Below are 46,879 nucleotides of genomic sequence, written 5' to 3'. Positions count from 1 at the left end.
GCCCCGCCCCCCCCCCGCCCGGGGGGGGGGCCCGGGCCCGCCGCCCCGCGCGGGGGGGGGGGCAAATATTCGCTTTTTGTTGGGCCCCCCCCGCGGCCCGCGTCCGGTTCAGGAGTAGACCGGCCCGGTGAACTTCTCGCCCGGGCCCGAGCCCGGGGCGTCCGGGACGAGCGAGGCCTCGCGGAAGGCCAGCTGCAGCGAGCGCAGGCCGTCCCGCAGCGGTGCCGCGTGGAAGTTGCTGATCTCCGGGGCGCCGGCGGTGACCAGACCGGCCAGCGCGGTGATGAGCTTGCGGGCCTCGTCGAGGTCCTTGTCCTTGTCGCCGCCCTCGGCGAGACCGCACTTGACGGCCGCGGCGCTCATCAGGTGCACCGCGACGGTGGTGATCACCTCGACGGCCGGGACCTCGGCGATGTCCCGGGTGAGGTCGTCGAAGCCGATCGCCTCGTCGTCCGCGGCGGGGTTCTGGGTGGGCTCGCTGCTCAAGGGGGGCTCGTTCCGTCGTGCCGGTGTCCGTACAGGGTGTCCGTACAGAGGGAGCGTACAAGCCGGGCCGGGCGGGGGCGGAATGGCGTTCGATCCCCCGGGGCTGTATGCTTCGAGACTGACCGGCCAGGCGTCCTCAGGGAAGCCCGGCCAGCAAGAGGAGGCTCCACCCAGGAGGCCCGAGAGGGCAACCACGACAGTCTCCCACCCGAGCGGCCTCGCGGTCGACGGGTCCGGTCCGCGACGGGCGCCCAGCGCCGACAGTCGCCGCAGCACCCCTCACCGGGTGTCGCCCCCGGTTGTGTGGAGCCCCGCTTGTACCGAGCGGGGCTTTTTTCGTGTCGCGGTGTGGGCGCAGGGATCCACAGCGCAGCACGAATGAAGCCCCGCCCAGTGGTCGAGTCCACTACGTGCGACCGCCGTCCGACGGCCGCATCGCAGAAGGTGCAACCGAGGAGGCCCCATCAGCACCGAGCCCCGCATCAACGACCGGATTCGCGTCCCCGAGGTGCGACTCGTCGGTCCCAGCGGCGAGCAGGTCGGCATCGTGCCGCTTGCCAAGGCGCTGGAGCTCGCGCAGGAGTACGACCTCGACCTGGTCGAGGTCGCGGCGACCGCCCGGCCGCCGGTGTGCAAGCTCATGGACTACGGCAAGTTCAAGTACGAGTCGGCCATGAAGGCCCGTGAGGCGCGCAAGAACCAGGCGCACACGGTCATCAAGGAGATGAAGCTCCGGCCGAAGATCGATCCGCACGACTACGACACCAAGAAGGGTCACGTCGTTCGGTTCCTCAAGCAGGGCGACAAGGTCAAGATCACGATCATGTTCCGTGGTCGTGAGCAGTCCCGCCCCGAGCTGGGCTTCCGTCTGCTCCAGCGGCTCGCCGACGACGTCCAGGACCTGGGCTTCGTCGAGTCGTCGCCGAAGCAGGACGGCCGAAACATGATCATGGTCCTCGGCCCGCACAAGAAGAAGACCGAGGCGATGGCCGAGGCCCGCGCCCTCGCCGACGCCCGCAAGGCCGAGCGTCAGGGCCGGACCCCCGGTTCCGACGCCGCCGCGGACTCCGAGGAGCTCCTCGAGGCCCAGGACGAGGTCCTGGAGTCCGAGGACGTCGCCGAGGACCTCGCCGAGGCCCAGGACGCCGCCGCCGAGACGGAGGCCCCCGAGGCCGCCGCTCCGGTCGAGCAGCCGGCCGAGGCCTCCCAGGGCGCCTGACCTTCCCCGGTCAGAGCGGCCCGGGAGACCGGCCACCAGGGTGACGGGGCGTCCCGCCCGGTCACCACAGATCCATCCTTCACGCCCGCGCGGCGCACACCGCGCGGGCGTGGACGGACCGACGAGGAGATACGGCGACATGCCGAAGCAGAAGACGCACAGTGGCGCCAGCAAGCGCTTCAAGATCAGTGGCTCTGGCAAGGTGCTGCGCGAGCGCGCCGGCCGCCGCCACCTCCTGGAGCACAAGCCCTCGACGCTGACCCGCAAGCTGGCCGGGACGGTCGAGCTGGCCCCCGCCGACGCCAAGAAGATCAAGAAGCTTCTCGGCAAGTGATCGCCCTCCCGCCCGGCGCCAGCCGTGTGCGGGGCAGCTGATCCTTCCCGACCCATTCGAATGACGGACCACGTGAAGTAGTCCGTGGTCCTACCCAAGGAGTAATCAAGTGGCACGCGTCAAGCGGGCAGTGAACGCCCACAAGAAGCGCCGGGTCATCCTGGAGCGCGCCAGCGGCTACCGCGGCCAGCGCTCGCGCCTGTACCGCAAGGCCAAGGAGCAGGTCACCCACTCGCTGGTCTACAACTTCAACGACCGCAAGAAGCGCAAGGGCGACTTCCGTCAGCTGTGGATCCAGCGCATCAACGCTGCGGCCCGTGCCAACGGCATCACCTACAACCGCTTCGTGCAGGGCCTGAAGGCCGCCAGCGTCGAGATCGACCGCAAGATGCTGGCCGACCTGGCCGTCAACGACCCGGGTGCGTTCGCCGCGCTCGTCGAGGTCGCCCAGAAGGCGCTGCCGGCCGACGTCAACGCCCCGAAGGCCGCCGCCGACGCCGCCTGATCCTCGGATCAGTTGTGTTGAGCTGACCGGACCCGCAGGCTCGATCCTGCGGGTCCGGTTTTGCGTTACCGCACAGACGCCAGTACAGAGACGAGACCATGCCGAGCACCGACACGCCCCTGCTCACCTCCCTGCGCTCGCCGCGCGTCATCGCCGCCCGGAGGCTCGCCAAGCGCAGCCAGCGCGGCAAGGAGCGCCGCTTCCTCGTCGAGGGCCCGCAGGCCGTGCGCGAGGCCGTCGCGTACGGGCGGCTGCCGGGTTCGGGCGAGCACGCCGTGGTCGAGGTGTACGCCACGGTCGAGGCCGCCGAACGGCACGCGGGGATCGTCGAGGCCGCGCTGGCCGAGGGGCTGCCGGTGCTCACCGCCACCGACGAGGTGATCGCCGGGATCTGCGACACCGTGACCCCGCAGGGCATCGTCGCCCTCTGCCGCTTCATCGACACCCCGTTCGCCGACGTGCTGGCCGCCCGGCCGAAGCTGGTCGCCGTGCTCGCCCACGTCCGCGACCCCGGGAACGCCGGCACCGTGCTGCGCACCGCCGACGCGGCCGGGGCCGACGCCGTGGTGCTCACCGACGCCTCCGTGGACCTCTACAACCCGAAGGCCGTCCGGGCCTCGGTCGGCAGCCTGTTCCACCTCCCGGTGGCCGTCGGCGTACCGGTCGAGGAGGCGATCGGGCGGCTGCGCGAGGCCGGCGTGCGGGTGCTCGCGGCCGACGGCGCGGGGGAGCGCGACCTCGACCGGGAGCTCGACGAGGGCACCCTGGGCGCGCCCGGCGCATGGGTGTTCGGCAACGAGGCGTGGGGGCTCCCGGAGGAGACCCGCGCGCTCACCGACGAGGTCGTGCGCGTCCCGATCCACGGGCACGCCGAGAGCCTCAACCTGGCCACCGCCGCCGCGGTCTGCCTGTACGCCTCGGCCCGCGCCCAGCGCTCGCCCGGCGGGTGCCGCGCGGCCGTCCGGTAGCGCCCGCGGTCCGCTCGCGGCGGCGCCCGCCGTCCGGCCCCGCCCGGCCGCCGGCGGTCCTCCCGCCCGCCCGGGCACCGCGCCCCGTCCGGCCGCCCCGGGGCGGTCCCCCGGCGAGCGCCCGGGAACGGGCGCCGCGCGCCGTCGTGCCGACCGCGCCGGGAACTCGTCGTGGGCCCTATTACCCGAGGCTGGGAGGCGCTAGGGTCTGCCTCGGTGGGGGGAAAGACACGGTGGGTAATCGGGGAGGACACCCATGGTCGGCAGCGGGCCAGAGCTCGACCCGGACGACCTGCCGGACGGCCTGGTGGTCGCCGACGCGTTGGGCCGGGTGGTCTGCTTCAACCGCGCCGCCGCCCGGCTGACCGGCATCCACCCGGGGGCCGCCCTCGGCAGCGGACTGGAGGACGTCCTCCCGCTGGAGGACCTCGACGGCCGCCGCTGGTGGCAGCTGACCGACCCGTACGGCGGCCTCGCCGTCCGCACCAGCCAGCCGGAGCGCAATCTGCTGCTGCCCGGCGGCCGCGAGGTGCTGGTCTCCGCCCGCTACGTGCGGGCCCGCCCCAAGGGGCCGGTGGAGAAGCTGGTGATCGCCCTGCGCGGCACCGAGGCCCGCCGCCGCACCGAGCGCAGCCACGCCGAACTGATCGCCACCGTCGCGCACGAGCTGCGCTCGCCGCTCACCAGTGTCAAGGGCTTCACGGCGACCCTGCTCGCCAAGTGGGAGCGGTTCACCGACGGGCAGAAGCGGCTGATGCTGGAGACCGTGGACGCGGACGCCGACCGGGTCACCCGGCTGATCGCCGAGCTGCTGGACATCTCCCGGATCGACGCCGGCCGGCTCGAACTGCGCAAGCAGGTGGTGGACCTGGCCGCGGCCGTCCGCCGGCACGTCGAGCGCAAGGTCGCCACCGGCATTCCCGAGGACCGCTTCGACATCCGGATCGGCGAGCCGCTGACGGTGCTGTGGGCGGACCCGGACAAGGTCGACCAGGTGCTCGCCAACCTGCTGGAAAATGCGGTGCGCCACGGCGAGGGGACTGTCACCATCGAGGTGGCACCGGCCAAGGAGGTCGTCGAGGCCCCCGTCTGGGAGCGCCCCGGCACCCCGCCCCGCATCGTGGAAGGCACAGCGGTCACCGTGAGCGACGAAGGAAGCGGTATCCCCGAAGAGGCGGTCCCACGCGTCTTCACCCGCTTCTGGCGCGGCTCCAGGCGCGGCGGCACCGGTCTCGGCCTCTACATCGTCAAGGGCATCGTCGAGGCCCACGGCGGCTCGATCCGGGTGGACCGCGCGCCCGGCGGCGGCGCCCGGTTCCGATTCGTCCTGCCCGCCGGGATCCCCGACTTCATGCTCTGAACGAGCAGCGGCGCCCTGCCCAGCGGGGCGCGGTCGGTCCACGGGCGGGCTTGACGGCGGTCGCGCTACGCGCTGCGACTACACTCGACCTTTGGCGTTGTGGAACGCCCTGCGCGGCTGTGCCGCGGACAACCCACCTCCCCCGTTCGGAGACCGGCTGCCCGTGCCCCGGCCACGCCGGGCGTGACGCGGTGGCCCCCTCCTGCCCGTCGGCGGGCCCGGAGGGCGCACGAGCCCCCTTACCTGAGCACGGACGAGCAGGAGCACGGGAAGATAGAGATGTCGGCACCCAACAAGTCGTACGACCCGGTAGAGGTCGAGGCCCTCAAGCCCGAGGTGGTGGAGGCGGCCCGGGACGAGGCGCTCGCCGCGTTCGCCGCCGCCACCAGCCTCGACGAGCTGAAGCAGGCCAAGGTCGCCCACACCGGCGACCGTTCCGCGCTCTCCCTCGCCAACCGCGAGATCGGCGCCCTGCCCCCGCACGCCAAGGCCGCCGCCGGCAAGCTGATCGGCCAGGCGCGGGGCGCCGTCAACCAGGCCCTCGCCAAGCGGCAGGGCGAACTGGAGGCCGAGCGCGACGCGCGGGTGCTGGTCGAGGAGGCGGTGGACGTCACCCTGCCCTACGACCGCACCCCGCGCGGCGCCCGCCACCCGCTGACCACGCTGGCCGAGCGCATCGAGGACACCTTCGTCGCGATGGGCTACCAGGTCGCCGAGGGCCCCGAGGTCGAGGCCGAGTGGCTGAACTTCGACGCCCTCAACCTGGGCCCGGACCACCCGGCCCGCTCCATGCAGGACACCTTCTTCGTGCAGGCGCCGGACGGCTCCGCCGACTCCGGCGTGGTGCTGCGCACCCAGACCTCCCCGGTCCAGGCCCGCACCCTGCTCGACCGCGAGCCCCCCGTCTACGTGGTCTGCCCCGGCCGGGTCTACCGCACCGACGAGCTGGACGCCACCCACACCCCGGTGTTCCGGCAGGTCGAGGGCCTCGCCGTGGACGAGGGCATCACCTTCGCCGACCTCAAGGGCACCATCGAGCAGCTGGTCTCGACCCTGATCGGCGACGGCCTGGAACTGCGCTGGCGTCCCTCGTACTTCCCGTTCACCGAGCCGAGCGCCGAGATCGACCTGCAGTGCTTCGTGTGCCGTGGCGAGTCGGTCGGCAACCCGGACCGGCCCTGCCGCACCTGCGGCTCCGAGGGCTGGATCGAGCTCGGCGGCTGCGGCGTCGTCAACCCGCGGGTGCTGGTCGCCTGCGGTGTCGACCCCGACCGCTACAGCGGGTTCGCGTTCGGCCTGGGCCTGGAGCGGATCCTGATGAACCGTCACAACGTCGCCGACATGCGCGACATGGTCGAGGGTGACGTGCGCTTCACCCTCCCGTTCGGGATGGAGATCTGATGCGCGTCCCGCTTTCCTGGCTGCGCGAGTACGTCGACCTGCCGGCCGGCGAGACCGGCCGCGACGTGGCCGAGCGCCTGGTCCGGGCCGGCCTGGAGGTCGAGACCGTCGAGCAGCTCGGCGGCGACCTCAAGGGCCCGCTGGTGGTCGGCGAGGTGCTCTCCATCGAGGAGCTGACCGGCTTCAAGAAGCCGATCCGGCACTGCTGGGTCAACGTCGGCGAGGCCAACGGCACCGGCGACCCGCAGGAGATCGTCTGCGGCGCGACCAACTTCGCCGTCGGCGACAAGGTCGTGGTCGTCCTCCCGGGCGCCGTGCTGCCCGGCCCGTTCCCGATCGCCGCCCGCCAGACCTACGGCCACACCTCGGCCGGCATGATCTGCTCCGCCCGCGAGCTGGGCATGGGCGACGACCACGACGGCATCATCGTGCTGCCGCCCGAGTACGAGCCCGGCACCGACGCGATCGAGCTGCTCCAGCTGGTCGACGAGGTGCTCGACATCGCCGTCACCCCGGACCGCGGCTACTGCCTGTCCGTGCGCGGCGTGGCCCGCGAGGCCGCCGCCGCCTACGGGCTGCCGCTGGCCGACCCGGCGCTGCTCGACGTGCCGCCGGCCAACTCCTTCGGCTACCTGGTGAAGGTCAACGACCCGGCCGGCTGCGACCGCTTCGTGGCCCGCACCGTGGTCGGCATCGACCCGGCCGCCAAGTCCCCGATCTGGCTCCAGCGCCGGCTGCAGAAGGCGGGCATCCGCCCGATCTCGCTCGCCGTCGACATCACCAACTACGTGATGCTGGAGGTCGGCCAGCCGCTGCACGCCTACGACAAGCAGCGGGTGGACGGCCCGATCACGGTCCGCCGGGCCGAGCCGGGCGAGAGCCTGACCACGCTGGACGGCGTCAAGCGCACGCTGTCCGCCGAGGACCTGCTGATCTGCGACAACAGCGGCCCGATCGGCCTGGCCGGCGTCATGGGCGGCGCCTCCACCGAGATCCTCGACCCGGCCGCCGGCCCGGGCACCACCGAGGTGATCATCGAGGCGGCGCACTTCGACCCGGTCGCCATCGCCCGCGGCGCCAAGCGGCACAAGCTGCCCTCCGAGGCGTCCAAGCGCTTCGAGCGCGGCGTCGACCCGGAGGCCGCCCGCGCCGCCGCGCAGCGCGCCGTCGACCTGCTGGTGCTGATCGCCGGCGGCACCGCCGAGGCCGGTGTCACCGACATCGCCGCCCCGCACCCGGTGCGCACCATCACCATCGCCGCCGACCTGCCCGACCGGGTCGCCGGCACCGGGTACGGCCGCGAGACCGTCACCCGGCGGCTGCAGGAGATCGGCTGCTCGGTCTCCGGCGCCGACGTCCTGGAGGTCACCCCGCCGACCTGGCGCCCCGACCTCACCGACCCGTACGACCTCGCGGAGGAGGTCATCCGGCTGGAGGGGTACGACAACGTCCCCGCCCGGATGCCCACCGTGCCGCCGGGCAAGGGCCTGACCGAGGCGCAGCGCACGCACCGCCGGGTGGGCGTGGCCCTGGCCGGCGCCGGCTACGTCGAGGTCAACAACTACCCGTTCGTCGGCGAGGCGTCCTTCGACGCGCTCGGCCTGGAGCCGGACGACCGCCGCCGCCGGACGGTGACGCTGGTCAACCCGCTCAACGACGAGGAGCCGGGGCTGCGCACCACGCTGCTGCCGGGCCTGCTCGGGGCGCTGCGCCGCAACATCGGCCGCGGCAACACCGATCTGGCGATCTTCGAGACGGGGACGGTGTTCCTGCCGAAGGACGAACTGTCGGTCGCCCCGCGCCCGGCCGTCGACCGCCGTCCCAGCGCCGAGGAGCTGGCCGCGCTGGACGCCGCGCTGCCGCACCAGCCGCGCCGGGTCGCGGTGGCGCTGGCCGGTGAGCGGCTGCCGTCCGGCTGGTGGGGCAAGGGCTCCGCGGCCGGCTGGGCCGACGCGATCGAGGCCGCCCGCGCGGTGGCCCGGGCCGCCGGCGTCGAGCTGGAGGTGCGCCGCGGGCAGCTGCTGCCCTGGCACCCGGGCCGCTGCGCCGAGCTGGTCGTGGCGGGCACCGACCGGGTGGTCGGCCACGCCGGCGAGCTGCACCCGCGCGCCGTCAAGGCGCTGGGTCTGCCGGAGCGCACCGCCGCGATGGAGCTCGACCTGGACCTGCTGTCCGCCGACGGCGCCGTGCGGGTCGACGGCCCGCCGGTCTCCGGCTTCCCGGTGGCCACCCAGGACGTCGCGCTGATCGTCGACGCGGCCGTGCCGGCCGCCGAGGTCGAGGCCGCGCTGCGGTCCGGGGCCGGCGAGCTGCTGGAGGCGATCCGGCTGTTCGACGTCTTCACCGGCGAGCAGGTCGGCGAGGGCCGCAAGTCGCTGGCGTACGCGCTGCGGTTCCGCGCCGCGGACCGGACGCTGACCGCCGACGAGGCGAGCGCCGCCCGCGAGGCGGCCGTCGCCGAGGCCGTCGCCCGCACCGGCGCGGTGCTGCGCGGGGCCTGACGGCCCGTCCACCCAGCGGTACGAGGGCCCCGACCGGACCACCGGTCGGGGCCTTTCGCATGACCGGGCCCGCAAAGATGGCGCCAGGCCCTTGCGCGGTGGCGGGCGTGAACGCTTCAATCTAGTTAGGAAACTTTCCTAACTCTCCTCGTGCGTCCGGAGACCCCCATGCCCCGGACCGGGAAAACGGAGCCCCCCTCATGCGACTGAAGCACCCCACCGCCAGGCTCGCTCTCGCCGCCCTGCTGGTCGCCGTCCCGGCCAGTGTCGCCGCCGCCGGCACCGTCCACGCCGCCCCGGCCCCCGCCGCCGCCACCCGGCTCGCGGCCGTCGGCCTGGACGACCCGCACAAGAAGGACATCGCGATGCAGCTGGTGTCCAGCGCCGAGAACTCCTCCCTCGACTGGAAGTCCCAGTACAAGTACATCGAGGACATCAAGGACGGCCGCGGCTACACCGCCGGCATCATCGGCTTCTGTTCGGGCACCGGTGACATGCTCGACCTGGTCGAGCACTACACCGACCTCAAGCCGGGCAACATCCTCGCCAAGTACCTGCCGGCGCTGCGCAAGGTCAACGGCACCGAGTCGCACTCCGGCCTCGGCTCCGCCTTCGAGAAGGACTGGGCCACGGCCGCCAAGGACAGCGTCTTCCAGCAGGCCCAGAACGACGAGCGCGACCGCGTCTACTTCAACCCCGCGGTCAACCAGGCCAAGGCCGACGGCCTGCGCGCGCTCGGCCAGTTCGCCTACTACGACGCGATCGTCATGCACGGCCCCGGCGACAGCACGGACAGCTTCGGCGGCATCCGCAAGGCCGCCATGAAGAAGGCGAAGACCCCCGCCCAGGGCGGCGACGAGGCCACCTACCTGAAGGCCTTCCTGGCGGCCCGCAAGACCGTGATGCTGAAGGAGGAGGCCCACTCGGACACCAGCCGGGTGGACACCGAGCAGACGGTCTTCCTCAACGCCAAGAACTTCGACCTCAACCCCCCGCTGAAGTGGAAGGTCTACGGCGACAGCTACACCATCAACAGCTGACGGGCCGCCGGGGGGTGGTGGCGGGAGGCACGGCGGCGGCCGGGCCTCCCGCCACCGGCGTGCCGGTGGGGCCGAACGGGTCGGCGGGGGCGAGCGTCCCGGTGGGGGCCGAACGGGTCGGCGGGGAGCGGTAATTCGGATGACGCCCGAACACGTGCGCTGGTAGCGTCCCCGACGTGGCAAAGCTGAACCAGATCATCGCCGTCGAAAAGGGCGTCAAGTCGAAGTCCTTCCAGGAGCTGACGCAGTCCCACCAGGATCTGCAGAAGGCGCCGTTGCTGGCCGGCATCTCCCGGACGTACCAGCCCAAGGACGAGGAGGGCGAGCAGCTCCCCCCGGAGTCCACCCGGGTCCAGGTCAAGGCCGAGGACGTCCTGCGGGCCACGGCCACCACCCTGACCAGGCTGTTCGACGTCGTCGCGACCAAGGACTGGGCCAACACCACCGCCCGCGCGGACGTGGTGGTGGACGGCCGCACGCTGGTCGCCGACGCGCCGGTCACCTACCTGCTCTTCCTCGAGAAGCAGCTCACCGACCTGCGGACCTTCGTCCGCAAGCTGCCCGTGCTGGACGCCGCCGAGGCCTGGAGCCACGACCCGTCCACGGACTCCTGGAAGACCGAGGCGGTGCGCACCAACCGGACCAGGAAGGTGCCGCGCAACCACGTCAAGGCCGAGGCGACCGACAAGCACCCGGCCCAGGTCGAGGTGTACTACGAGGACATCGCGATCGGCTACTGGACGACCGTGAAGTTCTCCGGGGCGCTCCCGGCCCGGCGGGTCAACGAACTCGTCGAACGGGTCGAGAAGCTCCAGCAGGCCGTGCAGTTCGCCCGCGAGGAGGCCAACGGGGCCGAGGTCGACGACCGCAGGGTGGGCGACGCGGTGTTCGGCTACCTGTTCGGGTAGCCCCATGATCGCCCCCGGGTGAGACCGGGGGTGGCGCGAAGAGCGCAAGCTGATACTGACGTTGAAGCTGATACCGGGGAAATGGTGGGGGTTCGATTCCCTCCTCCGGCACCACCTGCCGGAGTGGCCCAAATGGCAGAGGCGCCCCGTAAGACTCAGACTCTCGCTCAAGAATCAGCATTCGCCGCCGAGCGCCGGATCGACCGGGTGTGTGCTACAGCGTGGGTTGCGGGTTCGACTCCCGTCTGCGCCTCTCCGTGGCGCGGTAGCTTCAATGGCAGAGCAACGTTGTAAAACTGACCCACACCCTTAAACGTGCCGGTGCAGAGCAACTGGGTGGCACACCAGGGGCCCGGGAGCTGGATACCGCTCCCGGGCCCCGTCACGTCCGCGGCCGGTCGGTCGTCGGACCGGCTGTCGGACCGGCTGTCGGACCGGCTGTCGGGAAGGGGCAGGCCGTCAGGCGTACCCGCTCCCGGGCGGACCGGCCGTCAGGCGGTCGCGGTGTAGTCGTAGAAGCCCCGGCCCGACTTGCGGCCCAGCAGGCCCGCGTCGACCATCCGGGACAGCAGCGGCGGAGCGGCGTACAGCGGCTCCTTGTACTCGTCGTACATCGACTCGGCGATGGAGACGATGGTGTCCAGGCCGATCAGGTCGCACAGCCGCAGCGGGCCCATCGGGTGGGCGCAGCCGGCCTCCATGCCCTTGTCGATGTCGGAGGCGGTGGCCACACCGGTCTCGAACATCCGCACCGCCGACAGCAGGTACGGCACCAGCAGCGCGTTGACCACGAAGCCGGCCCGGTCCCGGGCGCGGATCGGGGCCTTGTGCAGCACCTCGACGGCGAAGGTCTCGGCCCGGTCGGTGGTCGCCGACGAGGTGGTCAGGGTCGGGATCACCTCGACCAGCTTCTGCACCGGCGCCGGGTTGAAGAAGTGCAGGCCGATCACCTGCTCCGGACGGGAGGTGGCGGCGGCCAGCTTCACGATCGGGATCGAGGAGGTGTTGGAGGCGAGGATCGCGTCCCGGCGCTCGACGACGCGGTCCAGCGTCTCGAAGATCTTCACCTTGATGTCCTCGCGCTCGGCGACCGCCTCGACCACCAGGTCGCGGTCCGCGAAGTCCGCCAGGTCGACGGTGAAGGACAGCCGGCCCAGCGCCTCGTCCTTCTGCTCCTCCGTCAGCTTGCCGCGCTTGACCGCGGTCTCCAGTGAGTTGGTCAGCCGGGTGCGCCCGAACTCCAGCGCCTCCCCGCTGGCCTCGGCGACCAGGACGTCCAGCCCCGCCCGGGCGAACACCTCCGCGATGCCCGACCCCATCAGGCCGCAGCCGATCACTCCGACGCGCGCGATGTCACTCACTCAGTTGCCCTTCGGTGGTGCTGGGGGTCGCCCAGCGACAGTGGCCCAGCAGCTGCTGTTCGGCGGTTCGGGGGCACCGGTATGTGCGGACCGGTGCACCGTCCCGACGACGTTACTACTCCCTACCGGCGAGTAGGTCATCCCCTCCCCGGGCGGAACGGCCGGTCCCCGCCCCCAGGTCGTCCCGACCGCGTCCCCGGCGTCCCTTCCCGTCCGGTGCCCGCTCCCGTCCCCGTCCGCTGCCCGTCCCGCCCACTTCCGCCGCCCGTCCCGTCCCGTTCCGCTCCCGGTGGCGCTCCCGGTGCCGCGCCTGCGCCGAACGGGTGGGCCCGCCCGCGTCGCGCGCCCGCCCGGGTACCGCCCCCGCGCGCCGGGGGACAGAATGCGGGCCGGACAGCGGGTGGCCGGGGACACGCGAAGGAGCAGGGGCATGCCGACGGGATCGCTCACGGGACAGGTCGCCCTGGTCACCGGCGCCGGCCGCGGCATCGGCCGGGAGATCGCGGTCGGCCTCGCCGCCGAGGGCATGGCCGTCGGCCTGGTCGGCCGCACCCACGAGACCCTCACCGACACCCTCAAGGAATGCGTCCGGCACGGCTCGCGCGGCGTCGCCGTCACCGCCGACGTCACCCGCCCGGGCTCGGTCCGCGAGGCCGTCCGCGTCGTCGAACGCGACCTCGGCCCGATCGACCTGCTGGTCAACAACGCCGGCCGGACCGACCCGGTCGAGGTCCCGCTCTGGGAGAGTGACGTCAACCAGTGGTGGCAGGTCGTCGAGGTCAACCTGCGCGGCCCCTACAACCTGCTGCGCTGCGTCCTGCCCGGCATGGTCGACCGCCGCCGCGGCCGCGTCGTCAACCTCAACTCCGGCTTCGCGCTGCGCCCCGAGGGCCGGTACACCGCGTACGCCACCTCCAAGGCCGCGCTGCTCCGGCTCTCCGACAACCTGGCCGACTCGCTCGCCGAGCACGAGGTCGTCGTCCTGGACATCAGCCCCGGCGCCGTCGCCACCGACATGACCGCCGGGATGCCGATGTTCCGGGACATGAAGGCCTGGGGCTCCGTCCCGTACGTGGTCGCCGTCGTCGTGGACGCCGCGCGCGGGCGCTTCGACGCGCTGCACGGACGGTTCATCCACGCCGGGCGGGACAATCTGGAGGAGCTGGTTCGCCGCGCGGAGGAGATCCGCGCGGCGGACGCCCGGACGCTGCGGCTGCGTGCCTACGGGCCGGACGACCCGATGGGCTGACCGGGTGCCGGGACGGGTGCGACGGGGCACGGGCGCGACCGGGTGCGGGTGCGACGGGGCACGGGCGTACTGGTGTCACTGCGCGCGGGCGGGACGGAGTACGCGAGGGGCGCTCAGAGGCCGGCGAGCGCCGCCAGCTCGTCCAGTTCCCCCGGCGTGAGCGAACCCGGCGCCCGCCCGGTCCGGGCGAACTCCCCGGCCAGCCGCTGGAGCCCCTCGTTCAGCGGCGCCGCCGCCCCGTGCAGCCGCGCCAGCAGGACGATCTCGCCGTTCAGGTGGTCCGCCTCGATCGACCCCGTCCCGCGCGCCAGGCTCTGCCAGGACGAGGACCCGGTCCGCTCCTCGCCCTCCACCGGCTCCAGCCGCAGTTCCTTCCCGCAGGTGCGCGCCAGCTCGTCCGGATCGCCGTGGGGAATGCCGGCGGCGGCCAGCACGGCCGCCCCCTCGGCGGTCACCCGCCGGTAGAGCGCCTCCAGCCGGCCGTCCGCCGACCCCCCGCCGTACGGGCCCCGCCCGGCCACCGCGTCCAGCGCGTTGCCGAGGTTGCCGAGCAGCTTGGTGTACTTCCAGCGCGCCACGTCCGCGTCCACCGGCGCGCTGAACCCCGACCCGCCGAGGTCGGCGGCGATCGCGGCGGCCCGCCCGCCCCCGCTGCCGGACGGGTACCCGCCGAGCCGCAGGATCCCGCTCACCGGGGTGCCGTTGGCGCTCACCCGGCCCGGCGCCACATGGGTCGAGGGCATCCACACGAACACCGCCAGCACCTCGCGGAACAGCCGCAGCGCGACCCGCTCGTTCTCCACGCCGTTCTGCGCGCACACCAGCGGCAGCCGCTCGGCGGCCGTCCCGCCGCCCGCCACCGGGCGCGGCGCCCACTCGGCCAGCACGGCGGCGGTGTCCTGCGACTTCACGGCGAGCACCAGCACGTCCTCCGGCCGCAGCGTCAGCTCCGTCGGCCCGCCGACCGCCGGGATCCGCAGCGTCCGGGTGCCCCGCGGCGTCCCGAACCGCAGTCCGTCCGCGCGCAGCGCCTCCAGGTGCGCGCCGCGCGCCACCAGGACCACCTCGTGTCCACCCTCGTGCAACCGGGCACCGATCGTGCCGCCCACCGCACCCGCCCCGATGATGATGTACCGCATGCCGGAAGCATCCCACGCGCCCGCAAGCCCTCGCGGGGCCGGACGGGCCGCCCGGACGCCCCGCCCGGGCGGGGCCCGCCGGGAGGGATCAGGCGCAGAGGCGGCTGGCGGTCACGGGGGTCAGACCGGCCTTCGCGAGGCCGTCGAGGATGCCGGGCAGGGCGTCCACCGTGCAGCGGTGCCCCAGGTGCAGGGCCACCACCGAGCCGCCGCGCACCGAGCCGAGCACCCGCCGCTGGAGTTCGGCGGCGGTCGGGTCGGCGTAGTCGCGCGGGTCCACGTCGAAGGCGAGCACGTGCTCGTAGCCGACCGCCCGGGCCTGCTCCCGCACCATCGGCGTCGCGTACTGGGCGGCGGACGGGCGGAACCAGCGGCCGATCGAGCCGGTCAGCCGCTGCAGCCGCTCCGCGCACTGGGCGATCTCCTCGCGCGCCCGGTCCGGCGGCAGCGCCGAGATGTTCTGGTGGTTCTGGGTGTGGTTGCCCAGCTCGTGGCCGCCGTCCAGGATCCGCCGGGCCATCTGCGGCTGCTGGTCCAGCCAGCTGCCGACCACCATCACGGTGAGGCCGACGCCGCGCTTCTCGGCGGTCTCCAGCAGCGCCGTGGCCAGCGCCGGATCGCCGCTGCCGTGGAAGGTCAGCGCGACGTTGCGGCCGCCGCGGGGCCCGTACGCCACCTCGACCGGTGTACCGGGCGCCAGTGGCGGCAGCACCGGCGGGACGGGCGGCGCGGTGGCGGCCGCCGCCCGGGCGGCGTCCGGAGCGGGCCCGTCGGCCGGCGGGGCGGACGCGGCGGGCGTGGGCGTGGGCGAGGCGGGACCCTCGCCGGCCGGCCAGGCCGGGTCCACGGTGCCGGAGGGGTCCACCTGGCCCGGGCGCACGGCGAACGACCCCGGATCGGCCCGGCGGCGGCCGGTGTCGCCGCAGGCGGTGAGCAGCCCGCCGGCCGAGGCGAGAGCGGCCAGCTTGACGGTGGTGCGCAGAACGGTGCGCCGGTCGACAGTCATCGGCAGCCAGCATAGAGACGCTGCCCCCCGGCGGCGAACGCCCGGCGCGCCCGGCGCGGACCGGCGCCCACCGCCCCGCGCGGCATCGTTCGGATGCTGCGGAAACCTGAACTACCGCTGTATCGGCGGCATGTCGTCGGTTACGATCACGGCGCACCGTGCGGTGGGGGCCGCTCGGCGGCCGCCGCCCGCCGCACGGAGCGACGGGGGCCCGGGACGTCCGGCAGCGGACGCTCCGGCGCACAGCACGCGGCGGACACGCGGCGGACACCAGGGGGCGGAAGATGACCGAGGACACGAGCACGGCGGCCGACGTCGTGGACGCATGGGAATGGGCGCGCGCCGAGGACTGGCGGCCGCCGACGGAACTCGACACCGGAGTCCCGCACACCGCCCGGATGTACGACTACTACCTGGGCGGCAAGGACAACTTCGAGGCCGACCGCAAGGCCGCCGAGGCCGCCATCGCGGCCTACCCGGCGCTGCCGCTGCTGGCCCGCACCAACCGCGAGTTCCTCGGCCGGGCCGTGGAGTTCGCGGCCGGCCGGGGCATCCGGCAGTTCGTCGACATCGGCACCGGCATCCCGGCCGTCGGTTCCACCAGCGAGGTCGCGCAGCGGGTCGCGCCCGACGCCCGGGTCGTCTACATCGACAACGACCCGATCGTGGCCACCCACGCCCGCGCCCTGCTCGCCGGTCACCCGGCCGGCCACACCTCCGTCATCGAGGCGGACCTGCGCGAGCCCGGGGCGATCCTCGACCACCCCGCCCTGCGCGGCGCCGTCGACCTCGGCGAGCCGGTCGCCCTGATGCTGGTCGCCGTCCTGCACTTCGTCCGCGACGAGGACGGCGCCGAGCGGATCGTCCGTACCCTGCGCGACGCGCTCGCCCCCGGCAGCGTGCTGATCCTCTCCCACGGCAGCCCCGACTTCGCCTCCCGCGAGAGCGCCGCCGAGGGCACCCGGATCTACCGCAGCGCCAGCGCCCCGCTGGTGCTGCGCCCCCGTGCGGCCGTCGAACCCTTCTTCGGCGACTTCGAGTTCGTCGGCCCCGGTCTGGTCCAGCTCCCGCTCTGGCGCCCCGTCGCCGGCCACGTGCCCACCGCCGACCTCCCGGCCGGCTGGCAGGACGTCTCCGCCTACGCGGGCGTCGCGGTCAAGAACTGAGCGGCGGTCAGGCGGCGGAAGCGCGCGGACCCGTGCACGTCGACACCCCGCCGGTCCCGCCGACCGTCGCCGGACTGCTCGCGGCGGTCGCGGCCCCGCCCCGGCTGGTCGCCCACCTCGGACTGGTCCACGAGGTCGCCGGGACGCTCCTCGACGGCTGCGCCGCCCTGGGCCTGCGGGTGGACCGGGAGGCGGTGCTGTTCGGCGCCGCCACCCACGACATCGGCAAGGCCGTCCACCGCGAGGAGCTCTCGGTACCCGGCTCGCTGCACGAGCGGGCCGGGTACGAGCTGCTGCGCGCCCGCGGGGCGCCGGAGCGGCTGGCCCGCTTCGCCCGCACCCACGGCAGCTGGGGCGAGCCCGGCACCACCGTCGAGGACCTGTTGGTGAGCCTCGCCGACAAGGTGTGGAAGGACAGCCGGGTCCGCGACCTGGAGGACCGGGTGACCGACCTGCTGGCGGTCGCGAGCGGCCGTGCGCCGTGGGAGGTCTTCCTGGTGCTCGACGACCTGCTCACCGGGATCGGCGCCGACGCCCCGCGCCGCCTCGCCGTCCAGGCCGCCCACCCGGTGCAGGACAATCGCTAGCGGCCGCGCAGGCCGTCCATCTCGCGGCGGTCGCGCTTGGTGGGGCGGCCGGCGCCGCGGTCGCGCAGGCCGGGGGCGGCGACGAACTCCCGGGCCGGGCGCGGCGGGCTGTTGTCCACCAGGCAGTCGGCCGCGACCTCGGCGCCGACCCGTTTGCGGACGAGCTTGCGCACCACGACGACCCGCTCCCACCCCTCCTGGCGCACCCGGACCTCGTCGCCCGGCTTCACCGCCTGCGCCGGCTTGGCCCGTTCGCCGTTCACCCGCACGTGCCCGGCCTTGCAGGCCGCCGCGGCGGCCGACCGGGTCTTCGCCAGCCGCACCGACCAGATCCAGCTGTCCACCCGGACGTTTCCCTCGTTCTCGACCATCCGTCGAGCTTAGGCCCCGGCGCGCGGGGGCCGGTGCTCGGCGGGGACAGGCGCTCAGCGGGGACGGGTGCTCGGCGGGGGCCGGCGCTCAGCGGCGGTCGGGGGCCTCCTGGACGGCCCAGCCGTTGCCGTCCGGGTCGTTGAAGAAGACGAAGGAGTTCCACACCCCGCCGCGGCCGTCCACCCGGTTCCCGGCCTCGAAGTGCTGCACCGGGCTCACCTCGACACCGCGGGCCAGCAGCTCCTGGTAGGCGCGCTCGATGTCCGGAACCGCGAGCTGGAGCCCCTTCACCGAGCCCGCCGGTGCGTCGGTCAGGCCGGTGCCCAGCACGATCGAGCAACTGGAGCCGGGCGGCGTCAGCTGCACCACCCGCAGGCCGTCCCGGATCCGGGTGTCGTGGTCGACGGTGAAACCGGCCTGCTCCTCGTAGAAGGTCTTGGCCCGGTCGACGTCCGCGACCGGGACCACCACCACTTCCAGCTTCCAGTCCATGGCCTCGTGCCTTCCCTCGGGATCCCTCGGGCCCTTCCAGTATCGGCCGCGGCCCCGGCCCGCGCCCGGCACGGGCGGTCGGGCGGTCGGCTAGCCTGGGCCACGATGAACCGCCTCGCCGAACCGGCCGCCCCGACCCATTTCCCGACTCCCTGGGGCGAGCTCGTCCTAACCCGCTTCCCGGAGGATCCGCGCGAGCGGCTGCGCGCCTGGGACGCCGCCGACGAGTACCTGCTGCGGCACCTGGCCGGCGAGGCCGAATCGGCCGACGGCCGGGCCACCGCACTGGCCGGCCGCGCCGTCACCGTGCTCGGCGACCGCTGGGGGGCGCTCACCACCGCCCTCACCACCGCGCTCGCCACGGTGCCGGCCGCCGAGGTTGCCGCCGACGGCCCGCCCGCCGCCGTCACCCAGGTCAGCGACTCGCACCTCGCCCAGCGCGCCACCCTCGCCAACCTCGCCCGGGCCGGCGCCGACCCCGCCGCGACCCGGCTGCTGACCACGCGCGACACCCCGCCGGAGCGGATCGACGTCCTGCTGGTGCGGGTCCCCAAGAGCCTCGCCCTGCTCGAGGACCAGCTGCACCGGCTCGCCCCGGCGCTCCACCCGGACACGGTCGTGCTCGGCACCGGCATGGTCACCGAGATCCACACCTCCACCCTGCGGCTCTTCGAGCGGATCGTCGGCCCGACCCGCACCTCGCTCGCGGTCCGCAAGGCCCGGCTGATCCTCTGCACCCCGGACCGGGCGCTCGACCCCGGCCCCAACCCCTGGCCGCACCGCTACGCCCTGCCCGGCGACATCGGCGCCGTCTCGGGCCGCACCGTCACCAACCACGCCGGCACCTTCTGCGCAGACCGCCTGGACATCGGCACCCGCTTCCTGCTCGCCCACCTGCCGACCGCCGCCCCGGGCGCCCGGGTGGTCGACCTCGGCTGCGGCAACGGCGTGGTGGGCACCGCCGCCGCGCTGGCCGCCCCCGGGGCCGAACTGCTCTTCGTCGACGAGTCGCACCAGGCGGTGGCCTCCGCCGAGGAGACCTTCCGCGCCAACCTCGGCCCGGACGCCCGGGCGGAGTTCCGCACCGCCGACGCGCTCGCCGACGCGGACGTGCCGGCCGGCTCGGTGGACCTCGTCCTCAACAACCCGCCGTTCCACTCCCACCAGGCCACCACCGACGCCACCGCCTGGCGGATGTTCACCGGCGCCAAGCGGGCGCTGCGCCCCGGCGGCGAGCTCTGGGTGGTCGGCAACCGCCACCTCGACTACCACGTCAAGCTCCGCCGGCTGTTCGGCAACTGCCGGACGGTCGCGGGCAATCCGAAGTTCGTGGTGCTGAAGGCCGTCAAGCGCTGACGGCCGCCGCCGTCAGCGGGGCCCAGGCCACCGGCACGTCCCGCATGACCAGCGCGCAGTCCAGCTCGGCGCTCCCCGGGGGGAAGCGCTCCGGGTCGTCGAAGAAGGACGAGACGGCGGACTCCACCCGGCAGGCCTCCAGCCGCCAGGCGTCGGTGTGCAGTTCCGTGCCGTCCAGCCGCACGCCGCCGTCCCGGGTCGGGGAGAAACCCCGGGAGCTGCACCGGAAGAAGGCGGAGGCCTCGGCCAGACCGTCGAACAGCCGGCTCGCGGGCAGTTCCGCGGCGAGCTCGACGGCGACCTCGGCCCGGAGGCCGCCGTCCCGGGTCGCGAAGGCGACCCGCAGCCGGTCGGCGCTCTCGTCCACCGTGAAGTCGGCGCGGCCGTGCTCGCCGGGGAAGATCCGGCCGCCGGCCCGGGCATTGAGCCGGGAGCCGGTGTCGCGGCGCGGGATGTGGACGCCGGTCTCGACGCCGTCCGGCCCGTCCCACTCGACGGCGATCCGGTGGGCGGCGTTCTCGCTGCGCAGCCCGAACGGCGCGGGAGCCCAGGCCGGGCGGACCCGGCCGAGCCGCAGCGGGCAGAGGCCGGCGACGGCGTGGCCGCGCACCAGCTGCGGACGCAGCGGGGCGGGGAGCAGCCGGGCGGCCGCCTCGGGGGACCAGGCCGGGCCGGGCCGGACCGGGCCTGTTCCCGGGTCCTGTTCCGGCCTCCGGTGCTCCTTGCATGAATGTTCGGTACTGCGTATATTCATGCCTCGACGAAGGAGGAACGCCATGGCATTGCGAGTCGCCGTCGCCGGCGCGAGCGGGTACGCGGGCGGTGAGGTGCTGCGCCTGCTGCTCGGCCACCCGGAGGTCGAGATCGGGGCGCTGACCGGCGGCTCCAACGCGGGCACCGCGCTGGGACTGCTCCAGCCGCACCTGCCGGCCCTGGCCGGCCGGATCCTCGAGCCCACCACCCCCGAGGTGCTGGCCGACCACGACGTGGTCTTCCTGGCCCTGCCGCACGGGCAGTCCGCCGCCGTGGCCGAGGCGCTCGGCGAGAACGTCCTGGTCGTCGACTGCGGCGCCGACTTCCGGCTCCGGGCCGCCTCCGACTGGGAGCAGTTCTACGGCTCCGCGCACGCCGGCACCTGGCCCTACGGCCTGCCCGAGCTGCCCGGTCACCGCGACGCGCTCAAGGGCAGCAACCGGATCGCCGTCCCCGGCTGCTACCCGACGGCAGTCTCGCTGGCGCTCTTCCCCGCCTACGCGGCCGGCCTCGCCGAGCCCGAGGCGGTGGTGGTCGCCGCCTCCGGCACCTCCGGCGCCGGCAAGGCCGCCAAGACCCACCTGCTCGGCAGCGAGGTGATGGGCAGCGTCAGCGCCTACGGCGTCGGCGGCGTCCACCGGCACACCCCGGAGATGGCCCAGAACCTCACCCCGCTCGCGGGCGAGCCGGTCAGCGTCTCCTTCACCCCCACCCTGGTCCCGATGCCGCGCGGCATCCTCGCCACCTGCTCCGCGAAGGCCCGGCCGGGGGTGGGCGCCGAAGAACTGCGCGCCGCCTACGCCGAGGCGTACGCGGACGAGCCGTTCGTCCACCTGCTCCCCGCCGGGCAGTGGCCGCAGACCAGCAGCGTCTACGGCGCCAACACCGCGCTGGTGCAGGTCGCCCTGGACGCGGCGGCCGGGCGGATCGTGGCGATCAGCGCGATCGACAACCTGGTCAAGGGCACCGCCGGCGGCGCGGTGCAGAGCATGAACATCGCCCTCGGTCTGCCCGAGGAGCTCGGCCTTCCCGTGAACGGAGTCGCACCGTGACCGACCACCAGAACATCGGCGTGACCGCCGCCCGGGGCTTCCGGGCCGCCGGTGTCACCGCCGGGATCAAGGCCTCCGGCACCCCGGACCTCGCCCTGGTCGTCAACGACGGCCCCTCGCTCGCCGCGGCCGGCGTCTTCACCTCCAACCGGGTCAAGGCCGCCCCCGTGCTCTGGTCCGAGCAGGTCCTCAAGGGCGGCACCGTCTCCGCCGTCGTCCTCAACTCCGGCGGCGCCAACGCCTGCACCGGTCCGCTGGGCTTCCAGGACACCCACGCCACCGCCGAGAAGGTCGCCGAGGAGCTGGGGCTGAGCGCCGGCGAGGTCGCCGTCGCCTCCACCGGCCTGATCGGCGTCCGGCTGCCGATGGACATCCTGCTGCCCGGTGTCGCCACCGCCGCCGCGGCGCTCGACACGGCCGGCGGCGAGGCCGCCGCGATCGCCATCAAGACCACCGACACCGTCCACAAGACCGCGCAGGTCACCAGCCCGGCGGGCTGGACGGTCGGCGGCATGGCCAAGGGCGCCGGCATGCTCGCCCCGGGCCTCGCCACCATGCTGGTCGTGCTCACCACCGACGCCGACGCCGACGCGGGGACCCTGGACACCGCGCTGCGCGCCGCCACCCGCACCACCTTCGACCGGATCGACTCCGACGGCTGCATGTCGACCAACGACACCGTGCTGCTGCTCGCCTCCGGCGCCAGCGGCACCGCCCCGGAGCCGGCCGAGTTCGACGAGGCGGTGCGCGCGGTCTGCGCCGACCTCGCCCGGCAGCTGATCGGCGACGCCGAGGGCGCGAGCAAGGACATCCGGATCGACGTCACCGGCGCCGCCACCGAGGACGAGGCCGTCGGCGTCGCCCGGGTGATCGGCCGCAACAACCTGCTCAAGTGCGCCATCCACGGCGAGGACCCCAACTGGGGCCGGGTGCTGGCCGCGATCGGCACCACCGACGCCGCCTTCGACCCGGACCGGCTGGACGTCGCGATCAACGGCGTCTGGGTGTGCCGCGACGGCAGCGTGGGGGAGGACCGGGACCTGGTCGACATGACCGGGCGCGAGGTCGTGATCACCGCGAACCTCAACGCCGGCGGGGCCGCCGCCACCCTGTGGACCAACGACCTCACCGCCGACTACGTGCACGAGAACAGCGCCTACTCCACCTGACGGCGGGCCGGCCCGCCGGCCGACCGTCCGACCGCCGCCACCCGAGCCGGGGGACCAGAACCGTGAAGATCGCACCCAAGGGCGAACAGGCCCGGAACAACACCGCGTTGCCCAAGGCCATGACGCTCGTCGAGGCGCTGCCGTGGCTGGAGCGCTTCCACGGCAAGACCGTCGTGATCAAGTTCGGCGGCAACGCCATGGTCGACGACGAGCTCAAGGCCGCCTTCGCCGCGGACGTCGTCTTCCTGCGCTTCGCCGGGCTCCACCCCGTCGTGGTGCACGGCGGCGGTCCGCAGATCAGCGCCCAGCTCGACCGGCTCGGCCTGGAGTCCTCGTTCACCAACGGCCTGCGGGTCACCACCCCGGAGACCATGGACGTGGTCCGGATGGTGCTCTCCGGCCAGGTGCAGCGCGAGCTGGTCGGCCTGCTCAACGAGCACGGCCCGTTCGCGGTCGGCATGACCGGCGAGGACGCCCACACCATGACCGCGGTCAAGCGCTACGCGGTCGTCGACGGCGAGCCGGTCGACATCGGCCTGGTCGGCGACATCGTCAACGTCGAGGCGGGCGCGGTGAAGGCGCTGATCGCCGACGGCCGGATCCCGGTGGTGTCCTCGATCGCCCGCGGCACCGACGGGCACGTCTACAACATCAACGCCGACACCGCCGCGGCCGCGCTCGCGGTCGCCCTGGGCGCCGAGATGCTCGTCGTGCTCACCGACGTCGAGGGCCTCTACAAGGACTGGCCGAACTCGGACGACGTGATCAGCCAGCTGGACGCCGGCGAGCTCGAGGAGCTGCTGCCGGGCCTCGCCTCCGGCATGGTGCCCAAGATGGAGGGCTGCCTGAACGCCGTCCGCTCGGGCGTCGGCACCGCCCGCGTGCTGGACGGCCGGGTGCCGCACAGCCTGCTGCTGGAGATCTTCACCGACGAGGGCATCGGCACCATGGTCGTGCCCGACGACGAACCGACCGTGACCGGGGGACTCGCATGACTTCCAACGCCCAGCTGACCGAGCGGTGGCAGCACGCCCTCACCGACAACTACGGCACCCCGCGGATCCCGCTGGTCCGCGGCGAGGGCAGCACCCTCTGGGACGCCGACGGCAAGGCCTACACCGACCTGCTCGGCGGCATCGCGGTCAACGCCCTCGGCACCGCCCACCCGGCCGTGGTCGAGGCCGTGAGCCGGCAGATCGCCACCCTCGGCCACATCTCCAACCTGTTCCTGGCCGAGCCCACCGTCGCCCTCGCCGAACGGCTGCTGGAGCTCGACGGGCGCCCCGGGCGGGTGTTCTTCTGCAACTCCGGCGCCGAGGCCAACGAGGCCGCCTTCAAGATCTCCCGCCGGACCGGCCGCACCCACCTGGTCGCCCTGGAGGGCGCCTTCCACGGCCGCACCATGGGCGCCCTCGCGCTCACCGGCCAGCCCGCCAAGCAGGAGCCGTTCCGCCCGCTGCCCGGTGACGTCACCCACGTCCCGTTCGGCGACGTGGAGGCGCTGCGCGCCGCCGTCACCACCGACACCGCCGCCGTCTTCCTGGAGCCGGTCCAGGGCGAGAACGGCGCCGTCCCGCTGCCCGACGGCTATCTGCGGGCCGCCCGCGAGATCACCCGCGCCACCGGCACCCTGCTCGTCCTCGACGAGATCCAGACCGGCGTCGGCCGCACCGGCCACTGGTTCGCCCACCAGGCCTTCGACGGGGTCGAGCCGGACGTCGTCACGCTCGCCAAGGCGCTCGGCGGCGGACTGCCGATCGGGGCCGTGCTCGCCTTCGGCGAGGCCGCCGACCTGCTCACCCCGGGCCAGCACGGCACCACCTTCGGCGGCAACCCGGTGGTCGCGGCGGCCGCGCTCGCGGTGCTGGACACCATCGAGGCCGACGGACTGCTGGAGCACGCCCGCAAGATCGGCGAGCGGCTGCGGCACGGCGTGGAGGCGATCGACGACCCGCTGGTCTCGCACGTGCGCGGCGCCGGACTGCTGCTCGGCATCGTGCTCACCGCCCCCGTCTCCGCGAAGGTGCAGGCGGGGCTCCAGGAGGCCGGCTTCCTGGTGAACGCCGCGGTGCCGGACGCGGTGCGGCTGGCTCCGCCGCTGGTGCTCACCGAGCAGGAGGCGGACGCCTTCCTCGCCGCGCTGCCGGACGTCCTGCGGGCGGCGCGGGCGGACGCCCCGGACAGTGCGGACCGAGCGTAGTCCGGGAGAATCATCACATGACCGTTCCCCACTCCGGCCAGCCCGCCGCCGGCCCGACGCCGCAGGTCCCGCAGACCCGCACCGCGCGCCACCGGCGGATCGTGGACCTGCTCACCCGCCAGCCCGTGCGCTCCCAGAGCCAGCTCGCCAAGCTGCTCGCCGACGACGGACTGGTGGTCACCCAGGCCACCCTCTCCCGGGACCTGGACGAGCTGGGCGCGGTGAAGATCCGCAATCGGGACGGCGCGCTCATCTACGCCGTCCCGGCCGAGGGCGGCGACCGCACCCCGCGCGCGCCGATGGGGGAGTCCGCCACCGAGGGCCGGATGGCCCGGCTGGCCGGCGAGCTGATGGTCTCCGCGACCGCCTCCGGCAACCTGGTGGTGCTGCGCACCCCGCCCGGCGCGGCGCAGTTCCTGGCCTCGGCGATCGACCAGGCCGAGGTGTTCGAGATCATCGGCACCATCGCCGGCGACGACACGGTGCTGCTGATCAGCCGCGACCCGGCCGGCGGCCAGGCCCTCGCCGACCACCTCATGCAGCTCGCCCAGGCCAAGGTGCAGTAGCCCCGCCGCGCAGTCACCGCACCACCCGCGGGCCCGGTTCCGACCGGGCCCGCAGGCGTATCCGGAACCGGCCCCGCCCCGGGTTTTGAGTTTCATACGGAGTAGTGCATACTTATGCCTATCGCCGTAAGCCTGTTCGCACAGTTGTGAAGGAGAAAGCCGTGACCGAGCGCGTCGTACTCGCCTACTCGGGCGGTCTGGACACGTCCGTCTGCATCGGCTGGATCGCCGAGGAGACCGGCGCCGAGGTCATCGCCGTCGCCGTCGACGTCGGCCAGGGCGGCGAGGACCTGGACGTCATCCGCCAGCGGGCCCTGGACTGCGGCGCCGTCGAGGCCGAGGTCGCCGACGCCCGCGACGAGTTCGCCGACGAGTACTGCCTCCCGGCCGTCAAGGCCAACGCCCTCTACCAGGGCCAGTACCCGCTGGTGTCCGCCCTCTCCCGGCCGGTCATCGTCAAGCACCTGGTGGCCGCCGCCCAGAAGCACGGCGCCACCACCGTCGCCCACGGCTGCACCGGCAAGGGCAACGACCAGGTCCGCTTCGAGGTCGGCATCAACTCGCTGGCCCCGGGCCTCAAGTGCATCGCCCCGGTCCGCGACTACGCGATGACCCGGGACAAGGCGATCGCCTTCGCCGAGGCCAAGGGCCTGCCGATCGCCACCACCAAGAAGTCCCCGTACTCGATCGACCAGAACGTCTTCGGCCGGGCCGTCGAGACCGGCTTCCTCGAGGACATCTGGAACGCCCCGATCGAGGACGTCTACGAGTACACCCAGAACCCCGCCACCGCCCGCGAGGCCGACGAGGTGGTCATCACCTTCGACGCCGGCGTCCCGGTCGCGATCGACGGCCGCAAGGTCACCGTCCTCCAGGCGATCGAGGAGCTCAACAAGCGCGCCGGCGCCCAGGGCGTCGGCCGGCTCGACATGGTCGAGGACCGCCTCGTCGGCATCAAGTCCCGGGAGATCTACGAGGCCCCCGGCGCGATCGCCCTGATCACCGCCCACCAGGCGCTGGAGAACGTCACCGTCGAGCGCGAACTCGCCCGCTACAAGCGGCAGGTCGAGCAGCGCTGGGCCGAACTGGTCTACGACGGCCTGTGGTTCTCCCCGCTCAAGCGCGCCCTCGACGGGTTCGTGAACGAGGCCAACCAGCACGTCTCCGGCGACATCCGGATCGTCCTGCACGGCGGCCGGGCCGTCGTCAACGGCCGCAAGTCCGACCAGTCGCTGTACGACTTCAACCTCGCCACCTACGACACCGGCGACACCTTCGACCAGTCGATGTCCAAGGGCTTCATCGAGATCTTCGGCCTCTCCTCGAAGATCGCCGCCCGGCGCGACCTGGGCTGAGCCGCCCCCGGACCCGGCCGCGCCCCGCTCCCGCGGGGCCGGCCGGGACCACCCCCGACCCCCCTTCCCGCACGTTCGCAAGGAGCCAGTGATGTCCGCCGACCAGACCGCCACCGGTGGCGACGTCCGCCTCTGGGGCGCCCGCTTCGCCGACGGCCCCTCCGAGGCCCTGGCCCGGCTCTCCGCCTCGGTGCACTTCGACTGGCGCCTCGCCCCCTACGACATCGCCGGCTCCAAGGCCCACGCGCGCGTCCTGCACAAGGCCGGCCTGCTCACCGCCGACGAACTCGCCGCCATGCACGACGGACTCGACCGGCTGCTCGCCGACGTCGAGGCCGGCACCTTCACCGGCACCGTCGCCGACGAGGACGTCCACACCGCCCTGGAACGCGGCCTGCTGGAGCGCCTCGGCCCCGACCTCGGCGGCAAGCTGCGGGCCGGACGCTCCCGCAACGACCAGATCGCCACCCTCTTCCGGATGTACCTGCGGGACCACGCGAAGACCATCGGCGGACTGCTGCTCGACCTCCAGCACGCCCTGGTCGGTCTCGCCGAGGCCCACCCGGACACCGCGATGCCGGGCCGCACCCACCTCCAGCACGCCCAGCCCGTGCTCTTCGCCCACCACGTCCTCGCGCACGTGCAGGCCCTCGGCCGGGACGCCGAGCGGCTGCGCCAGTGGGACGCCCGCACCGCCGTCTCCCCGTACGGCTCCGGGGCGCTGGCCGGCTCCTCGCTCGGCCTCGACCCGGAGGCCGTCGCCGCCGACCTCGGCTTCGAGGGCGGCTCGGTCGGCAACTCCGTCGACGGCACCGCCTCGCGCGACTTCGTCGCCGAATTCGCCTTCGTCACCGCGATGATCGGGATCAACCTGTCCCGGATCGCGGAGGAGGTGATCATCTGGAACACCAAGGAGTTCGGCTTCATCACGCTGCACGACGCCTTCTCCACCGGCTCGTCGATCATGCCGCAGAAGAAGAACCCCGACATCGCCGAACTCGCCCGCGGCAAGTCCGGCCGGCTCATCGGCAACCTCACCGGTCTGCTCGCCACCCTCAAGGCCCTCCCGCTCGCCTACAACCGCGACCTCCAGGAGGACAAGGAGCCGGTCTTCGACTCCTGCGACACCCTCGAGGTCCTGCTGCCCGCCTTCACCGGCATGATGGCCACCCTCACCGTCCACCGCGAGCGGCTCGAGGAACTCGCCCCGGCCGGCTTCTCCCTCGCCACCGACATCGCCGAATGGCTGGTCAAGCAGGGCGTGCCGTTCCGGGTCGCGCACGAGGTCGCCGGAGCCTGCGTCAAGGAGTGCGAGGCGCACGGCATCGAACTCGCCGACCTCACCGACGAGCAGTTCGCCGCCATCTCCGGGCACCTCACCCCCGAGGTCCGGTCGGTCCTCAACGTCCACGGCGCCATCGCCTCCCGCAACGGCCGCGGCGGCACCGCGCCCAGCGCCGTCGCCGTCCAGCTCGGCGAGATCAAGGCCGACCTCGCCGCCCAGCAGGAGTGGGTGACGGGCTGACGGCCCCACCGGCCACCACCGGGAGGGGCGCGACGGGTCACCCGCCGCGCCCCTCCCGTCCGTATGCGACCGGTCACCCGTAACCGGGACGGCCCCCGTCCGGTCAAGAACGGTATGTGCACCGCCCTCCCCTCCGTCCCCTCCGCCGAGGACGAGGTCCTCGCCGAGCTGCGCCGCCGCCGCGTCCGGGAGGCCGTCGCCGCCCTGCCCGGCCGCTGCCCGCAACTGGTCGCCGCCCTCGCCGAGGACCCGCCGCCGACCTACCGCGAGCTCTCCCACCGCCTCGGCATGCCGCGCGGCTCCATCGGACCGACCCGCGCCCGCTGCCTGGCCTGCCTGCGCGTGCTGCTGCACGCCGAGCGCTACGCCTGAGCGCCACGCCCGAACGCCATGCCCGAGCGGCCGCGGCGGTGCGCCCCGGCTGACCGAGCGCCGGGCCCGGGCCACCGCGGCGGTGCGCCCCGGCCACGTCCCGCCGGGCGTGACCCTCGCCACGTCCGGCGGCCACGAGGTTGAGATCAGCTGACACCCGGGTAAGGCGCTGGCGAACGCGGCTCTTGACGGTGGCGCGCCCGCTCGGATACTGACCGTGAGCGCGCCGCCGCCGACGCGGCCCCACCAGGGCCGTGCGGGCCGGTGCGTTCGTGCGCCACCCCCGGTCTGGGCGGATCCCCGGCCGGGACACCCTCCGGCAGCCAACCGGTGCGACACCCTCACCTCTCGCGCGCCGGGCACAACGATGGGGAGGCCCCCGCACATGGGCATGAGCGTGATCATTTCGACCGCCGGGACGGACGACGCGGAGCAGATCCTCAAGCTCCAGTACCTCGGCTACCAGAGCGAGGCCGAGCTCTACGGGGACTGGGCCCTCGAGCCGCTGACCCAGACCCTGGAGAGCCTGCGCGAAGAGCTGACCGAACAGCACGTGCTCGTCGCCCGCCTCGGCGACGAGATCGTCGGCACCGTCCGCGGCCACCTCGGCCCCGACGGTGTCGGCCGGATAGGGCGTCTGGTCGTCCACCCCCGGATGCAGCGCCACGGCCTGGGCGGCCGGCTGCTGGAGGCCCTGGAGCGCCGCCTGGCCGCGGACGGCGCGGTGAGCTCCTACCGCCTCTTCACCGGCCACCGCAGCCTCGGCAACCTGCGCCTCTACGCCCGTCAGGGCTACCGCCAGACCACCGTCGAGCAGATCGACGGCCGGATCACCCTGGTGCACCTGGAGAAGTCCGCCGCGGCCCCGCTCGCCGCCACCGCCTGAAGCCCCCGGCCCGCCCCACGCGGGCCCCGTCGAACCGGCGCCGCCGTCATTCGGACTCCCGACGGCGGCGCCGGCCGGCGTTTGCGCAGCTCACCGCCGTGAATGTCCGCATTGCGGACGCCGCTGCGAAATAATTGGGACCTCCTCGAACCATCTGATTTACTGGCTCACATGACTGCGACGACGAAATGGACCCCCACCGGCACCCCGCCGGCAGGTGAGAGCGCCATGTGCCGTCGAATGTGTCACCGCTGAGGGCCACCGCCCCCGGCACCCGCTGAGAGTGCCTCCCCTCGCGCCCCGAAGCGAGAACCCCGGCGTCGTTCCCGTCCGTGCGGACGCGCCCTTCCTGCCGCATCCCCCTTCTTCGGCCTGCCCGCACACCCGCCGGCGGCCCGCTGACTCGTAAGGGCCACGCCGTCGCGCGGCCCGGCCGCCCAGCGGCGACGATCAAGGGGTGGCAGGTCCGGATCCCCCCGGCGCGACGCCGTTCCCGTCGCCGACCGCACGGCGGTGCGACCTCCGCACGCCCGCCCCCGACCCACGGAAGCAGCTGTGATCACCACCACGGACCTCACCAAGGTCTACCGATCCCGCGGCCGCGAGGTGACCGCCCTCGCCGGCGTCGACCTCCACGTCCGCCCCGGCGAGGTCTACGGAGTCGTCGGCACCAGCGGCGCCGGCAAGTCCACCCTCATCCGCTGCGTCAACATGCTGGAGCGCCCCAGCTCCGGCACCGTCACCGTGGACGGCGTCGAACTCACCGCCCTCGCCGGTGGCGAGAACCGCGCCGGCAAGGACCTCCGCGAAGCCCGCCGCCGCATCGGCATGGTCTTCCAGCACTTCAACCTGCTGTCCTCCCGCACCGTCCAGCAGAACGTCGAACTCCCGCTGGAGATCATCGGGCTGGACCGCGCCCAGCGCCGCCGCAAGGCCGCCGAACTGCTCGACCTCGTCGGCCTCACCGACAAGGCCCGCAGCTACCCCGGCCAGCTCTCCGGCGGCCAGAAGCAGCGCGTCGGCATCGCCCGCGCCCTCGCCGGCGACCCCAAGGTACTGCTCTCCGACGAGGCCACCTCCGCGCTCGACCCCGAGACCACGCGCTCCATCCTGAAGCTGCTGCGCGACCTCAACGAACAGCTCGGCCTCACCGTCCTGCTCATCACCCACGAGATGGACGTCATCAAGTCCGTCTGCGACTCCGCCGCCCTGATGCGCGGCGGCCGGGTGGTCGAGTCCGGCGCGCTCACCGACCTGCTCGCCCGGCCCGGCTCCGAACTCGCCCGCGAACTCTTCCCGCTCAGCGAGTTCGGCACCGGACACCCCGGCGCCACCGTGCTGGAGATCACCTTCCAGGGCGACGCCCCGGCCCAGCCCTTCGTCTCCCAGCTCGCCCGCACCTACCAGATCGACATCAACATCCTCGGTGCCGCCGTCGAGACCATCGCCGGCCGCATGGTCGGCCGGATGCGCGTCGAACTGCCCGGCTCCCGGCACGACAACGTCGTGCCCATCGGCTTCCTGCGCGAACAGGGCCTCCAGGTGGACGTGATCGAAACGGTGAACGGAGCGGCGGCATGACCTGGGACCAGATGCAGGAACTGATGTGGCCCGCCACCTGGGAGACCCTCCAGATGGTCGGAGTGTCGACCGTCTGCACCGTCGTCCTCGGACTCCCGCTCGGCGTGCTGCTCGTCCTCACCGCCAAGGGCGGCGCCCTCCAGAACCAGCCCGTGAACAAGGTGCTCGGCGCGGTCGTGAACCTCGCCCGCTCACTGCCGTTCATCATCCTGATGATCGCGCTGTTCTCGTTCACCCGCTGGCTCGTCGGCAACTCCCTCGGCTGGCAGGCCGCCACCGTCCCGCTGACCGTCGGCGCCATCCCCTTCTTCGCCCGGCTCGTGGAGACCAACGTCCGCGAGGTCGACCGCGGCCTCGTCGAAGCCGTCCAGGCGATGGGCGGCAGCACCTGGACCCTGGTCCGCAAGACGCTCGTCCCCGAAGCCCTCCCCGGCATCGTCGCCTCCGTCACCACCACCGTCATCGCCCTCATCGGCTACTCCGCGATGGCCGGCACCGTCGGCGGCGGCGGCCTCGGCGACCTCGCCTACCGCTACGGCTACCTCCGCTTCGAGACCGCCTTCATGTGGGTCATCGTCGCCGAGATCGCGATCATCGTCACCGTGATCCAGCTGGCCGGCGACTACGCCGTGCGACGGCTCGCCAACCGCGGCCGCGGCGGCGGCCGGACCAGGCTGCTGCGCCCCCGCGCCGACACCGACTTCGTCGCCTCCTAGACCCCGGCGCCCCGGCGCCTCCTCCCGCAGGCCCCGCAGGCGGTCACGCCTCCCCGACTTCCTCGTCCGATCCTCGGACGCGGCTCCCCGCAATACGCAGAAAGGCACTTTTCGTGCGCAACTCCCTGAAGTTCACCAGCGTCCTCGCCACCGCCGGCATCGCCCTCTCCCTGGCCGCCTGCGGCAGCAACGGCGACTCGGCCTCCTCGGACCCGAACGCGCCGCTCACCGTCGTCGCCAGCCCGACCCCGCACGGCCAGATCCTCAAGTACGTCAAGGACAACCTCGCGGACAAGGCCGGCCTCAAGCTCAACGTCAAGGAGGTCACCGACTACGTGACCCCCAACACGGCGGTGCAGGACGGCTCGGCCGACGCCAACTACTTCCAGCACGTGCCGTACCTGGAGGACTTCAACAAGAAGCGCGGCACCGACATCGTCTCCGTCGAGGCCGTGCACCTGGAGCCGCTGGGCGTCTACTCCAAGAAGGTCAAGGCGATCGCCGACCTGCCGGACGGCGCCACCATCGGCCTGCCCAACGACGCCACCAACGAGGGCCGCGCGCTCAAGCTGCTCGCCGACAACAAGCTCATCACCCTCAAGGACGGGGCCGGCACCGCCGCCACCCCCGCCGACGTCACCGGCAACCCGAAGAACTTCAAGTGGAAGGAGCTGGAGGCCGCCCAGCTGCCCCGCTCCATCGCCGACGTCGACGCCGCCGTCATCAACGGCAACTACGCGCTCGACTCCGGCCTCAAGCCCGCCACCGACGCGATCGTGCTGGAGAAGGCCGAGGGCAACCCCTACGCCAACATCCTCGCCGTCAAGAAGGGCAAGGAGAACGACCCGCGGGTGAAGAAGCTCGCCGAGCTGCTGCACTCCGCGGAGGTCAAGAAGTTCATCGACGACACCTTCCAGGGCTCCGTCGTCCCGGCGTTCTGATCCCCGGCGTTCCGACCGCCGGAGCCGACCCGCCCGACCCGCCCCTCCCGACCCGTCCCGCCGGACCACCGACCGGGCCCCCGCCGCAACCGCGCGGGGGCCCGGTCGGGCAGTATGCACCAGTGACGGTCCGACAGGCCCATTTCTGACGTACCGTCGTCCGGTCCCCGCACCGCGTGACCACCCGGCAGCGGCGAGGCGTACGGTGTGTCCACGACCCGGCGAGGAGAGACGGCATGGCAGCGAGCTTCCCCGAGACCGCCATCAGCACCGAACGGCTGCTGCTGCGCCCGCTTGCGGAGGACGACGCCCCCGGCCTGGCCGCCATGATGGCCGACGAACTCGTCCTGGCCTGGACCGACCACCCGCACCCCTTCACCGAGGCCCACGCCCTCGACCTGGCCCGCACCCTCGCGCCCGCCCACCGCGCCACCGGCCGGGGCATCGTGCTCGCCGTCACCGAACACCTCACCCAGCGCCTGGTCGGCCTGGTCGAGCTCCGGCACACCGACTGGCGGCTGCGCTCCACCGAGATCTCCTTCGTCACCGCCGCCTGGGCCCGCGGCGAGGGCTACGCCCCCGAGGCCGTCCTCGGCGTCGCCCAGTGGCTGTTCGAGGACCGGGGCTTCCTCCGCCTCGAACTGCGCACCGCCGCCGGGAACACCGCCGCCCAGCAGGTCGCCCAGAAGATCGGCGGCATCAGCGAGGGTGTTCTGCGCAGCGCCTGGATAGTGCGCGGCGAGTCGGGAGAGTCCGCCGCGCCCGGTGACCGCCGGGCCCACGGCCGCCCGGACCGCGACCTCTCGGGCTACGACCCCTCGGGCCACGACCCTGCCGGGTACGACCGCCGGGACCCGGACCGTCCGGCCGTCGGTGAGAGCCGCAGCGACCTCATCCTGTGGAGCCTGCTCCCCGAGGACATGGAGACCCCCGAGACCGCCGCCCCCGCCTGGGCCGGCGGCGACCGCTACGTGCTGCGCGACTGACCCGCGCCACCGGCCCGCGCCACCGGCCCGCGCCACCGGCCCTCGCGACTGACGCGCGACCGGCCCGCGCGACCGAGGGGCTGCCCTTCCGGGCCGCTCGGCACGGACATGTGTACGAGATGTCCGCGCCGAGGGGATCACACCCGGTAACCTCTCCACCGGCGCCGCACACCGGCGCCGCCTGTCGGCGCACGGACGGCGAGGAGAACAGCCACAGATGGCTGACCGGATCACGGTCATCGGGTGGGACGGCACACCGCTCACCGAGGCCGCCGCCGCGGCCCTCGCCGCAGCCACCCTGGTGGCCGGCGCCCCCTACCAGCTCAAGGCCCTCCCGGTGCCGCCCGCCGCCGAACGCATCGCCCTCGGCAGCATCCAGCTCGCCGCCCGCCGGATCGCCGAACACCGCGGCGCCGCCGTCGTCATCGCCGAGGGCGACCCCGGCTTCTTCGGCGTCGTCCGCACCCTGCGCCGCCCCGAGTACGGCCTCGAACTCGAAGTCCTCCCCGCCGTCTCCTCCGTCGCCGCCGCCTTCGCCCGCGCCGGCATGCCCTGGGAGGACGCCCAGGTCGCGAGCGCGCACGGCGGCCGCCTGCGCCGCGCCGCCAACCTCTGCCGCGCCCACCCCAAGGTCGCCGTCCTCACCGCACCCGGCGCCGGCCCCGCCGAACTCGCCCTCATGCTCCGCGGCGTCCACCGCACCTTCGTCGTCTGCGAAGCCCTCGGCACCCCCGACGAGGACGTCACCGTCCTCACCTCCGACCGCGTCGCCGACCACATCTGGCGCGACCCCAGCGTCGTCCTCGTCATCGGCGGCAGCAGCGCCGGCGGCCCCGGCGGCGGACCCGCGAACGGCGCCGCCGGCGAGGCCGCCGGCTGGCTCGCCGGACGCCCCGTCGGTTACCCCGGACCGGACCGCGGCTGGGCCCTGCCCACCGACACCTACACCGGCACCGGCCGCACCCCCACCCCGCCCGGCGCCCCCGCGGACCCCGGCGCACCCGGCGCGACCGACACGCTCCCGGCGCACGTCCGCGCGCTCGTGCTCGCCCGCCTGGGTGCCCGCCCCGGCGACCTCGTGTGGACCGTCGGCGCCGGGAGCGGCGCGCTCGCCGTCGACGCCGCCCGCTTCGGAGCGGCCGTCGTCGCCGTCGAGGCCGACCGCTCCGCCTGCGCCCGGCTCGCCGTCAACGCCCGCCGCTACGGCGTCGAGGTCGAGATCGTCCACGGCCGGGGCCCCGACGTCCTCGGCGAACTCCCCGAACCCGACGCCGCCGTCGTCGAGACCGGCGGCCCGGAAGCCGTGCGCGCCGTGCTCTCCCGCCGCCCCGAACGGATCGTCGCCGTCGCCCGCACCCTCGCCGAGGCCGAGGAGGTCCGCCGCGTCATCGCCGCCGCGGGCTACCGCGCCGACGGCGCACTGCTCCAGTCCGCGCCGCTGCTCCCGCCGATCGGGGCCGCCGCCGACGGACCCGGTCTGCGCCTCGGCATGGGCGACCCGGGCACCTTCCTGCTCTGGGGTGCGCAGAAACCGTGAAGGCCCCGGTGGCGCCGGGTGGTGGTCCCGGTGGGAGCCGGTGCCGATCCGCGCCCCAGGACCGCTCGCCGCGTCCCCGCCGCGTCCGCCCGCCGCGTCCCCGCCGCATCCTCCCGGCACGGTCCCCGGCCACGCCCTCCCGGCCCGCCCTCGGGCCCGCCCGCTCCGCCCGGACCCGGTGCGCGGCCCGGCCGGACGGTGATCCAGGTCGCATCCGGACACCGATTCGGGAGGCGGCGTCCCCGGGCCGGTAGTGTGGCGTCCGGGACGGCTGCGGTGTCCGACAGCCCGCCCGATCCGGTCGGGTCCGATGCCTTTCTGACATGGCGCAGACCGACGGGGTTCGGAGTGTGGGCAATTCGACGGGCCGCCCGCCGGACCTGGAGAATGCCGTAGGGTCCGGTGCGGTCGTGCCGGTTGCCCCGGCTTGTCGTTGTCTCAGATGACGCGCCGCCCCACCCGGGTGGCGCGCGGGCCGGGGTGCCGCAGCGCGCCGGAAGGATTTCGGCCGCAGCGCCTCGGCGCGGCGGCCGTGTGTGATTGAGGGGCGGGCCGGTGCAGGCCCGGCCCGTGCGGATGGGCGCTGCGGTCGGTGATCGTGTCGCCGAGGGCGCGGCAGCGGCCTGGAAGGAGCTTTGACATGACCGATGGCGGCCACGTCCCGAACGAGGGACTGCCGGAGCACCTGCTCGCCGGGCCCGACCGGCTCGGCGGCCCGGAGGGCGTCGCGGCTGTCGCACCCGCGCACGGCGTCGCGCTGGACGGCACCCTCCCCGGGGTGCCCGGGGCCGGCGTTCCCGGTGCGGTCCCGCCCGGCGCCGCCGTCCTCCCGCCGCAGGGCGTACCCGCGCACGGCGTGCCGGTCCACGGTGTGCCGGCGCAGGCCGTGCCCGTGCAGCCCGTGCCCGTGCAGGGCGTCCCGGCTCCGGGTGCTCCCGGTGCCCCGCTCGGCGCGCCCGGATTCGCCGTGCCCGCAGCCGGCGCGCCCGGCGCCGCGGGTGACGCCTGGGCCGCCGCCCCGCGACCCACCTTCCACTTCGTCGACCAGCCGGACGGCCTCGACGACGAGGACGACGTCCTGCTGATGCCCGGTCCGCAGGGCTCCTGGGGCGAGCCGACGGCGCCCGTCGCCGACCCGGCCGCCGACCAGCAGACCCCGCCCGGCACCCCCGTCGAGCCGTCCTGGCCGCCGCTGGAGCCGCCCGTGCTCGCCGCCGACCCGGCCGGTGCCCCCCACGGCTTCGCGCCGCAGGCCGCCCCCGGCGTCCAGACCGTGCCCGGTGCCCAGTCCGTGCCGGCCCAGCAGCAGGGGTCCGAGCCGGTGACGGCCGTTCAGTCGCCGCGCCGGCCGCTGCACGCCGGGCCGCCGATCCCGGACCCGTCCCTGATGACCGGCCAGGTCCCGGTCCGCTCGCTGGCCGACCGGGGCCCGTCGACCGGCAGCACGCCCGCGCACGGCATCCCGGTGGTGCCGGCCGCGGTCCAGCCCGAGCCGGCGGCCGTGCCCGTCGCCGTCCAGCCCGAGCCCGTGCCGCAGCCGGTCGAGGCCGCCGTCCCGCAGCCTTCCGTCGTGCCGCCCGCCGTCGTTCCCGTCGAGGCGCCGGTCGTGGCCGAGGCGGTCGTCGAGGCGCCCGTCGAGGCCGCCGCCGACATCGCCGAGGCACCCGGGAACGTCGAGCCGGCCACCGTCGAACCGGCCGTCGAACCGGTCGCCGTCGCTGCCGGGGCCCCGGTCGAGGGTCCCGCCGCCGAGGTTCCCGTGGCGGAGGTTCCCGCCGCCGAGGCCGAGGCCGCCGCCGATGCGCAGACCGGAGGCGGTCAGCCGCGCCGCATCTCCGCCTTCCTCGCCGCGCCGACCCCGCACGGCCTCCCGCAGGTCGAGCCGGTCGCCGAGCCCGTCGCAGAACCGCTGGTCGAGCACTCCGCCCCGGCCGCCGTCGGGACGGAGGCTCAGCAGTCCGCCCCCATAGCGCCCGTCGCCGACCCGGCCGAGTCGGCCGAGCCCATCGCGCAGACCGGGCCCGAGGCCGTCGAGCCCGCCGCGCCCGTCGCCGTCGAGCCGACCCCGGCCGAGCAGCCCGAGCCTGCGGCGGAGGCCGCCGGGCCCGAGGGCGGGGCGCCCGTCGAGCCGGTGGCCGTGCCCGACCCGACCGCCGCCGAGGCCGCCGCCGACGCCGGGGTCCAGGCCCCGGAGGTGTCCGCCGAGACCGCCGCGGGTACCGGTGAGATGCCCTCCGGCCAGCCCGTCGCCGCCCCGGCGGAGGTTCCGGCCGAGCCGGTGTCCGCCGCCTCCGCCGCCTCCGCCGAGTCGGCCGAGGCCCCCGCCGGGGAGCAGCCCGAGGTCGAGCAGCACGTCGTTCCGACGGACGCCGTGACCGCCGAACTGCCCGCCACCGACGCAGCCGAGGCAGCCGGGGCCGCCCCGGCCCCGCACGCCGAGGACGGCACCCCGGCCGGGCCGACCGCCGTCGCCGAGCCCGCCGCTCCGGCCGAGGGCACCGCTCCGGCCGAGGGCACCGGGCCCGCCGACACGGCCGAGGCCGCCGAGGCCCCGGCCGACCCCGCCGAAGCGGTCGAGGTCCCCACCGCCGGCGCACCCGTCGCCGAGGCACCCGTCGACGCCGAGCCGACCGCCGCGGCCACGCAGCCCGCCGGCACCGAGGAGTCCACCGGCACCGGGGAGCCCGCGGAGCCCGAGGAGCCCGCCGAGCCCGAGGAGCCGCGCGGCCCCGCCGCGCCCGGCTACGACGAGGTCGGCCGCGAGGCCGTCCACCAGGTCATCCGCGAGCGCCGCGACATCCGCAACGGCTTCCGCCCCGACCCGATCCCGCACGAGGTGCTGATCCGCGTCCTGGAGGCCGCCCACACCGCCCCCAGCGTCGGTTACTCGCAGCCCTGGGACTTCGTGGTCATCCGGTCCGCCAAGACCCGCCGCAGGATGCACGAACTGGCCGAGCGCCAGCGCGAGACCTTCGCCGACACGCTCCCCAAGGGCCGCGCGAAGCAGTTCAAGGAAATCAAGATCGAGGCGATCCTCGAGACGCCCGTCAACATCGTCGTCACCGCCGACCGCACCCGCGGCGGCCGGCACACCCTGGGCCGGCACACCCAGCCGCAGATGGCCCCCTACTCGGCCGCCCTCGCGGTCGAGAACCTCTGGCTGGCCGCCCGCGCCGAGGGCCTCGGCGTCGGCTGGGTGAGCTTCTTCGACGAGGAGGAGCTGGTCCGCGAACTCGGCCTGCCCGAGCACCTGGAGGTCGTCGCCTACCTGTGCGTCGGCTTCGTCGACGCCTTCCCGGACGAGCCCGAACTCCAGCAGCAGGGCTGGGCCAAGAAGCGCCCGCTGTCCTGGGTCGTCCACGAGGAGCAGTACGGCAACCGCGCCCTGCCCGGCGAGGAGCCGCACAGCGTGCTCTCCGAGACCCTGCGCGGCATCCGCCCGCTGGACGCCAAGGCGCTCGGCGAGGCCTGGGACCGGCAGAAGCGGATGACCAAGCCGGCCGGCTCGCTCGGCATGCTGGAGATCATCTCCGCCCAGCTCAGCGGCCTGTCCCGGAAGTGCCCGCCGCCGATCCCGGAGCCCGCCTGCGTCGCGGTCTTCGCCGCCGACCACGGCGTGCACGCCCAGGGCGTCACCCCCTGGCCGCAGGAGGTCACCGCCCAGATGGTGGGCAACTTCCTGGCCGGGGGAGCGGTGGTCAACGCCTTCGCCAAGCAGATCGGCACCGAGGTCTGCGTCGTCGACGTCGGCGTGGCCGCCGAGCTGCCGGACGCGATCCAGCAGGGCCGCACCACCGGCCTGCTGCCGCGCAAGGTCAAGCCCGGCACCGACGACATGACCCAGGGCCCGGCGATGACCCGCGAGGAGGCCCTCAAGGCCCTCGAGGTCGGCATCGAGACCGCCCGCGACCTCGTCGCGGCCGGCAACAAGGCCCTGATCACCGGCGACATGGGCATCGCCAACACCACCGCCTCCGCCGCCCTGATCTCGGTCTTCACCGGGATCGACCCGGCCGAGGTGACCGGCCGCGGCACCGGCATCGACGACGCGACCCACGCCCGCAAGATCGAGGTCGTCCGCGCCGCGCTGGCCCTGCACCAGCCCGACCCGGCCGACCCGATCGGCGTACTCGCCGCGGTCGGCGGCCTGGAGCACGCCGCCCTCGCCGGCTTCCTGCTCGGCGCGGCCAGCCTGCGCACCCCGGTGATCCTGGACGGCGTGATCGCCGGTTCGGCCGCGCTCGTCGCCAAGGCGATCGCGCCCGAGGTGCTCGCCGCCTGCATCGCCGGCCACCGCTCGGCCGAGCCCGGCCACCAGGCCGCCCTGGCCAAGCTGGGACTGCGTCCGCTGATCGACCTCGATCTGCGGCTCGGCGAGGGCACCGGCGCCCTGCTGGCCCTGCCGCTGGTGCAGAGTGCGGCCCGCGCGATGCACGATGTAGCCACCTTCGACTCCGCCGGGGTCACCGAGAAGGCCTGACGTCCGTCCGAACCGCTCCGTGCACCGGCCCGAGGGCGCGCCGGTGTGCGGAGCGGCGCCGTGTCCCAGCACACCCTCACCCGATCCAGGAGCACCGCCGATGACCGCGCCCACCCCGCACCCCAGCACCGAGGGCCGTACCCCCTACCCGGTCGGCCTGCTGCTGGCCGGCCGCCGTGTCGTGGTGGTCGGCGGCGGCCACGTCGCCCAGCGGCGGCTGCCCGCGCTGCTCGCGACCGGCGCCGACGTACACCTCATATCGCCGGTCACCACCCCGGCCGTGCAGGCGATGGCCGACGCCGGTGAGCTGACCTGGCACGAGCGCCGCTACCAGGAGGGCGATCTCGCCGACACCTGGTACGCGCTGGTCGCCACCGACGACCCCGCGGTGAACGTCGCCGTCAGCGCCGAGGCGGAGCGCGAGCGGGTGTTCTGCGCCCGCAGCGACGACGCCTCCGCCGCCACCGCGTGGACGCCGGCCAGCGGTCGCGACGCCGGGGCCACCGTGGCCGTCCTCACCGGGGACCCGCGCCACTCGGCCGCGTTGCGCGACTCGATCGTCCAGGGGCTGCGGGACGGTTCGCTCGCCGCCCGCCAGTACCGGGCCCGGGGGGCGGGGGTGGCACTGGTCGGCGGCGGCCCGGGCGACCCGGACCTCATCACGGTGCGCGGCCGCCGGCTGCTCGCCGACGCGGACGTGGTGGTGGCCGACCGGCTGGCGCCGCGCGAGCTGCTCGCCGAGCTGCCGGAGCACGTCGAGGTCATCGACGCGTCGAAGATTCCGTACGGGCGCTTCATGGCGCAGGAGGCGATCAACCGGACGCTGGTGGAGCACGCCAGGGCCGGAAAGTTCGTGGTGCGGCTCAAGGGCGGCGACCCGTACGTGTTCGGCCGCGGCGGCGAGGAGCTGCTGGCGTGCGTGGAGGCCGGGCTGCCGGTCACGGTGGTGCCGGGCATCTCCAGCTCCATCAGCGTGCCGGCGGCCGTCGGGGTGCCGGTCACCCATCGGGGGATGACCCACGAGTTCACCGTGGTCTCGGGCCACGTGGGGCCGGACGACGAGCGTTCGCTGACCAACTGGGAGGCGCTCGCCGGGATGACCGGCACCCTGGTGCTGCTGATGGCCGTCGACAAGATCGGCGCCATTGCTGCTCGGCTGATCCGGGACGGGCGGGCGGCAGACACCCCGGTCGCCGTCGTCCAGGAGGGCACCACCGCCGCCCAGCGCCGGGTCGACGCCACCCTGGCGACGGTCGCCGCCACCGTCGAGGCCGAGCGGATCAAGCCCCCGGCCGTCATCGTCGTCGGCGACGTCGTCAACGTCCTCGCCACCCCGGAGGCCTGAGGGCCGGGGCCGGCACCTGGCCCCGGCCCGGCCCCCGTGCCGAGGGCCCCGGTCCGGCCCGGCCCCCGTGCCGGCACTCCGGCGGCCCCGGCCGACCCTGGCCCTGGCGCCCCGTCCTCTTCCCCTCCGCACTTTGCAAACAGGAGCTGTTTGCAAAGTGCGGAGGACATAACAGCAGGTCAGCGCCGTAGTGGTGGCCGTTTCCCGCACTTTGCAAAGTCACACTTTGCAAAGTGCGGGGCCACAGACCGCCACAGGCCGCCCCACCTCACCCCGCCCCGCGCCACCCCTCCCCCCACCTCACTCCAACGGCTGCTCCGTCCAGATCACCTTCCCGGTGGCGGTGTACCGCGTCCCCCACCGGTCGGCGAACTGCGCGACCAGGAAGAGCCCGCGCCCGCCCTCGTCGGTGGTGGCCGCGTACCGCAGGTGCGGCGACGTACTGCTCCCGTCCGACACCTCGCAGATCAGCGACCGGTCGAGGAGCAGCCGTACCCGGATCGGCCCGGTGCCGTACCGGATCGCATTGGTCACCAGCTCGCTCAGGATCAGCTCGGTGACGAACGCCGCCTCGTCCAGCCCCCACTGCTCCAGCCGCTCCGCCACCGCCGCCCGCACCCCGGACACCGCCGCCGGGTCCGCCGGCACCTCCCACTGCGCCACCCGGTCCGCCGGCAGCACCCTGGTCCGCGCCACCAGCAGCGCGATGTCGTCCTGCGGATGCGCCGGCAGCAGCGCCCCCAGCACGTCCGCACAGGTCTGCTCCGGGGTGCGCGCCGCTCTGCTCAGCGCCGTCCGCAGCAGTTCGAGCCCCTCGTCGATGTCCCGCTGACGGTCCTCGACCAGCCCGTCCGTGTACAGCACCAGCCGGCTGCCCTCCTCGACCTCCAGCTCCACCGTCTCGAACGGCAGCACCGCGAGCCCCAGCGGCGGCCCGGTCGGCAGCTCCGGGTACACCACCGTCCCGTCCGGCCGCACCAGCGCCGGCGGCGGATGCCCGGCACTGGCCAGCGTGCAGCGCCGCGACACCGGGTCGTAGATCAGATACAGACAGGTCGCGCCCGTGACGGCCGCCGACGCCCCGCCGGTCGCCGACTCCTCCTGGTCGATCCGGTTCACCAGCTCGTCCAGGTGCCCCAGCAGTTCGTCCGGCGGCAGGTCCAGCGTCGAGAAGTTGTGGATCGCCGTCCGCAGCCGCCCCATCGTCGCGGCGGCGTGCAGCCCGTGCCCGACCACGTCCCCGACCACCATCGCCACCCGCGCGCCCGGCAGCGGGATCACGTCGAACCAGTCGCCGCCCACCCCCGCCTGCGCCGGCAGGTACCGGTGCGCCACCTCCAGCGCGTTCTGCGCGGGCAGGCTGCGCGGCAGCAGACTGTGCTGCAGGGTGACCGCCATCGCGTGCTCCCGGGTGTACCGGCGCGCGTTGTCGATGCAGACGGCGGCGTGCGAGACCAGCTCCTCCGCCAGTGCGAGGTCCTCCTCCTCGAACGGCTCCTCCCGCTCCGACCGCCAGAACCGTGCCACCCCGAGCAGCACACCGCGCGCCCGCAACGGCACCCGCAGCAGCGAGTGCACGCCGTGGGCGAGCACCCGTTCCGCGCCCTCGGGGTCCTGCTCCCGCCACGCCCGCGCCTCCGCCAGCCGCGGCTCCACGGCGGGCACTCCACTGCTCAGCGCGCCCGCGAGCGGCGTCGACGGCACGACCTCCACCACCGTGCCCACCGGGTAGAACGGCGGGTCGTCCCGCGCGGCCGACAGCGCCGCCCGCCGCATCCGCAGCGGCGCCGGACCCGTCGGCGGCTCGTCGCCCTCCAGCACCTGCTCGGCGAGGTCGACGGTGACGATGTCCGCGAACCGGCCCACCGTCACCTGGGCCAGCTCCTCCGCCGTCCGGGTCACGTCCAGGGTGCTGCCCACCGTGACCCCGGCGTCGTACAGCAGCCGCAGCCGCCGCTGCGCCACCTCGGCCCGCCCGGTCAGCGCCTGCAGCTCGGTGGAGTCCCGCAGCGTGGCCACCGAACCGGGCGGCCCGCCGTCCCGGTCCGTGGGCCGCACGTTCACCGCGAGCAGCCGCTCGCCGGCCATCACCACCTCGTCGGTGACCGCCCGCCCGGCCGCCAGCAGCTCCAGCGGCGCCGGCTCCAGGCCCAGCTCGGCGAGCGGACGCCCCTCGGCGTCGGGCGGCAGGTTGAGCAGCCGCCGGGCCTCGTCGTTGCAGAGCAGCAGCCGCCCGTCTCCGCCGAGGATCAGCACGCCCTCGCGCACCGCGTGCAGCACCGCCGCGTGGTGCTCGTACATGCGGGTCATCTCGGTCGGCCCGAGCCCGTGGGTCTGCCGCTTCAGCCGCCGGCTGATCAGCGCCGTCCCGCCGGTCGCCAGTCCGAGCGCGGCCGCCGCCGCACCCAGCACCACCGGCAGCTGCCGCTCGCTGGCGCTGCTCACATTGGCGATCGTGATGCCCGCCGACACCATCCCGACGATCTGCCCGTCCGGCGCCCGCACCGGCACGATCGCCTGCACCAGCGGCCCGATCGTGCCGGTGACCTCCTCGGTCACGACCTGCCCGGACAGCGCGGGCCGGTAGTCGCCGACGAACTTGTGGCCGATCCGGTCCGGGTTCGGGTGGGTGTAGCGGATGCCCTCGTTGTTGAGCACGACGATGAAGTCCACGCCCGCGTTGATGCGCGCGGCCTGGGCCGAGGGCTGGAGGATCGCGCTCGGGTCGGGGGAGCGCAGCGCCTCGACGATGCCCGGCGAGTTGGCGTAGGTCTGGGCGACCGCGACGGACCGGGTGGTGGCCTCCTGCTTGGCGTCGTTGCGGGACTGCACCACCAGGGCGACCACGGCGGCCACCACGAGCAACAGCACCACCACGACCTGCAACGCGAAGACCTGCCCGGCCACCGAGCGCACCCGGACCGGCTTGGGCCGGGCCGTGCGAGCGTGCTGGTGCCGACCGTGTGGGCGCCCACCGGGGGAGCCGGCGGCGGTGCCGGTGGATCGGGAGCCGGAAGCGGAACCGGTCGCACCGGGGTCCGACGGAGCCCAGGATCGGCCCGAAAAACGGGCCATACGTCATATTTGCACTCCGCGAGCCGACGGGCCAAGGGCACCCGCGACGAGCGTTGGGCCGGTTGGCCTTCCCCGGCCCGACTTGGCAGGATCACAGGGTGTCCGAACCCAGCGCCATCACCGACCCCGCCGACCCCCGTCTCGCCGACTACACCGGCCTGACCGACGTCGAACTCCGCCGCCGCCGCGAACCCGCCGAGGGCCTGTTCATCGCGGAGGGCGAGAAGGTCGTCCGCCGCGCCCTCGCGGCCGGCTACCGGATGCGGTCGATGCTGCTGACCCCCAAGTGGCTGGAGGTGATGGCGGACGTCATCGCCGAGGCCGACGCCCCGGTGCACGTCGTCGAACCCGATCTGGCCGAGGCGGTCACCGGTTACCACGTCCACCGCGGCGCGCTCGCCTCGATGGAACGGCGGCCGCTGCCGGACGCCGCGGACCTGCTGGCGGGCGCCCGCCGGGTGGCGGTGCTGGAGGGTCTGGTCGACCACACCAATCTCGGCGCGATCTTCCGCAGTGCGGCGGCCCTCGGCATGGACGCGGTGCTGCTGTCGCCGGACTGCGCCGACCCGCTGTACCGCCGCGCGGTCAAGGTGTCGATGGGTGCGGTCTTCGCCGTCCCGTACGCGCGGCTGGAGCCCTGGCCGGCCGCCCTGGAGACGGTGCGCGCCGCCGGCTTCGAGCTGCTCGCGCTGACGCCGGCCGAGACGGCCGTGGACCTGGCCTCGCTGGTCCACGAGGGCCGGGCGAGGACGGCCCTGATGCTCGGGGCCGAGGGTGACGGCCTCACCCGCCAGGCCCTGTCCGCAGCCGACCACGCGGTCCGCATCCCGATGGCCCACGGCATCGACTCCCTGAACGTCGGCGCCGCCGCGGCCGTGGCCTTCTACGCCGTCACCGCCGCCCGCTGACCACGCCCGCTGACCACGCCCTCGACCGGCGGAAGGTCGGCCGGTCCGGCCGCGCGGGAAGTCGGCCGCTCCGACTTCCCGTGCCGGTCGCTGCCGCTGCGCCGCCCACCGGGGCCGGACGCCGAGGGCGCGTGCGTCAGCCCGTCGGGGCCGTGGGCGGTGCCGGGGCGGCGGCCGGGGGCGGGGTGACCGCCGGGGTGGTGGTGGCCGAGCCGGGCCAGGACTCGTCCAGGGTGCCGTCCGCCCGCAGCGTGTACCGGGTGGAGGTGACGGCGCCCGTCCGGGCGACCCGCTCCTCGCGGACCAGCGCGCCGTTGTCCAGCCGCCAGGTCGCGGCGGCCTGCGGATCCGCCGCCGAGGAGCGCGAGGTCAGGGCCACCGGGGTGTCGCCGCTGAACGAGAAGAGCTGCACCAGGTCGACCGGCACCGACCCCTCCGAGCGCCGCAGGACGACCAGCGCGGCCGGCCCGCCCTTGTAGCGCGCCGGGAGTACGGCGCTGAGCACGACCTGCGGTCCCGGGCCCGCCGAGCGGCCGTCCCGCAGGGCGATCGCGGATCCGCCCGCCGGGTCGGTGTAGGAGCGGTTCGGCCAGTCGACCGCCGGTCCGGCGCCCTGGGCGGGTGCCAGCGCGGCGTCCCCGGCCGCCGGGGCGCCGTGGGCCGCGGCCGCCAGCGGGCCGGTCGACGGCGCGATGCCGTCCGCCGAGAGCCCCGCTGCGGCCGGGGGCGTCGCGCCGTTCGCCTGTTCCCCCGCGCCGGCCGCCCCCGCCGCCCCGGCAGCGGGCCCGGGGGCACTCGTCGTGTCCTGCGTGACGGACGAGCTCACGGACGGCCGCAGCCCCTGGTTGTCGCGGTTCTCGCACCCCTGGGCGGCCGCGATGGCCAGCGCCACTCCGACGGTCACCGTCACGAACACCACCAGCCGCTGCCGCAGCAGTCGCCGCCGGGCCGTGCCCGGCCGCCCGCCCGGCACCGGGGTGTGCTGCCGGTCGCGGGGCCGGCCGGGCCCCTGGGCCCGTGCGCGTCCGGGCGGCGGCGTGGCCTGCCGTTCGCGCATCGGCCGGGTCGCCTGGACCGACTCGGGCCGGGGGAGCGGGGCCGTGACGGCCTGGCTGCTGTCCTGTCCGGGGCCGGGGGCCCGCCGCACCGCACCGCCGGGCGCCCCACCGGTCCGGCCGATGCCACCGGCCCGGGCCCGGGCCGCCGCCGGGTCGGGTGCCCGACCGGGGGCCGGGACGCCGCGCGGTGCGCCGGCCGGTGGTCCCGCCGGGGCTGCCTGGGGCTGGCGTGCTGCGGCGGGCCGGTCCGCGGCGCCGGGCCCGTGCCGTCCCTCGGCGGGCGCGGCCGCCGCTCCGGGCGCGGCCCCGGCCCGCCCGTCCGGGTCGTCCCGGACGGGCGCGTCGCCCCGCGCCCCGGCCGCGCGGCCCCGGCCGAACGGTCCGCCAGACCCGGCCGCCCCCGCACCCCGTACGGCGAGTTCGCTCAGCCGTTCGTGCAGTGCGGCCGCGCCGGGCCGTTCGGCGGGTTCCTTGGCCAGGCAGGCCCGGATCAGCGGCGCCAGCTGCGGCGGCACCGCCGTGAGGTCCGGCTCCTCGTGCACGACGCGGTAGAGCATGACCTCGGAGGAGGCCCCGGACCCGAACGGGGTGTCGCCGGTGAGCGCGTAGGCGAGCGTCGCGCCGAAGGCGAAGACGTCGGTCGCGGGTGTGACGGCGACCCCCCGGACCTGCTCGGGGGCGAGGAAGCCGGGGGAGCCGACGGCGGTGCCGACGTGGGTGAGCGTGCTGGCCCCGCGCGACCAGGCGATGCCGAAGTCGATGATCCGCGGCCCGCGCGGCGACAGCAGGATGTTGGAGGGCTTGAGGTCCCGGTGGACGACGCCCGCCTCGTGCACCTTGACCAGCCCGTCGGCCAGCGCCGCCCCGATCCGGGCGACCTCGGGCCAGCCCAGCGGACCTTCGTCGCCGACCCGCTTGTACAGA

The 46,879-nt window shown here is 74.5% G+C and carries 39 protein-coding genes (1 of these 39 cut by a window edge); 30 read left to right on the top strand and 9 right to left on the bottom strand.

The genetic code is table 11. The features are described 5' to 3' along the window. Positions 1 to 108: 108 nt before the first annotated feature. Positions 109 to 486, bottom strand: a complete 378-nt coding sequence (locus ACIPYS_RS16180; RefSeq protein ID WP_093862777.1) for a DUF1844 domain-containing protein — start codon at positions 484 to 486, stop codon at positions 109 to 111. Positions 487 to 949: 463 nt separating this feature from the next. Between ACIPYS_RS16180 and infC the strand changes: the two genes are divergently transcribed. The 9 genes from infC to ACIPYS_RS16135 all read left to right on the top strand — a co-directional run bounded on the left by infC (position 950) and on the right by ACIPYS_RS16135 (position 10,722). After that, complete coding sequence (gene infC, locus ACIPYS_RS16175; RefSeq protein ID WP_093862778.1) at positions 950 to 1,705, top strand: translation initiation factor IF-3; 756 nt, start codon at positions 950 to 952, stop codon at positions 1,703 to 1,705. 139 nt (positions 1,706 to 1,844) lie between these two features. Then, complete coding sequence (gene rpmI, locus ACIPYS_RS16170; protein WP_030055648.1) at positions 1,845 to 2,039, top strand: 50S ribosomal protein L35; 195 nt, start codon at positions 1,845 to 1,847, stop codon at positions 2,037 to 2,039. A 109-nt stretch (positions 2,040 to 2,148) separates the two neighbouring features. Next, positions 2,149 to 2,544 (top strand): 50S ribosomal protein L20, encoded by a 396-nt coding sequence (rplT, locus tag ACIPYS_RS16165; RefSeq protein WP_030395970.1) that lies wholly within the window; start codon positions 2,149 to 2,151, stop codon positions 2,542 to 2,544. A gap of 98 nt (positions 2,545 to 2,642) precedes the next feature. Beyond that, entirely contained in the window at positions 2,643 to 3,512 is an 870-nt protein-coding gene (locus ACIPYS_RS16160) for an RNA methyltransferase (RefSeq protein ID WP_093862779.1), read from the top strand. A 256-nt stretch (positions 3,513 to 3,768) separates the two neighbouring features. Next, positions 3,769 to 4,872 (top strand): sensor histidine kinase KdpD, encoded by a 1,104-nt coding sequence (locus tag ACIPYS_RS16155; RefSeq protein ID WP_093862780.1) that lies wholly within the window; start codon positions 3,769 to 3,771, stop codon positions 4,870 to 4,872. Between the two features lie 279 nt (positions 4,873 to 5,151). Continuing rightward, a complete protein-coding gene (gene pheS / locus ACIPYS_RS16150; RefSeq protein ID WP_093862781.1) occupies positions 5,152 to 6,273 on the top strand; it encodes a phenylalanine--tRNA ligase subunit alpha in 1,122 nt (373 codons plus the stop codon). Continuing rightward, positions 6,273 to 8,774, top strand: coding sequence for a phenylalanine--tRNA ligase subunit beta (gene pheT / locus ACIPYS_RS16145; RefSeq protein WP_093862782.1), 2,502 nt, complete (start codon positions 6,273 to 6,275; stop codon positions 8,772 to 8,774). The genes pheS and pheT overlap by 1 nt, the downstream gene beginning before the upstream one ends. A 200-nt stretch (positions 8,775 to 8,974) precedes the next feature. After that, the gene (locus ACIPYS_RS16140) at positions 8,975 to 9,814 is read left to right on the top strand and encodes a chitosanase (protein ID WP_093862783.1); all 840 of its coding nucleotides are present in this window, start codon (positions 8,975 to 8,977) and stop codon (positions 9,812 to 9,814) included. Between the two features lie 176 nt (positions 9,815 to 9,990). Continuing rightward, the gene (locus ACIPYS_RS16135; protein ID WP_093862784.1) at positions 9,991 to 10,722 is read left to right on the top strand and encodes a hypothetical protein; all 732 of its coding nucleotides are present in this window, start codon (positions 9,991 to 9,993) and stop codon (positions 10,720 to 10,722) included. Between the two features lie 491 nt (positions 10,723 to 11,213). On the opposite strand, the gene ACIPYS_RS16130 is transcribed toward ACIPYS_RS16135, so the two are convergent. Further along, entirely contained in the window at positions 11,214 to 12,083 is an 870-nt protein-coding gene (locus ACIPYS_RS16130) for a 3-hydroxybutyryl-CoA dehydrogenase (RefSeq protein WP_093862785.1), read from the bottom strand. A gap of 430 nt (positions 12,084 to 12,513) precedes the next feature. Between ACIPYS_RS16130 and ACIPYS_RS16125 the strand changes: the two genes are divergently transcribed. Continuing rightward, entirely contained in the window at positions 12,514 to 13,332 is an 819-nt protein-coding gene (locus tag ACIPYS_RS16125; RefSeq protein ID WP_400746637.1) for an SDR family NAD(P)-dependent oxidoreductase, read from the top strand. 113 nt (positions 13,333 to 13,445) lie between these two features. On the opposite strand, the gene ACIPYS_RS16120 is transcribed toward ACIPYS_RS16125, so the two are convergent. Both ACIPYS_RS16120 and ACIPYS_RS16115 read right to left on the bottom strand, forming a co-directional pair. Beyond that, positions 13,446 to 14,471 (bottom strand): ketopantoate reductase family protein, encoded by a 1,026-nt coding sequence (locus ACIPYS_RS16120; RefSeq protein WP_400746634.1) that lies wholly within the window; start codon positions 14,469 to 14,471, stop codon positions 13,446 to 13,448. 88 nt (positions 14,472 to 14,559) lie between these two features. Beyond that, entirely contained in the window at positions 14,560 to 15,477 is a 918-nt protein-coding gene (locus ACIPYS_RS16115; protein ID WP_400746632.1) for a polysaccharide deacetylase family protein, read from the bottom strand. Positions 15,478 to 15,761: 284 nt separating this feature from the next. On the opposite strand from ACIPYS_RS16115, the gene ACIPYS_RS16110 reads away from it, so the two are divergent. After that, positions 15,762 to 16,643, top strand: a complete 882-nt coding sequence (locus ACIPYS_RS16110; protein WP_093862789.1) for an SAM-dependent methyltransferase — start codon at positions 15,762 to 15,764, stop codon at positions 16,641 to 16,643. A gap of 32 nt (positions 16,644 to 16,675) precedes the next feature. After that, the gene (locus ACIPYS_RS16105; protein WP_400746628.1) at positions 16,676 to 17,230 is read left to right on the top strand and encodes an HD domain-containing protein; all 555 of its coding nucleotides are present in this window, start codon (positions 16,676 to 16,678) and stop codon (positions 17,228 to 17,230) included. Here ACIPYS_RS16105 and ACIPYS_RS16100 read toward each other — a convergent pair. After that, a complete protein-coding gene (locus ACIPYS_RS16100; RefSeq protein WP_093862790.1) occupies positions 17,227 to 17,601 on the bottom strand; it encodes an RNA-binding S4 domain-containing protein in 375 nt (124 codons plus the stop codon). The two genes, ACIPYS_RS16105 and ACIPYS_RS16100, sit on opposite strands and share 4 nt — an antisense overlap. An 88-nt stretch (positions 17,602 to 17,689) precedes the next feature. Continuing rightward, a complete protein-coding gene (locus ACIPYS_RS16095; RefSeq protein ID WP_400746625.1) occupies positions 17,690 to 18,094 on the bottom strand; it encodes a VOC family protein in 405 nt (134 codons plus the stop codon). Between the two features lie 105 nt (positions 18,095 to 18,199). Here ACIPYS_RS16095 and ACIPYS_RS16090 point away from each other — a divergent pair, with 105 nt between their 5' ends. Continuing rightward, positions 18,200 to 19,450, top strand: a complete 1,251-nt coding sequence (locus ACIPYS_RS16090) for a methyltransferase (RefSeq protein ID WP_400746622.1) — start codon at positions 18,200 to 18,202, stop codon at positions 19,448 to 19,450. Here the strand turns inward: ACIPYS_RS16090 and ACIPYS_RS16085 are convergent. Then, entirely contained in the window at positions 19,440 to 20,204 is a 765-nt protein-coding gene (locus tag ACIPYS_RS16085) for a DUF2071 domain-containing protein (protein WP_400746619.1), read from the bottom strand. The two genes, ACIPYS_RS16090 and ACIPYS_RS16085, sit on opposite strands and share 11 nt — an antisense overlap. 22 nt (positions 20,205 to 20,226) lie before the next feature. Here ACIPYS_RS16085 and argC point away from each other — a divergent pair, with 22 nt between their 5' ends. The 16 genes from argC (at position 20,227) to cobA (ending at position 40,914) form a co-directional block, all read left to right on the top strand. After that, entirely contained in the window at positions 20,227 to 21,255 is a 1,029-nt protein-coding gene (gene argC / locus ACIPYS_RS16080; protein WP_400746617.1) for an N-acetyl-gamma-glutamyl-phosphate reductase, read from the top strand. Positions 21,256 to 21,269: 14 nt separating this feature from the next. After that, positions 21,270 to 22,424 (top strand): bifunctional glutamate N-acetyltransferase/amino-acid acetyltransferase ArgJ, encoded by a 1,155-nt coding sequence (gene argJ / locus ACIPYS_RS16075; RefSeq protein ID WP_093865239.1) that lies wholly within the window; start codon positions 21,270 to 21,272, stop codon positions 22,422 to 22,424. Between the two features lie 119 nt (positions 22,425 to 22,543). After that, positions 22,544 to 23,419 carry an acetylglutamate kinase gene (argB, locus tag ACIPYS_RS16070; RefSeq protein WP_093865240.1) on the top strand — a complete coding sequence of 292 codons (876 nt, stop codon included), beginning with the start codon at positions 22,544 to 22,546 and terminating at the stop codon, positions 23,417 to 23,419. After that, positions 23,416 to 24,624, top strand: coding sequence for an acetylornithine transaminase (locus tag ACIPYS_RS16065; protein ID WP_093862795.1), 1,209 nt, complete (start codon positions 23,416 to 23,418; stop codon positions 24,622 to 24,624). Before argB ends, ACIPYS_RS16065 begins: the two co-directional genes overlap by 4 nt. A gap of 17 nt (positions 24,625 to 24,641) precedes the next feature. Continuing rightward, positions 24,642 to 25,190: an arginine repressor gene (locus ACIPYS_RS16060; protein ID WP_093862796.1), complete on the top strand. Its 549-nt coding sequence runs from the start codon at positions 24,642 to 24,644 to the stop codon at positions 25,188 to 25,190. 161 nt (positions 25,191 to 25,351) lie between these two features. Further along, positions 25,352 to 26,545 carry an argininosuccinate synthase gene (locus ACIPYS_RS16055; RefSeq protein WP_053646726.1) on the top strand — a complete coding sequence of 398 codons (1,194 nt, stop codon included), beginning with the start codon at positions 25,352 to 25,354 and terminating at the stop codon, positions 26,543 to 26,545. A gap of 91 nt (positions 26,546 to 26,636) precedes the next feature. Further along, positions 26,637 to 28,070, top strand: coding sequence for an argininosuccinate lyase (argH, locus tag ACIPYS_RS16050; protein ID WP_093862797.1), 1,434 nt, complete (start codon positions 26,637 to 26,639; stop codon positions 28,068 to 28,070). Positions 28,071 to 28,184: 114 nt separating this feature from the next. Continuing rightward, positions 28,185 to 28,442, top strand: coding sequence for a hypothetical protein (locus ACIPYS_RS16045; RefSeq protein ID WP_053646730.1), 258 nt, complete (start codon positions 28,185 to 28,187; stop codon positions 28,440 to 28,442). Positions 28,443 to 28,827: 385 nt separating this feature from the next. Beyond that, positions 28,828 to 29,328 carry a GNAT family N-acetyltransferase gene (locus ACIPYS_RS16040; protein WP_093862798.1) on the top strand — a complete coding sequence of 167 codons (501 nt, stop codon included), beginning with the start codon at positions 28,828 to 28,830 and terminating at the stop codon, positions 29,326 to 29,328. A 555-nt stretch (positions 29,329 to 29,883) separates the two neighbouring features. Continuing rightward, positions 29,884 to 30,909, top strand: a complete 1,026-nt coding sequence (locus tag ACIPYS_RS16035; RefSeq protein WP_093862799.1) for a methionine ABC transporter ATP-binding protein — start codon at positions 29,884 to 29,886, stop codon at positions 30,907 to 30,909. Continuing rightward, positions 30,906 to 31,625: a methionine ABC transporter permease gene (locus ACIPYS_RS16030; protein WP_093862800.1), complete on the top strand. Its 720-nt coding sequence runs from the start codon at positions 30,906 to 30,908 to the stop codon at positions 31,623 to 31,625. Before ACIPYS_RS16035 ends, ACIPYS_RS16030 begins: the two co-directional genes overlap by 4 nt. Positions 31,626 to 31,738: 113 nt before the next feature. Beyond that, the gene (locus ACIPYS_RS16025) at positions 31,739 to 32,566 is read left to right on the top strand and encodes a MetQ/NlpA family ABC transporter substrate-binding protein (RefSeq protein WP_093862801.1); all 828 of its coding nucleotides are present in this window, start codon (positions 31,739 to 31,741) and stop codon (positions 32,564 to 32,566) included. A gap of 236 nt (positions 32,567 to 32,802) precedes the next feature. Continuing rightward, the gene (locus ACIPYS_RS16020) at positions 32,803 to 33,552 is read left to right on the top strand and encodes a GNAT family N-acetyltransferase (RefSeq protein WP_400746610.1); all 750 of its coding nucleotides are present in this window, start codon (positions 32,803 to 32,805) and stop codon (positions 33,550 to 33,552) included. Between the two features lie 217 nt (positions 33,553 to 33,769). Then, entirely contained in the window at positions 33,770 to 35,089 is a 1,320-nt protein-coding gene (gene cbiE, locus ACIPYS_RS16015; protein ID WP_400746607.1) for a precorrin-6y C5,15-methyltransferase (decarboxylating) subunit CbiE, read from the top strand. Positions 35,090 to 35,729: 640 nt separating this feature from the next. Continuing rightward, positions 35,730 to 39,569: a nicotinate-nucleotide--dimethylbenzimidazole phosphoribosyltransferase gene (cobT, locus tag ACIPYS_RS16010; RefSeq protein ID WP_400746605.1), complete on the top strand. Its 3,840-nt coding sequence runs from the start codon at positions 35,730 to 35,732 to the stop codon at positions 39,567 to 39,569. Positions 39,570 to 39,669: 100 nt separating this feature from the next. Then, complete coding sequence (gene cobA / locus ACIPYS_RS16005; RefSeq protein WP_093862805.1) at positions 39,670 to 40,914, top strand: uroporphyrinogen-III C-methyltransferase; 1,245 nt, start codon at positions 39,670 to 39,672, stop codon at positions 40,912 to 40,914. Positions 40,915 to 41,214: 300 nt separating this feature from the next. Here the strand turns inward: cobA and ACIPYS_RS16000 are convergent, their stop codons facing one another. Further along, positions 41,215 to 43,989, bottom strand: a complete 2,775-nt coding sequence (locus ACIPYS_RS16000; protein ID WP_400746602.1) for a SpoIIE family protein phosphatase — start codon at positions 43,987 to 43,989, stop codon at positions 41,215 to 41,217. Positions 43,990 to 44,087: 98 nt separating this feature from the next. Between ACIPYS_RS16000 and ACIPYS_RS15995 the strand changes: the two genes are divergently transcribed. After that, the gene (locus ACIPYS_RS15995; protein WP_400746600.1) at positions 44,088 to 44,897 is read left to right on the top strand and encodes a TrmH family RNA methyltransferase; all 810 of its coding nucleotides are present in this window, start codon (positions 44,088 to 44,090) and stop codon (positions 44,895 to 44,897) included. A 136-nt stretch (positions 44,898 to 45,033) separates the two neighbouring features. On the opposite strand, the gene ACIPYS_RS15990 is transcribed toward ACIPYS_RS15995, so the two are convergent. Continuing rightward, positions 45,034 to 46,879, bottom strand: the 3' portion of a protein-coding gene (locus ACIPYS_RS15990; protein ID WP_400746597.1) for a serine/threonine-protein kinase. The gene runs 299 nt beyond the window's last position; only the last 1,846 of its 2,145 coding nucleotides appear in the window; its start codon lies off the right edge, out of view; it ends in the stop codon at positions 45,034 to 45,036.

Origin of the sequence: Kitasatospora sp. NPDC089913, from assembly GCF_044748625.1 — a bacterium.
Classification (GTDB): Bacteria; Actinomycetota; Actinomycetes; order Streptomycetales; family Streptomycetaceae; genus Kitasatospora.
The sequence above is the reverse complement of the archived record's forward strand: the minus strand, read 5'-3'. Positions and strand labels throughout refer to the sequence as shown.

What these genes read in the sequence shown, in the direction of transcription:
- rpmI (WP_030055648.1), top strand. Translation starts at nt 1,845, where the DNA reads ATGCCGAAGCAGAAGACGCACAGTGGCGCCAGCAAGCGCTTCAAGATC.
- ACIPYS_RS16160 (WP_093862779.1), top strand. Translation starts at nt 2,643, where the DNA reads ATGCCGAGCACCGACACGCCCCTGCTCACCTCCCTGCGCTCGCCGCGC.
- ACIPYS_RS16155 (WP_093862780.1), top strand. Translation starts at nt 3,769, where the DNA reads ATGGTCGGCAGCGGGCCAGAGCTCGACCCGGACGACCTGCCGGACGGC.
- pheS (WP_093862781.1), top strand. Translation starts at nt 5,152, where the DNA reads ATGTCGGCACCCAACAAGTCGTACGACCCGGTAGAGGTCGAGGCCCTC.
- pheT (WP_093862782.1), top strand. Translation starts at nt 6,273, where the DNA reads ATGCGCGTCCCGCTTTCCTGGCTGCGCGAGTACGTCGACCTGCCGGCC.
- ACIPYS_RS16140 (WP_093862783.1), top strand. Translation starts at nt 8,975, where the DNA reads ATGCGACTGAAGCACCCCACCGCCAGGCTCGCTCTCGCCGCCCTGCTG.
- ACIPYS_RS16125 (WP_400746637.1), top strand. Translation starts at nt 12,514, where the DNA reads ATGCCGACGGGATCGCTCACGGGACAGGTCGCCCTGGTCACCGGCGCC.
- ACIPYS_RS16120 (WP_400746634.1), bottom strand. Translation starts at nt 14,471, where the DNA reads ATGCGGTACATCATCATCGGGGCGGGTGCGGTGGGCGGCACGATCGGT.
- ACIPYS_RS16115 (WP_400746632.1), bottom strand. Translation starts at nt 15,477, where the DNA reads ATGACTGTCGACCGGCGCACCGTTCTGCGCACCACCGTCAAGCTGGCC.
- ACIPYS_RS16110 (WP_093862789.1), top strand. Translation starts at nt 15,762, where the DNA reads ATGACCGAGGACACGAGCACGGCGGCCGACGTCGTGGACGCATGGGAA.
- ACIPYS_RS16100 (WP_093862790.1), bottom strand. Translation starts at nt 17,601, where the DNA reads ATGGTCGAGAACGAGGGAAACGTCCGGGTGGACAGCTGGATCTGGTCG.
- ACIPYS_RS16095 (WP_400746625.1), bottom strand. Translation starts at nt 18,094, where the DNA reads ATGGACTGGAAGCTGGAAGTGGTGGTGGTCCCGGTCGCGGACGTCGAC.
- ACIPYS_RS16090 (WP_400746622.1), top strand. Translation starts at nt 18,200, where the DNA reads ATGAACCGCCTCGCCGAACCGGCCGCCCCGACCCATTTCCCGACTCCC.
- ACIPYS_RS16085 (WP_400746619.1), bottom strand. Translation starts at nt 20,204, where the DNA reads ATGAATATACGCAGTACCGAACATTCATGCAAGGAGCACCGGAGGCCG.
- argC (WP_400746617.1), top strand. Translation starts at nt 20,227, where the DNA reads ATGGCATTGCGAGTCGCCGTCGCCGGCGCGAGCGGGTACGCGGGCGGT.
- argB (WP_093865240.1), top strand. Translation starts at nt 22,544, where the DNA reads ATGACGCTCGTCGAGGCGCTGCCGTGGCTGGAGCGCTTCCACGGCAAG.
- ACIPYS_RS16065 (WP_093862795.1), top strand. Translation starts at nt 23,416, where the DNA reads ATGACTTCCAACGCCCAGCTGACCGAGCGGTGGCAGCACGCCCTCACC.
- ACIPYS_RS16060 (WP_093862796.1), top strand. Translation starts at nt 24,642, where the DNA reads ATGACCGTTCCCCACTCCGGCCAGCCCGCCGCCGGCCCGACGCCGCAG.
- argH (WP_093862797.1), top strand. Translation starts at nt 26,637, where the DNA reads ATGTCCGCCGACCAGACCGCCACCGGTGGCGACGTCCGCCTCTGGGGC.
- ACIPYS_RS16045 (WP_053646730.1), top strand. Translation starts at nt 28,185, where the DNA reads ATGTGCACCGCCCTCCCCTCCGTCCCCTCCGCCGAGGACGAGGTCCTC.
- ACIPYS_RS16040 (WP_093862798.1), top strand. Translation starts at nt 28,828, where the DNA reads ATGGGCATGAGCGTGATCATTTCGACCGCCGGGACGGACGACGCGGAG.
- ACIPYS_RS16030 (WP_093862800.1), top strand. Translation starts at nt 30,906, where the DNA reads ATGACCTGGGACCAGATGCAGGAACTGATGTGGCCCGCCACCTGGGAG.
- ACIPYS_RS16020 (WP_400746610.1), top strand. Translation starts at nt 32,803, where the DNA reads ATGGCAGCGAGCTTCCCCGAGACCGCCATCAGCACCGAACGGCTGCTG.
- cbiE (WP_400746607.1), top strand. Translation starts at nt 33,770, where the DNA reads ATGGCTGACCGGATCACGGTCATCGGGTGGGACGGCACACCGCTCACC.
- cobT (WP_400746605.1), top strand. Translation starts at nt 35,730, where the DNA reads ATGACCGATGGCGGCCACGTCCCGAACGAGGGACTGCCGGAGCACCTG.
- cobA (WP_093862805.1), top strand. Translation starts at nt 39,670, where the DNA reads ATGACCGCGCCCACCCCGCACCCCAGCACCGAGGGCCGTACCCCCTAC.
- ACIPYS_RS16000 (WP_400746602.1), bottom strand. Translation starts at nt 43,989, where the DNA reads ATGGCCCGTTTTTCGGGCCGATCCTGGGCTCCGTCGGACCCCGGTGCG.